At 45.7% G+C, this 57,671-nt stretch carries 50 protein-coding genes, 2 tRNA genes and 1 pseudogene (1 of these 53 only partly in view); 34 read left to right on the forward strand and 19 right to left on the reverse strand.

The genetic code is table 11. The features are described from left to right. Positions 1 to 183 precede the first annotated feature (183 nt). A complete protein-coding gene (locus tag QUB77_RS00195; protein ID WP_333169379.1) occupies positions 184 to 1,506 on the reverse strand; it encodes a 3-isopropylmalate dehydratase large subunit in 1,323 nt (440 codons plus the stop codon). 366 nt (positions 1,507 to 1,872) lie between these two features. On the opposite strand from QUB77_RS00195, the gene QUB77_RS00200 reads away from it, so the two are divergent. Beyond that, positions 1,873 to 2,178 (forward strand): hypothetical protein, encoded by a 306-nt coding sequence (locus tag QUB77_RS00200; RefSeq protein ID WP_333169381.1) that lies wholly within the window; start codon positions 1,873 to 1,875, stop codon positions 2,176 to 2,178. Between the two features lie 683 nt (positions 2,179 to 2,861). On the opposite strand, the gene QUB77_RS00205 is transcribed toward QUB77_RS00200, so the two are convergent. After that, positions 2,862 to 4,796, reverse strand: coding sequence for a leucine-rich repeat domain-containing protein (locus QUB77_RS00205; protein WP_333169384.1), 1,935 nt, complete (start codon positions 4,794 to 4,796; stop codon positions 2,862 to 2,864). A gap of 306 nt (positions 4,797 to 5,102) precedes the next feature. Here QUB77_RS00205 and QUB77_RS00210 point away from each other — a divergent pair, with 306 nt between their 5' ends. From QUB77_RS00210 to QUB77_RS00220, 3 genes are all read left to right on the forward strand, one after another. Further along, entirely contained in the window at positions 5,103 to 6,221 is a 1,119-nt protein-coding gene (locus QUB77_RS00210) for an HlyD family efflux transporter periplasmic adaptor subunit (protein WP_333169385.1), read from the forward strand. Between the two features lie 18 nt (positions 6,222 to 6,239). Then, a complete protein-coding gene (locus tag QUB77_RS00215) occupies positions 6,240 to 6,608 on the forward strand; it encodes a S8 family serine peptidase (protein WP_333169944.1) in 369 nt (122 codons plus the stop codon). A gap of 125 nt (positions 6,609 to 6,733) precedes the next feature. Continuing rightward, positions 6,734 to 6,988, forward strand: coding sequence for a hypothetical protein (locus QUB77_RS00220; RefSeq protein ID WP_333169386.1), 255 nt, complete (start codon positions 6,734 to 6,736; stop codon positions 6,986 to 6,988). A 1-nt stretch (position 6,989) separates the two neighbouring features. Here QUB77_RS00220 and sfsA read toward each other — a convergent pair whose 3' ends face one another. After that, the gene (gene sfsA / locus QUB77_RS00225; RefSeq protein WP_333169387.1) at positions 6,990 to 7,727 is read right to left on the reverse strand and encodes a DNA/RNA nuclease SfsA; all 738 of its coding nucleotides are present in this window, start codon (positions 7,725 to 7,727) and stop codon (positions 6,990 to 6,992) included. 407 nt (positions 7,728 to 8,134) lie between these two features. Between sfsA and murJ the strand changes: the two genes are divergently transcribed. Beyond that, positions 8,135 to 9,748: a murein biosynthesis integral membrane protein MurJ gene (gene murJ / locus QUB77_RS00230; protein ID WP_333169389.1), complete on the forward strand. Its 1,614-nt coding sequence runs from the start codon at positions 8,135 to 8,137 to the stop codon at positions 9,746 to 9,748. A gap of 69 nt (positions 9,749 to 9,817) precedes the next feature. Here the strand turns inward: murJ and QUB77_RS00235 are convergent, their stop codons facing one another. The 3 genes from QUB77_RS00235 to moaC all read right to left on the reverse strand — a co-directional run bounded on the left by QUB77_RS00235 (position 9,818) and on the right by moaC (position 11,052). Then, positions 9,818 to 10,120, reverse strand: coding sequence for a DUF3181 family protein (locus QUB77_RS00235; protein WP_333057367.1), 303 nt, complete (start codon positions 10,118 to 10,120; stop codon positions 9,818 to 9,820). A 64-nt stretch (positions 10,121 to 10,184) separates the two neighbouring features. After that, the gene (locus tag QUB77_RS00240) at positions 10,185 to 10,442 is read right to left on the reverse strand and encodes a 2TM domain-containing protein (protein WP_006633890.1); all 258 of its coding nucleotides are present in this window, start codon (positions 10,440 to 10,442) and stop codon (positions 10,185 to 10,187) included. Between the two features lie 88 nt (positions 10,443 to 10,530). Further along, positions 10,531 to 11,052: a cyclic pyranopterin monophosphate synthase MoaC gene (gene moaC / locus QUB77_RS00245; RefSeq protein WP_333169391.1), complete on the reverse strand. Its 522-nt coding sequence runs from the start codon at positions 11,050 to 11,052 to the stop codon at positions 10,531 to 10,533. Between the two features lie 78 nt (positions 11,053 to 11,130). On the opposite strand from moaC, the gene QUB77_RS00250 reads away from it, so the two are divergent. Beyond that, positions 11,131 to 11,204 (forward strand) — tRNA-Arg (locus QUB77_RS00250). Between the two features lie 131 nt (positions 11,205 to 11,335). Here QUB77_RS00250 and QUB77_RS00255 read toward each other — a convergent pair. Next, a pseudogene (locus tag QUB77_RS00255) lies at positions 11,336 to 12,041 on the reverse strand (IS1 family transposase). A gap of 658 nt (positions 12,042 to 12,699) precedes the next feature. Here QUB77_RS00255 and QUB77_RS00260 point away from each other — a divergent pair. After that, positions 12,700 to 13,488, forward strand: a complete 789-nt coding sequence (locus tag QUB77_RS00260; RefSeq protein WP_333169394.1) for a calcium-binding protein — start codon at positions 12,700 to 12,702, stop codon at positions 13,486 to 13,488. Between the two features lie 95 nt (positions 13,489 to 13,583). On the opposite strand, the gene plsY is transcribed toward QUB77_RS00260, so the two are convergent. The 4 genes from plsY to QUB77_RS00280 form a co-directional block, all read right to left on the reverse strand. After that, complete coding sequence (gene plsY, locus QUB77_RS00265; protein ID WP_333169397.1) at positions 13,584 to 14,264, reverse strand: glycerol-3-phosphate 1-O-acyltransferase PlsY; 681 nt, start codon at positions 14,262 to 14,264, stop codon at positions 13,584 to 13,586. Between the two features lie 216 nt (positions 14,265 to 14,480). Further along, on the reverse strand, positions 14,481 to 15,812 hold the full coding sequence (locus QUB77_RS00270) for a DUF3086 domain-containing protein (protein WP_333169400.1): 1,332 nt from the start codon (positions 15,810 to 15,812) through the stop codon (positions 14,481 to 14,483). A gap of 59 nt (positions 15,813 to 15,871) precedes the next feature. Next, positions 15,872 to 16,264 (reverse strand): DUF3119 family protein, encoded by a 393-nt coding sequence (locus tag QUB77_RS00275; protein WP_333169403.1) that lies wholly within the window; start codon positions 16,262 to 16,264, stop codon positions 15,872 to 15,874. Positions 16,265 to 16,327: 63 nt separating this feature from the next. After that, entirely contained in the window at positions 16,328 to 17,122 is a 795-nt protein-coding gene (locus tag QUB77_RS00280; protein ID WP_333169406.1) for an MlaE family lipid ABC transporter permease subunit, read from the reverse strand. A 185-nt stretch (positions 17,123 to 17,307) separates the two neighbouring features. Between QUB77_RS00280 and QUB77_RS00285 the strand changes: the two genes are divergently transcribed. The 16 genes from QUB77_RS00285 to QUB77_RS00360 all read left to right on the forward strand — a co-directional run bounded on the left by QUB77_RS00285 (position 17,308) and on the right by QUB77_RS00360 (position 35,831). Then, positions 17,308 to 17,595: a hypothetical protein gene (locus QUB77_RS00285; protein ID WP_333169409.1), complete on the forward strand. Its 288-nt coding sequence runs from the start codon at positions 17,308 to 17,310 to the stop codon at positions 17,593 to 17,595. 265 nt (positions 17,596 to 17,860) lie between these two features. Then, the gene (locus QUB77_RS00290) at positions 17,861 to 18,304 is read left to right on the forward strand and encodes an Hsp20/alpha crystallin family protein (protein WP_333169412.1); all 444 of its coding nucleotides are present in this window, start codon (positions 17,861 to 17,863) and stop codon (positions 18,302 to 18,304) included. 269 nt (positions 18,305 to 18,573) lie between these two features. Next, positions 18,574 to 18,936 carry a hypothetical protein gene (locus QUB77_RS00295; protein WP_333169415.1) on the forward strand — a complete coding sequence of 121 codons (363 nt, stop codon included), beginning with the start codon at positions 18,574 to 18,576 and terminating at the stop codon, positions 18,934 to 18,936. A gap of 1 nt (position 18,937) precedes the next feature. Next, the gene (locus tag QUB77_RS00300) at positions 18,938 to 19,327 is read left to right on the forward strand and encodes a hypothetical protein (protein ID WP_333169418.1); all 390 of its coding nucleotides are present in this window, start codon (positions 18,938 to 18,940) and stop codon (positions 19,325 to 19,327) included. A gap of 348 nt (positions 19,328 to 19,675) precedes the next feature. After that, positions 19,676 to 20,077, forward strand: coding sequence for a fasciclin domain-containing protein (locus QUB77_RS00305; RefSeq protein ID WP_006634220.1), 402 nt, complete (start codon positions 19,676 to 19,678; stop codon positions 20,075 to 20,077). A gap of 203 nt (positions 20,078 to 20,280) precedes the next feature. Then, positions 20,281 to 25,389, forward strand: a complete 5,109-nt coding sequence (locus tag QUB77_RS00310; protein ID WP_333169419.1) for a PAS domain S-box protein — start codon at positions 20,281 to 20,283, stop codon at positions 25,387 to 25,389. A 316-nt stretch (positions 25,390 to 25,705) separates the two neighbouring features. Further along, positions 25,706 to 25,933, forward strand: a complete 228-nt coding sequence (locus QUB77_RS00315; protein WP_190656515.1) for a hypothetical protein — start codon at positions 25,706 to 25,708, stop codon at positions 25,931 to 25,933. Positions 25,934 to 26,253: 320 nt separating this feature from the next. Further along, a complete protein-coding gene (locus QUB77_RS00320; RefSeq protein ID WP_333169421.1) occupies positions 26,254 to 27,339 on the forward strand; it encodes an amino acid ABC transporter substrate-binding protein in 1,086 nt (361 codons plus the stop codon). 252 nt (positions 27,340 to 27,591) lie between these two features. Further along, positions 27,592 to 28,806 carry an ABC transporter permease subunit gene (locus tag QUB77_RS00325; protein ID WP_333169425.1) on the forward strand — a complete coding sequence of 405 codons (1,215 nt, stop codon included), beginning with the start codon at positions 27,592 to 27,594 and terminating at the stop codon, positions 28,804 to 28,806. 170 nt (positions 28,807 to 28,976) lie between these two features. Then, positions 28,977 to 29,498: a DUF29 family protein gene (locus tag QUB77_RS00330; protein WP_333169427.1), complete on the forward strand. Its 522-nt coding sequence runs from the start codon at positions 28,977 to 28,979 to the stop codon at positions 29,496 to 29,498. 117 nt (positions 29,499 to 29,615) lie between these two features. Then, positions 29,616 to 30,815, forward strand: a complete 1,200-nt coding sequence (locus tag QUB77_RS00335; RefSeq protein ID WP_333169430.1) for an amino acid ABC transporter permease — start codon at positions 29,616 to 29,618, stop codon at positions 30,813 to 30,815. A 51-nt stretch (positions 30,816 to 30,866) separates the two neighbouring features. Continuing rightward, positions 30,867 to 31,619, forward strand: a complete 753-nt coding sequence (locus tag QUB77_RS00340; RefSeq protein WP_333166452.1) for an amino acid ABC transporter ATP-binding protein — start codon at positions 30,867 to 30,869, stop codon at positions 31,617 to 31,619. Between the two features lie 116 nt (positions 31,620 to 31,735). Next, positions 31,736 to 33,754 (forward strand): excinuclease ABC subunit UvrC, encoded by a 2,019-nt coding sequence (uvrC, locus tag QUB77_RS00345; protein WP_333169432.1) that lies wholly within the window; start codon positions 31,736 to 31,738, stop codon positions 33,752 to 33,754. Positions 33,755 to 33,916: 162 nt separating this feature from the next. After that, positions 33,917 to 33,987: transfer RNA gene (locus QUB77_RS00350), tRNA-Gly, on the forward strand. A gap of 387 nt (positions 33,988 to 34,374) precedes the next feature. Further along, the gene (locus QUB77_RS00355; protein WP_333295794.1) at positions 34,375 to 35,091 is read left to right on the forward strand and encodes an actin-binding WH2 domain-containing protein; all 717 of its coding nucleotides are present in this window, start codon (positions 34,375 to 34,377) and stop codon (positions 35,089 to 35,091) included. Positions 35,092 to 35,120: 29 nt separating this feature from the next. After that, positions 35,121 to 35,831 carry a hypothetical protein gene (locus QUB77_RS00360; RefSeq protein ID WP_333169434.1) on the forward strand — a complete coding sequence of 237 codons (711 nt, stop codon included), beginning with the start codon at positions 35,121 to 35,123 and terminating at the stop codon, positions 35,829 to 35,831. 193 nt (positions 35,832 to 36,024) lie between these two features. On the opposite strand, the gene mutS is transcribed toward QUB77_RS00360, so the two are convergent. Then, positions 36,025 to 38,652 (reverse strand): DNA mismatch repair protein MutS, encoded by a 2,628-nt coding sequence (gene mutS / locus QUB77_RS00365; protein WP_333169945.1) that lies wholly within the window; start codon positions 38,650 to 38,652, stop codon positions 36,025 to 36,027. A gap of 660 nt (positions 38,653 to 39,312) precedes the next feature. Between mutS and QUB77_RS00370 the strand changes: the two genes are divergently transcribed. The 4 genes from QUB77_RS00370 to QUB77_RS00385 all read left to right on the forward strand — a co-directional run bounded on the left by QUB77_RS00370 (position 39,313) and on the right by QUB77_RS00385 (position 42,859). Next, positions 39,313 to 40,479, forward strand: coding sequence for a zinc-dependent alcohol dehydrogenase (locus QUB77_RS00370; protein ID WP_333036713.1), 1,167 nt, complete (start codon positions 39,313 to 39,315; stop codon positions 40,477 to 40,479). 27 nt (positions 40,480 to 40,506) lie between these two features. Beyond that, positions 40,507 to 40,716: an acetyltransferase gene (locus tag QUB77_RS00375; RefSeq protein ID WP_333065679.1), complete on the forward strand. Its 210-nt coding sequence runs from the start codon at positions 40,507 to 40,509 to the stop codon at positions 40,714 to 40,716. A 373-nt stretch (positions 40,717 to 41,089) separates the two neighbouring features. After that, a complete protein-coding gene (locus QUB77_RS00380; protein ID WP_333059134.1) occupies positions 41,090 to 41,944 on the forward strand; it encodes a manganese catalase family protein in 855 nt (284 codons plus the stop codon). Between the two features lie 228 nt (positions 41,945 to 42,172). Then, on the forward strand, positions 42,173 to 42,859 hold the full coding sequence (locus QUB77_RS00385; RefSeq protein ID WP_333169436.1) for an HAD family hydrolase: 687 nt from the start codon (positions 42,173 to 42,175) through the stop codon (positions 42,857 to 42,859). Positions 42,860 to 42,869: 10 nt separating this feature from the next. Here the strand turns inward: QUB77_RS00385 and QUB77_RS00390 are convergent, their stop codons facing one another. Together QUB77_RS00390 and QUB77_RS00395 are read right to left on the reverse strand one after the other, a co-directional pair. Beyond that, on the reverse strand, positions 42,870 to 44,054 hold the full coding sequence (locus QUB77_RS00390; protein WP_333169439.1) for an AAA family ATPase: 1,185 nt from the start codon (positions 44,052 to 44,054) through the stop codon (positions 42,870 to 42,872). A 140-nt stretch (positions 44,055 to 44,194) separates the two neighbouring features. Beyond that, the gene (locus QUB77_RS00395) at positions 44,195 to 44,986 is read right to left on the reverse strand and encodes an RNA ligase family protein (protein ID WP_333169441.1); all 792 of its coding nucleotides are present in this window, start codon (positions 44,984 to 44,986) and stop codon (positions 44,195 to 44,197) included. A 135-nt stretch (positions 44,987 to 45,121) separates the two neighbouring features. Between QUB77_RS00395 and QUB77_RS00400 the strand changes: the two genes are divergently transcribed. From QUB77_RS00400 to hpxZ, 3 genes are all read left to right on the forward strand, one after another. Further along, on the forward strand, positions 45,122 to 45,991 hold the full coding sequence (locus tag QUB77_RS00400) for a prohibitin family protein (protein WP_333169443.1): 870 nt from the start codon (positions 45,122 to 45,124) through the stop codon (positions 45,989 to 45,991). Positions 45,992 to 46,227: 236 nt separating this feature from the next. Further along, entirely contained in the window at positions 46,228 to 46,647 is a 420-nt protein-coding gene (locus tag QUB77_RS00405) for a peptidylprolyl isomerase (protein ID WP_190732048.1), read from the forward strand. Between the two features lie 93 nt (positions 46,648 to 46,740). Continuing rightward, complete coding sequence (hpxZ, locus tag QUB77_RS00410; protein ID WP_333169446.1) at positions 46,741 to 47,133, forward strand: oxalurate catabolism protein HpxZ; 393 nt, start codon at positions 46,741 to 46,743, stop codon at positions 47,131 to 47,133. Between the two features lie 206 nt (positions 47,134 to 47,339). Here the strand turns inward: hpxZ and QUB77_RS00415 are convergent, their stop codons facing one another. From QUB77_RS00415 to QUB77_RS00435, 5 genes are all read right to left on the reverse strand, one after another. Continuing rightward, a complete protein-coding gene (locus QUB77_RS00415; protein ID WP_333169447.1) occupies positions 47,340 to 48,464 on the reverse strand; it encodes a THUMP domain-containing protein in 1,125 nt (374 codons plus the stop codon). A gap of 304 nt (positions 48,465 to 48,768) precedes the next feature. Beyond that, positions 48,769 to 50,115 carry a TldD/PmbA family protein gene (locus QUB77_RS00420; RefSeq protein ID WP_333169448.1) on the reverse strand — a complete coding sequence of 449 codons (1,347 nt, stop codon included), beginning with the start codon at positions 50,113 to 50,115 and terminating at the stop codon, positions 48,769 to 48,771. 212 nt (positions 50,116 to 50,327) lie between these two features. Further along, entirely contained in the window at positions 50,328 to 51,815 is a 1,488-nt protein-coding gene (locus tag QUB77_RS00425; protein WP_333169450.1) for a TldD/PmbA family protein, read from the reverse strand. A 266-nt stretch (positions 51,816 to 52,081) separates the two neighbouring features. Beyond that, the gene (locus tag QUB77_RS00430) at positions 52,082 to 53,389 is read right to left on the reverse strand and encodes an aspartate aminotransferase family protein (protein ID WP_333169452.1); all 1,308 of its coding nucleotides are present in this window, start codon (positions 53,387 to 53,389) and stop codon (positions 52,082 to 52,084) included. Between the two features lie 326 nt (positions 53,390 to 53,715). Continuing rightward, positions 53,716 to 54,753: an adenosine deaminase gene (locus QUB77_RS00435; RefSeq protein WP_333169454.1), complete on the reverse strand. Its 1,038-nt coding sequence runs from the start codon at positions 54,751 to 54,753 to the stop codon at positions 53,716 to 53,718. Between the two features lie 407 nt (positions 54,754 to 55,160). On the opposite strand from QUB77_RS00435, the gene QUB77_RS00440 reads away from it, so the two are divergent. The 4 genes from QUB77_RS00440 to QUB77_RS00455 form a co-directional block, all read left to right on the forward strand. Then, positions 55,161 to 56,501: an adenylosuccinate synthase gene (locus QUB77_RS00440; RefSeq protein ID WP_333169456.1), complete on the forward strand. Its 1,341-nt coding sequence runs from the start codon at positions 55,161 to 55,163 to the stop codon at positions 56,499 to 56,501. A 53-nt stretch (positions 56,502 to 56,554) separates the two neighbouring features. Beyond that, positions 56,555 to 56,914: a hypothetical protein gene (locus tag QUB77_RS00445; RefSeq protein WP_333169457.1), complete on the forward strand. Its 360-nt coding sequence runs from the start codon at positions 56,555 to 56,557 to the stop codon at positions 56,912 to 56,914. 95 nt (positions 56,915 to 57,009) lie between these two features. Continuing rightward, positions 57,010 to 57,378 (forward strand): hypothetical protein, encoded by a 369-nt coding sequence (locus QUB77_RS00450; RefSeq protein WP_333169459.1) that lies wholly within the window; start codon positions 57,010 to 57,012, stop codon positions 57,376 to 57,378. Between the two features lie 64 nt (positions 57,379 to 57,442). Continuing rightward, positions 57,443 to 57,671, forward strand: partial view of a 50S ribosomal protein L25/general stress protein Ctc gene (locus QUB77_RS00455; RefSeq protein WP_333169461.1) — the 5' end (the start) only. It continues 377 nt past the right edge of the window; the window shows 229 of its 606 coding nt (coding positions 1–229); its start codon is at positions 57,443 to 57,445; the stop codon falls past the right edge of the window.

Here is a 57,671-nt window from a genome sequence, read left to right on the forward strand (position 1 = left end):
ATCTCGTAGGGTGCGCATTGCGCACCTTCCAGGGGCCTCCTACATTCATCTCGTAGGGTGCGCATTGCGCACCTTCCAGGGGCCTCCTACATTCATCTCGTAGGGTGCGCATTGCGCACCTTCCAGGGGCCTCCTACATTCATCTCGTAGGGTGCGCATTGCGCACCTTCCAGGGGCTACTTTCTAACACAGGAATTCGCGCGGATCGGTGACATACCCAGTCAGCGCAGAAGCCGCCGCCGTATAAGGCGAAGCGAGATAAACTTGCGCTTCTTTATTCCCCATCCGGCCCGGGAAATTGCGGTTAGTTGTAGACACGCAAATTTCTGGTTCGTTCATCCGCCCAAAAGTATCTTTCGGGCCGCCCAAACAAGCGGCGCAAGAAGGCGCTGCGGGTTCGATGCAGCCTGCTGCTAAGAAGATTTCCGAAAGCGTTTGACCGTCGTATTTAGTAACAAACAAATCTTCGTAAACTTTCTGAGTTGCCGGTACTAAATATGTCGGAACTTTGACTTGATTTCCTTTCAGAATGCGGGCTGCATTCAAAAAGTCGGAGGTTTTGCCGCCGGTGCAGGAACCGATGTAAACTCGATCGATCTTTACATCGCGGCAGTTGCGGGCTAAGTCGCGGTTGTCGGGAGAGTGCGGTTTGGCGACGACTGGTTCTAATTTGCTGACATCGTAGGTGCGATCGCTATAAAATTTAGCATCCCCATCGCTGTAAAATGAATCGAAGGGTTTGTCAGTCCGAGAAGTAACGTAATCAAACGTAGTTTTGTCGGGCGCAACCGTACCGTTTTTACCGCCAGCTTCAATCACCATATTGCACAGCGTCATCCGTTCTTCCATCGTCAAACGCTCAACTGTATCGCCCGCAAATTCCATTGTCCGGTAGTTAGCACCGGCCACGCTAATATCACCAATAATCTGCAAAATCAGGTCTTTTGCTAACAAATAATCCGGCAGTTCACCGTTGAACACAAAGCGCATGGTTGCCGGAACTTTGATTAAAAGTTTGCCGGTTCCCATGATAAAAGCCGCGTCTGTATTGCCTATACCGGTGGCAAATTGTCCGAAAGCGCCGGCATTGCAGGTGTGGGAATCGGTGCCGAAGAGCACTTCGCCCGGCCGGGTGTGGCCTTCTTGTGCTAGCGCGATGTGGCAAACTCCTTTGTAGTCGGGATTTGCTTTGAAGTCCGATCGATCCGTGATGTCGTAAAAGTATTTTATCCCCTGTTCTTTGGCAAAATCGCGGAGAATATCGACGTTGCGGTTAGCGCGTTCGTCGTTGGTGAAAATGTAGTGGTCGGGAATGAGGACGATTTTGTCTGGGTTCCAGACTTTAGCATTTTCACCGAATTCGCGTTTGAAAACGCCAATGGTGCCGGGCCCGCAGACATCGTGGGTCATCAACACATCTGTTTCTACCCAGATATTTTCTCCGGGCTCGACTTTAGTGCGGCCTGATGCTTTGGCTAATATTTTTTCGGTCAGAGTCATTCCCATAGTGCGATCGCTCTTTTTTGTTAGATGCTACATAGTGTAATTGTAAGCGAAACATTCCCTGTTACCGAGGATACTGAGGCAGGAAAATGTCTCGGATGTACTTCCAACTTTAGGGAACCGTCCAGTTTGATAGCAGTTTTCCATTGCATCGAATACCAATTGTAGGGCGGAAAATCCCCACCTTACCAAAGTATGCTTAATGTTATGTCTTGTTAAATAATCCTCGTTAATTATCAGGATATAAACTATATTGGACGGAACCTAATTTAAACATTCAGTTGTGGTATGACAAATTTTTTGTAATATTTTATCTAAAAATTGAAGGGAGAAGTTATTCTTATTTGTGACCAATTTCAACACTTAGAATTGCAGCTATTACAAAGCGATCGCACTTCGGAATTCGCAGCGGTCGCCCCAAAAACCCGATCTCTTAAAATATCCGCTGCGGCAACTGCGATCGGCACTCTGCTAATTCTATTAGCACCGCCAGTTGAAGCTGCTAATCTGACATTCGTGAGCGATCGCGCCGCCTTGGGAGGTACAGATCGCGTTGATTGGTCGATTGTAGGGCTAGTCCAGCCGCCGTTCAAAGTATGGCCCAATTCCTTCTCAGTCACATCTGAACAAGGACTCGGAATTAATGTCAGCATTCCCCCCGCAGCAGCCCCATGACTGACACCTCCTTTACTGTTTCAAACCTTACCGTCACCGGGTATTCCCACCAACTTTGCCAGCGGTGATTTCATTTTGTTTACAGGTTTAAGACCAGGTTCGCAGCCCGCACTGGGAAACCCAGGCCCGCTGACGATTACTCAAAAGCTAGCCGAAATTTATTTAGGCAAAAATAAATAAAAGGAATTGTGGAGCGAACTTGACGAAACCTTTCAAGCAGCAGTAAGCGGTGGGGCTTCATTTGGGACTGAAATTTATTTTGATGGGGGCTCACTAATTCCTTTTAATGGGCATGAGCGTGAGCCGGGTCAATTTCATTTGTTTCGCCCAAGAATCTCGTTTCGTGATAGCGGATAGCTTTACGAAAGTTCTAGCCAGGAATATGTGCAAGGTCAGGATGTCATATTTCCCCATCTCGGCACTACAATCCCCACAACTCCATCAGGATACAGAATTTTCTGATTTTTGTTTGACTCTCTAGCTTTTAGAAGTGGGGTGTCATTTTCAGACAATGGTGCATCAAGCATCTTGGCAACTAAATCAGCCCCAACAATCTAGCTTGTGATACACAGGCTAGAGAGTTGGGGTAGGGCTAAAAGCACGATAACTGAGAGCATCGCAATATTAGGTATAAAATTTATACCGTGGTAACTAGATATTTTTTTGGGTTGTCTAGTCCTTGTCTAAGAATCGCTGGCCACTATATCATCCATCTTCTCTAAAGCCTTAATAGCAGCTATCACAGAAGTTTGAGCTTTTAAAGCAGCTCTTGCTACTTTAGTCGAGGTAGAACCATCAGGTTCTGCTGCTTTTGCCAGCCGTGCGTTTATTGCGTACAGAGCAGCAATGTCTTTTTTTAGCTGAGAGTTTTGGGGTGAAACATACTCAGTAGCCTTAATCGCCTTATCTCTAACCCGCGGTTTTGGAGGAGTATTTAATGCCTCTGCAGTCTCTTCAAGCCGAGCGCGGTTTTGGAAGTAGAAGTCGAGAATGGTAAGCAAATCGCCTGGTTCGTAGGAACTTTTGCCTTGGAGAATTTCGGGAGGAATTGGGAGCGGATTTTCCCGTAAATCGAGTGTGTGCAGCTTTTCCATGCCACGAATCGCATTTGGGATGGAGCTAATGTGATTGATATTGAGTCTAAGCTCTGCCAGATTCGACAGTTGCCCTACTACATCTGGAATCGAGGTAATCTGATTCTTACTGAGCAAAAGCTGTGTCAGATTCGACAGTTGCCCAATTGCCTCTGGGATCGAGGTAATCTGATTGGAATCGAGGCTAAGCGATGTCAGATTTGACAGTTGCCCGATTGCCTCTGGGATCGAGGTAATTTGATTGCCCCAGAGGAAAAGCACTGTCAGATTCGACAGTTGCCCAAGCGCCTCTGGGATTGAGGTAATTTGATTGCGCATGAGGTAAAGCTCTGTCAGATTCGACAGTTGCCCAATTGCCTCTGGGATCGAGGTAATCTGATTGGAATGGAGGCGAAGCGATGTCAGATTTGACAGTTGCCCAATTGCCTCTGGGATTTGGGTAATCTGATTGTCAGCGAGCTTAAGCTTTTTCAGTTTCGACAGTTGCCCGATTGCCTCTGGAATTTGGGTAATCTGATTGTACTCAAGGTTAAGCCCTTTCAGATTCGACAATTGCCCGATTGCCTCTGGGATCAAGGTAATCTCCGTATAACTGAGGTCAAGCATTACTAAATTCGACAGTTGTCCAATTACCTGCATCCCAGAGGTAATCTTATTGGCAACGAGGTCAAGCATTCTCAAATTCAACAGTTGCCCAAATACCTCTGGGATAGAGGTAACTTCATTGTCACCAAGGTTAAGTTGTATCAAATTCGACAATTGCCCGATTGCCTCTGGGATTAAGGTAATCTTATTGTTACTGAGTTTAAGCACCATCAAATTCGACAATTGCCCGATTGCCTCTGGCATACAAGTAATCTGATTGTCATCAAAGTTAAGCACTATCAAATTCGACAGTTGCCCGATTGCCTCTGGCATACAAGTAATCTGATTGTCATAAAAGTCAAGCACTATCAAATTCGACAGTTGCCCGATTGCCTCTGGGATACAAGTAATCTGATTCCCAGAGAATTTAAGGTGTGTCAGATTGGACAGTTGCCCAATTGCCTCTGGAATATAGGTAATCTGATTCTTAGAGAATTTAAGGTGTGTCAGATTGGACAGTTGCTCGATTGCCTCTGGAATATAGGTAATCTTATTGTTACGAAGGTCAAGCCATGTCAAATTTGACAGTTGCCCGATTGCTTCTGGGATGGAGGTAATTTTATTGTTACCGAGAGAAAGTTGTGTCAGAGTCGACAGTTGCCCGATTGCTTCTGGGATAGCTCTAATCTCATTCCCACTGAGGTTAAGTATTTTTAAGTTAGTTAATTGAAGAACAACATCAGGAAACTCAGTTAACTTATTAGGAAGCCATTCTCCTTTCTCTCTATCGTAGTGCGATTCCAATATCAATATCTCAAGTTGCGTACACTTGCCAATCTCCGGTGGCAATTTCTTCAACCCCAGCTCCGACAAATCCAATTGGGTCAATTTTTCCTCGGCTGCTTGGCCAATTAGTCGCGCTGCTTCCTCTAGTGTCATGTCCTTTATCTCTCGGCACCATTTATTTTATTGTAACAATTAAATTTAGCCTATTGGAAAAAACGGAAGGAGTCAGGATAGAGCACCAAGAGAACACAGTAATGCTGTTTCCCAAAAATTAATCTGGCAATAAATATGTTTTAGTAATGAGTATATCCTGACCTTGCCGTACCAATTTAACTGTCTCAACTTTTAACCAAACAAAGCCAACTGCAAGGAAATATCCAGCAAAACCAACTGCAACTGCGTCAAATTGCTGCCCAAATTAGCGCTTTAGACGATCGCGCTTTTGCAGAAACTCAGGCAATGGAAGGCGCAGTTGCCTCTGCCCAAGCCGATTTAAGCCGCAGCCAGCGGGACTATGGAGAACGGCACATTACCTCCCTGGCTGAAGTTGAAGCGGCCAAAGCTAATTTACAATTAGCCCAGTCGGAATGGGAAAAATCGCTGCCGGAATTGCAAAAAGAACAGGCTTCCTTGCAAACAGCCACAGCAAATTTAAAGGCTGCCGAGGCAAATTTAAAAGCAGCCGTTTCTAAGCGCGATCGCTATCAGTCAATCCAAAAAACAGGCGCTATTTCGCTGGATTTAGTGGAGGAGACGAAACTTGCCGCCCAGCAGCAAGAACAAGCCGTGGCAGGGCAAAAAGCGGCCGTAGAAGCGCAAAAAAAAGCAGTTGAAAGCCAAAGAAAAACCGTTGACAGGCAGCAACAAGCAGTTGAATTTGCTGCTGCTAAATTAAAAGTTGTTGAAGCTGCCTTGAATCCCAGTGCCGCACCGATTGCGATCGCCCAACAGCGAATTGCTCAAGAAAAAGCCAAGGGTGAAGCAGCTTTGGGAGCGTTGAAAAAAGAACGATTAGTTTCTATTCAGAGTCGCGCTGACATCGAAAATCAAATCAATCGCGATCGTCAAGAGCTCAAACAAATTGATACCGAACTTGCAAAAAATGTCGTTCGTTCTCCCGTAGACGGCACCATTCTCAAACTGAATCTGCGAAATCCCGGACAAACTGCACAACTCGGTGCGGCAATTGCTCAAATTGCTCCCGCTAATGCTGCGATTGTCGTCAAAGCTCGCGTCGCCGCTCCTGATATTGGTAAAATTGCGATCGGTCAAACATCTATCCTGCGGATTTCTGCCTATCCCTATCCCGACTACGGCGTACTAGAAGCGAAAGTTAGTGCGATCGCACCCGATGCTATTGCTGGTGAAAATAACAGTCCGCCTTACTATGAAGTCACTGTTATGCCCCAAAAAACTTATTTAGTCAAGCGCGATCGGGCTATTACCCAATCTGCCGATCCACAGTGCTGTCAGTATCATATTCTAGCAGGAATGGAAGTTACAGCCGACATTATTTCTAGACAAGAAACCGTCCTTACATTTATTCTCAGAAAAGCCAGGATGCTCGCCGATGTTTAACCGACTTTATCATCACCCATTAACAACGGGCCAACCGGAAAAGTCGGACAACCAGCGAATAGCCCGTCGATTATGGCTGTTGCAGCCGTCGATAAATGCCTCCAAGTGGCTGCGTTCTCGGCTACCTCTGGCTTATCTCTAGGGGCTAAAGTTAATATCGCCGCTCCAAGAGTGGAAGTATACTCATCAGTGCCTGTGAATAAAGGGCGTTATGCTGCTTTCAATGGCAGCAGCATGGCTACCCCTCACGTAGCTGGGCTCGCTGCCCTCTATGCCCAATGGACTGGTAAACGAGGTTCTCAACTTTGGCAGTTGCTAACTTCCCGTGCTATGGCGCTACCATTACCAAACGATCGAGTTGGAAGTGGCTTGTTACAAGCTCCGTAATCACCTGATCGCTAGCTCGATGGGCAGCAGTTCCTGTCGGTAGAAGGAGGTTTTCTGCGATCGAAAACCTCCTTCTACAAACACAATTCACTCTCATTGAACAATACAGTAGGGACAATAGCTCAATGGATTTAGCCCAAAGGAGGCTGAATATGTCTGACGAACAAGTACAGCGCCTCATAGTGGCTGTTGACGACCAAAACATATCGGTAATTCAATCGGTTGTAACTGCCTTAGAATCGGCGGGAATGAAAGTTGAGCAGGTGCTAGCTGTTACTGGCCTCATTACTGGAGAAGTTTCTCAGTCGAAGCTAGAAGGACTAAAGAGAGTACCGGGTGTCGCTAGTGTCGAGATCGATCGAGAAATGCAAGCCATTTAAACTAATCATTTAGGGTTAGTAGATCCAGTTTTGCTAACCCCAAATAGCGAATGCCTTCTGGTGTCACATCAAACCGACAAGGCAAAACTTCGACACCTTCACTGATCGCCTGTCTGAACAATTCTCCGTAAATGCGATCGGCACTATCCCCCGGAGCAAAATCTGTACAATCCCCACGATTAATAAAATACAGCATTACAGCCCTCGAACCCTGCCGCACCACTTCTATCAATTCTCTCAAATGCTTCTGTCCCCTCTCCGTCACTGTATCGGGAAATAAAGCCAACTCCTCTTTTACCCACGTTGTATTTTTCACTTCCAGAAAAATCGGTTTTTCCTCACCAGTCAGCCAAAAATCAACTCTACTTTTTTTATCAGTGCCGTAAACAACCTCCGGTTGAATTAAACTGTAATTGCCCAACTCTGGAAACAATTTCACTTCCAAAGCTAATTTAACTACTCGATTTGGCAGCCCAGTATTAACTCCCACCCAAGTTGGCACAGTGTCGCAAACTTTAATTAATTCCCAAGTATAAGCTAACTTGCGTTTAGGATTGTCGCTGGGAGATACTAGCACTGGATTGCCCGGAATGTAAACACCAGTCATCGGGCCAGTATTCGGACAGTGCGCGGTGATTATTTCTCCCGAATCTAGTTCAATTTCGGCAAAAAATCGCTTGTAACGTTTGATAAGAATTCCGGGTAAAAGAGGAGGATATTTGTAAATTAAGCCAGTCATTCGATTTTAGATTTTAGATTTTAGATTTTAGATTCTCGATTGTAGATTTTACCTATAACCGCATACCTGGCTCCGCACTTTTGAAAGAAGTCTGGGAGCTAACACAATCGCTCATAAGTTATCAACTAGATGTTATTTATCTGCTTTTATTAACTCATTTATTTCATCATTTTTAGATTGTAGATTTTAGATTGTAGATTTTAGATTGACGCATCATAGCACGAAACGGCGGTTTGTAGTTAGGACGAATAGTCCCGATCGATTATTGAATTTCCGCAAGTCAGTAATATCGATAAAATTGGTATCAGCGCAATTCCCCCTAGAAGTTTTATGAGTTCGTGATATGATTCTCCCGGTTCGCGATTAAAATAAGTGAATCCTTTTAGCATTAGCGTTTGTAACCATTTGTGTCCCAATTACAGAAGCCCTCTCGTTCCCTCGCAGGGATTGCCGGCATTGTCGCAGTCGCCACTCTAATTAGCAAAGTCTTTGGCATGGTGCGCCAAATTGCGATCGCCGCAGCCTTTGGAGTCGGTGTCGCCGTCGATGCCTACAACTACGCCTACGTCATCCCTGGTTTCTTATTTATTTTGCTGGGAGGGATTAACGGGCCATTTCACAGCGCCATCGTCAGTGTTTTATCCCGCCGCGACAAAAAAGAAGCAGCACCCTTAGTCGAGACTATCACTACTTTAGTCGGGGGCATATTGCTGTTGGTGACGATCGCTTTAATTATTTTTGCAGATCCGGCGATCGATTTGGTGGCACCGGGATTAAATAGAACACCAGAAGGTTTAGAAATCAAAGCAATTGCCGTCCAGCAATTTCGGATTATGGCGCCGATGGCATTACTTTCAGGCTTAATCGGCATTGGTTTCGGCACTCTCAATGCCGCCGATATGTACTGGTTGCCATCAATTAGCCCTTTATTTTCCAGCGTTGCACTTGTCGGCGGTTTGGGTATTCTCGCACTGCAACTCGGAGACAAAATTATTAAGCCGGAATACGCACTAATTGGCGGCTTAGTGTTAGCTTGGGGAACTTTAGCGGGTGCAGTTTTGCAGTGGTTGGTGCAACTGGTGGCGCAGTGGCGCGCCGGCTTGGGAACATTGCGCTTGCGGTTTAATTTTAAACGGCCGGGAGTGCAAGAAGTAGTTAAGGTGATGGTTCCTGCTACCTTATCATCAGGAATGCTGCAAATTAATGTTTATACTGACCTATTTTTCGCATCCTACATTCCTCAAGCTGCCTCTGCGTTGGGTTACAGCGGCTTGTTAGTTATGACGCCTTTAGGTATCATTTCTAATGTAATTTTAGTGCCATTTCTACCCATATTTTCTCGCCTCACCGATCCCAGAGACTGGCCGGAATTAAAAGATCGAATTCGTCAATCTTTAATTTTGACTGCCCTTACGATGCTGCCTCTGAGCGGTTTAATGGTAACACTTGCCGGGCCGATCGTCCGCGTTGTTTACGAACGCTATGCTTTCGATCGGTCAGCTTCGCAGTTTGTTACGCCGATATTGATGGCTTATAGTATTGGAATGTTTGTGTACTTGGGACGCGACGTTGTGGTACGGGTATTTTACGCTTTGGGAGACGGGGAAACGCCTTTTCGCATCAGTATTATCAATATCTTTTTAAACGCTCTTTTGGATTATTTGTTGGTAGGAGCTTTTGGCGCGCCCGGATTAGTTTTGGCGACTGTGGGAGTGAATCTTACTTCGATGATTATGCTTTTGTACTTATTAGATAAAAAGCTGGGTGGCCTGCCTTGGGGGCAGTGGAGTTTACCTTTTCTGGGGTTAACTTCTGGCAGTTGCCTAACTGCTTTCGTTACCTTGGCTACTCTGCAAGCCTGTCAAAGGGTTTTGGGTACTGAAGGTTTGGTAATTCAATTAGTGCAGTTGAGTGTGGCAAGTTTTGTAGGGTTAGGAGTTTTTGCCCTGTTTGTCAGTCAGATGAAGTTGCCGGAAGTTGATATGTTTGTCGATCGCATTCGCGGCCGTTTTCGCAAATAAAATTGTGGGGGCGGGTCAAGGGCCAAATACCAGACACAACGCCCACAATCTGCTTGCAAAACCCGCCCTTTACATTTTCCGCTGAAATTCCTCAAGAACATCCATCAATTGAACTTGACACTGCATCGGAATTAAATCTGCCAGTGGCACTTCCCGCTTGCCGCCGCCCAACTTGACTGGAATTCCTTGCAAAACTTGTCCAACTTTGTCAGCATCTAAATCGCCATCCTCCAGCATTGAATAAAGTTGTTGGGCAACAACGGTATGCAGGTGGGCATCATTGAGATACAAATGCCACTTGGCAATGTCAATGTAGACATTTTCGCCGATTTCGGCTGCTAAGGATTCGATCGCCTGTGTAGTATTAGCCATATCAAAAAAGCCGAAAGTTATTTGTTATCAATCAAAAGACTTAACAAATCGCCGCCAACTGCCTTCAGCCAGAATCTTTGGTGAGGGGTGAATAATCGGCGATCGCAAAATGGTAAATCGCGTGGGCCAAAACTACTAGAGCCCAGCCACCCGTTACCGAAATTGCCCAAGGCCAATCAGCCTTTTGCAAATTGTGAACAAACCACAAACCTGAATTGGTAGCAGAAAAAAGACCGACGTGGATAGCAAAATTCATCCGGTCATCTAACCGACGGTACTCTGGATCGTTGCGATCGGGTTTGCGAGGCCAACGAGGAGGCATAGTTTTTTACTTGATATTAGTAGTTCTGTGCCTATTTTAATCATAAGTGCAGCTTTGTGAATGCTGCATCCCTCTTTCGGCAGGAAACTTATGCCTCTACATTTTCATAGTCTCCCGACTTGCCCCCACTTTTACTCACGAGTCGAATTGATTCAATGGCGATCGACTTTTCCAATCCTTTCGCCATATCGTACAAAGTCAGCGCCGCCACCGAAACCGCCGTCAGCGCCTCCATTTCCACCCCTGTTTCCGCCTTAATTTTCACCGTTGCCCGAATTTGATACCCCGGCAACTCAGCATCCGGCATCACCTGCACCTCCACGCTACTCAGCGGCAGAGGGTGACACAGAGGAATCAAATGTGCAGTCTGTTTCGCCGCCATAATTCCAGCCAGCCTTGCAGTACCCAACACATCACCTTTCGGCGCATTCCCCGCTTCAATCGCCGCAAACGTCTCCGGCAACATCCGCACCCGGCCAGCAGCCACAGCTTGCCGCACAGTCGGCACCTTCGCTGAAACGTCCACCATTTGGGCTTCCCCGCTGTTGTCGAGGTGAGTTAGCTGTGCGCGATCGGGCAATTTAGAAAAACTTTGCGAAAGGTCTTGCATTATTTTGGTAATGGTGTTACTGTTAGATTCTGTGAGAAAAGAACTTAATCAATTTTAGATTAAATCTGAACTCAACAGGGGCTTGTAGCTTAGTTGGATAGAGTGCATGGCTACGAACCATGAGGTCGGGGGTTCGAATCCCTCCAAGCCCACTACTAAAAGTTATGAATTTTGAGTTTTGAGTTTTGAATTAAGAAATTAATCCAACTCAGCATTCAAAGCTCATAACTTTTTTAATTTGGTACGTTTACTGATTCAAAGCATAAATATCGGCGTTGCTGAATCAAGCCATGAATGCCCCAGGAATTGGAATATCGTGAAATTTCAAGTAATGTATTAATAACTTAATAGAATGCTTGAGCATTTTCTCACATTTAGAATAACAAAGAGTCTTGCGATGTAGTGTGGCTTACCTAATGTCTTAGTCTTGTATTTTCCCCTTCTAAGGAGTGTCATATAAGTCTTGCTGATAATCTGAGCCCCATCAGGAATAAACATGGGACATACAGATTATCCATCAGTTACATAAAAGTAGCATTTCCCTGCGCTTACTTTGTCCCATAATGGTTCAAATGTCTTAGCACGCACGATACCCTAATACCCCTCCTAAAATTCCTGGTTGCAAGTGGTCATCCGCTGTCCACAACCAGATATTGTCTGTGTTTTTTTTTACATAACTTTGTAATTCATCGAGTTCACCAACTTCTGGAATGAGTTCAGGGTCATAAACATCGGGTAACAGTTTTCCGACTTGTTTTACCCCATTTATTACGGTGGTATGATGAACTCCATTAACTCGTTATATCGCCCGTAAACCCATACCATTGACGTACATTTTTAGGCAATCACGTTTGATGCTCTCGCTATAACCTCGATGGGGTTCATAATGATTGATGAATTGACGACCACATTGGACACTAATGGGATTCTCTTGTCCTTTCTTCTTGGCGTTTTTACGGATATGGGTTGATACATTCTGGGCATTGCATAAATTATTCCTCCTATCCATACTCTAACTCAGCAATGCCGTTTTTTCCAATAACAATAAAAAAAATAGTTTCACCTAAAATCTTGCTAATTTCCTGGTAGCTCTCACCTGAGAGCCATCCTGACAGCTATTGCTCGTTTTAGTTCTCTGGCATCGATATCGCTTTTAATGAAAGATTCTCTCATAAGCTATTTGTTTTTTGCTATCTTTTTGTGGCACTTGTAAGTTATTCATTTTTTTATTTTCACAATCAAGTAAGGCATATAATTGCATCATAGTTTTGATAATGATTTAGGATTGCTATACTACCCAAACATCTAAACGACGATTGAGGCAGCCCAATTTCCTTGACGACGCACAGGGGATTTTGGGGGCTGCCCAAAGCGTGGTTAGCCGTATAGGTTGTTGCAAATCCTCCGTCACCTAATTGACCGATAATTTGCTAGCGATCGCGCAGAATATCCCCTGGATTCAGACACATAAATTGTTCTATCCCCTCGACTCGCTGCACTCGTTGGTGTCGATAGTACCACAAATATGACTTTTATGAACTCAAAGTTATGACTTTTATGAACTCAAAGTTATGACTATATGAATTGACTTTGAGAGCTGCTTATTTAATAATCTTGGCATCTGAGATTTTACGAGTAGATTTTTTTATGGCTTTAAAACCCGCTCCGTCAGAACAGCGGCAATTAATTGGCGACAATACATCCGAATTTGTTACTTTGTCGATCGCAGATGCAACTAATTTTCCTTTGGGAGTTTGGATGCTCGGAGGTGACGATCTAGTCACCGGCTCAACAGCTAATGATTTGATATTTGGCAATGAAGGGGAAGATCTTATCAGCGGGGAGTTGGGCAACGATTCTTTATTCGGAGGAAAAAGTAAAGACTTCCTGTCTGGAGATCAGGGAAATGACTCTCTCAGCGGCGGTCAAGATGCAGATTTTCTGATGGGTGGTGCGGGAAACGATATTCTCTTGGGCGGTAGAGGCAATGATTTTTTACTCAGCGGTAACGGAAATGACACTCTGGTAGGAGGTTTGGGTCGCGACATTTTACTAAGTGCGGATGATAATAATACTTCAATCAAAATCGGGGGCAGCAACTTGTACGTCCTCCAAGCAGAACCCGGAGTTACAGATGTCAATAATGCCGATTATATTGCAGGTTTCAGACCCGCTTTCGATCGAATTGGATTGGCAGGCGGTTTGACTGCTAGCGATGTAGACTTGCAATACGTGACAAATGTGACAGTCTTATATGGATTTGATGCACCAGAAACTATCAAACAATTTGTCCCGCCCGGTGCATTCGATACTCAACCGATACAGAGTCAAGGTACTCTAATTAAAGTTAGGAATTCCGGCGAGATAGTAGGCTTTGTGACAAATGTAAGTGTGGCTGACATTCAAGGGAGTATTATCTCTGCTCAGGGATTCTAAGCTGTAGAATGTGGCCAAGCCTCCTGCAAAAGCTTAAATCGAAGATGAGACAGAGAAATGGTAATCTGCAACCAGCGGTACAACAATACTAACGCTCAATCGCTAGCTGCTGTTTCCAATTTCTCCCCTATCCTCGGTTCCGTACCGTTCAGCAGACGCTGAATATTGCTCCGGTGCCGCACAATTACAAATACGCCGCCCGCAATTCCAAACAATACATAAGCTAGTGGCTGATGTAAAGCAAACATCAATCCAGCAACGCTAATTGCCCCGATAATCGAGCTTAAAGAAACAATTCGCGATACCGCAAATACTATCCCGAAAATTCCGAGAGTCCCCAAACCAACTGGCCAATACAAACCCAGCAAAACTCCCAAACTCGTCGCCACAGATTTACCGCCGGTAAACCCCAGCCAAATAGATTTGCTGTGGCCCAAAACAGCAGATAAGCCCGCCAAAGTTGCCATCCAAGGGATGACAGTTGCAGTATTTTCTAAACCTGCCGCGGTTGCTAGCTGGTTGGTAAAACTGAGAGAGTAAATGTAGCGGATGAGGACGATCGCACTTACTCCCTTCAACACATCAACCAGCAACACCCCCAACCCCGGCCACTTGCCCAAAGTCCTCAGTACGTTAGTCGCACCAGTCGAACCCGAACCAACCTCTCGAATATCAATTCCTAGCATCCATTTCCCCAAGGCGTACCCAGTAGGAATCGAACCCAGCAGATAAGCTGCTATTAGCAATGCGCCATTTAAAATTATCCAGCTAGTCATTTTTTGATTTGAATTTTTGTGTACTTTTCAAATTTGTCACTGTTTCAAACTTGGACGCTGAAACACTATTTGTAGGGTGCGCAGTGCGCACCTTACTACTGCAAATTACCAATCATCAATTAATATCAATTCCGGTTAATTTCCCTCTGAGTTTCTTCAGTCCGCGCAGGCGGACGAAAGTTTGTATAGCAGCGAATTATATTCGCCCGGACTTGCTCAAAAATCCTTAGCAGTCGTCAAAGTTTGCGGATCGGCAGCAAATGCCAGCCATAGCGGAAATTGCAGGATTGACAAACTAATTAAATCCTCAGTTTCATCAATGACAATTAGCGGCAATTTGCCATCTTTCACCAGTCGATCGGCTTTTTGAGCCAAAGCTTCCGCAGACTCAAACATAATAATCCCCCGTTCCGGGCCAAAATCGCTGCGAGTAATGCCCAAACAGTCCTGCAAACCCCGGCGCCACTCTCCCAAACGTTCGGGACTGTTGGCGAGCACCAGAGTCCGCACCCGTCCACCGTAGACGCTTCTGAGTACAGAAATAATAGTCGAAGTAATCAAGATATTTTGCAAGCGCGAACCCATAGTCCGCAAAGCACCCCTTCCTCCTTGGGTGAAAAACCAGTTAGAAACTCGTTCGGCGTGGATGGGTTCAAAAGTGCGGCGAAGTTGCCAAGGCGGGCCGTAGTAGTCGGGGACAGTGCGATATTGATCGAGGGTGCGGCGAATTTGTTTGGCTTGTTCTTGAAATCCCTGTTCGGCAAATTTGGGATTTACCGGTGCTGAGGATTGAGACTCCTCAGCAGCAGTTCGCTGTGATGCCTCTTGCACCGGCGGTGTCAAATCTAAGAGTTCGGCGGTAGCGGCCAAATCCTGCAAACTGCCTACTAGATAGTCTTTGAAACCTTGGACTCGAATTGCTAAATCTTGGGAAACGCCGGCAAAAGTGGTTCGCATTTCCTTTTGAATTCGATCGCGCCGGCGTTCGAGTTTTTCTACTTCGATTTGTAGCGCTTGTTTGCGCTGATCTAATTGAATCAAGCCGTCTTGTACCAAACGCCCGATCGAGGCTTGAGCGGAGCCCAACGCTTCTATAGCATTGGCTTTGTCGGCTTCCAAAGCGGCAATTTTTTCAGTCAAATTTTGTTCTTGCTGCTGCAATTCTTTGACTCTCTGGGCCAACTGTTCGGTAACATTTTCTGGGATGGGCGTTACCGTTTCTGGGGTTGCTGTTGGCTGGGAGTCTGTTGGAGGCTCGATTTGAGCGATCGGACTTTCTGATTCGGCATCGTCGGTGTTGGGCCCACTTTGGGCGATTGCGCCTGCTTCGTCTACGAATTGGGCGATTTCGGCATCTTCCTCGCCCAACGGCGGGTCTGTTTCTGGGGGGAGTTGGGCTGGCAGTTCATTTTCGTCGAGCCACAAATCTCGTGTTGGAGATAGAAGTTGGTACTCCGTCTCATTCACGGGTAAATCGACTTCGCCGTCACCGCTTGGGGCGGCTGGTTGTGATTGCGGTTCTTGGGTTGGAGATTCGTCTGAATTCATGGGAAATTTGGTTCGGCGTAGGGCACGGAAAAGTTAAAAATTAAAAATTAACAACTTTTTTAGTCTTGACGGGGACAGCGCTGTTCTAAGCAGGTCTGTAGCATTTTACGATCGAACAGAACCGGCAGAAAGTGAATGCTGTTAATTTCTTTGAAATAGAACAAAATCGGCACAGCGGGCCAAAATATCCGCCAATTTTGCCATTCTCGGTAAGGAAAGCGGCGGATTAAGTTGGACGATCGATAAATGTCCAAATCGCTTGGGGTAAATTGTAGCCGGATGGTGGCGGCTTGGTACATCAGAAACAAGCCGAACACAGAAAGCGGCAAACTCACCCACTTCTGCACGAACAGCAGCGGTACGGCCGCCAGTACCAGCACTAGGGGAATCGCATAACTCGGAGCGAGCTCGATCGTATTTGTCGGCGCAGTCGAAGAGGCAGTGGTATTCACGGGTTTAAATCAAGGGTAGTAAACGAATGTTGCCGATTATTCATATTTTATCCGTTTCCTAGCTTACAAGCCTTTGAGTACGCTAGAGCCCGTCCCCTGAAACATCAGCCAAGTCAGGAAAAAGTTCACAATAAAAATAGCCAGTAAAGCCGTCACCACCGCCGTAGTAGTCGATTGACCGACGCCTTTTGCCCCGCCGGTGGTGGTCAAACCCCAGCTAGTGCCGATTACAGCAATCAAGCCACCGAATACAAAAGCCTTAATTGCCGCGCTGCAAATATCCCACAGACTCAGGAAATTGCGGACTGATTCTAAAAACACGCTTTGAGAGATGCCGTACATCGTGGTAGCAATCAGCAGTCCGCCCATGATGCCGGTGACGAGACACATGATCGTTAAAATTGGCAGCATCAAGCAGCAAGCCAGGACGCGGGGAATTACTAAATAGTCGATCGGGTCTGTTCTGAGCATCAGCAGGGCATCTATCTGTTCTGTTACCTGCATCGTGCCGATTTCCGCTGCAAAAGCCGAACCTACCCGTCCCGTCACGATTACGGCTGTTAAGACGGGGCCGAGTTCGCGAGTCAAAGACAAAGCTAAAACGCCACCGACGACATTGCCGGCACCGAGGTTAATAAACTCCCTCGCTACCTGAATAGTAAATACCATGCCGACAAAACCCGCAGTCAGCAAAGCAATCAGCAGAGATTCCGGGCCGACTGCTGCCATTTGGTCGATGGTGTTGCGACGGTGAATTTTGCCCTTCAGCAAGTGCAGCATGACTTGGCCGCCCAATAAAATTGCTGCCAGCAACCGCTGACTCCACAAACTGAGGCTCGAAGATGTAGTTGTGCTCAAGGGATTTCGAGTGTAGAACAACTGCCAAAAATGAAATCTATCTACAAATCTTAAACAAGTTTTTTCTATAACATTTAAGATTTCTCACAGAACCGGCCACGGAGGGCGATCGCTGCCTATCGTAGAAAAGGACAAGTTTTGTTTGCTTGTACCTTTCGGCAGTTTAGCTGAATTTACTGACTCTTATGAGCATTTTTCCCAATTTTCTTCGCTCTGTACTGCTGACCAGCCTGTTGAGCTTTGTCGCCCCCTTATTGTTAATCGGCGCGGGATTGACTAGCTTTTTGCTGATTGGCTTCGTGCCTGCTCTCCAAGGAGTTGGTCGTTCTGGAGAAGACCTGATTTTGCAGTTCTTAGCTACTTTCGGCAGCGGCTGTCCCCTCCAGGGTTTTTTGGTGATCGGCCTAACTTTTAGTTTGGTGGGTGCTTTGTTTGATACCTACGCTTCTTATCAGCATTCGCGGTGGGGTTAACCGATCTGAAATTGGATATCTTAAATTTTAGATTTTAGGTTGGAACTTCTAGATGCAATCTCAAATCTAAGTGTGTTTGGCTGCGGTGCGATCGGATACCCGCACTTGCAATGATTTATAAGTACCGATCGCGAATGTTCGGAAATGCGATCGGCCTTTTTGCGGAAAACCGAATCCCCCCGTTTCTGGAGCTGAAATATATTAAATACAGGTTGAGTGAAGTGTTTCTCAACCATCAAAACTTCAGATAGTCGAGGTATTAGTTATGGCACTTATTCGTTGGGAACCTTTGCGGGAAATGGACTCCTTGCAACGAGAAATGAATCGGTTGTTTGATAGCTTGTCACCGGCAACTGATCGCGCATCTAACGGTGTAGCTTTTCTACCCCCCGCCGAACTCGATGAAACTCCCGACGCCATCCACCTTAAGTTAGAAGTTCCGGGCATGGAAGCTAAGGATTTGGACGTACAAGTAACCGCAGAAGCTGTTGCTATCAGCGGCGAACGCCGTCAGGAAACTAAGACTGAAGATAAAGGCATGACTCGCTCTGAGTTCCGCTACGGTTCGTTCCGACGGGTGATTCCCCTACCCGCACGGGTTCAAAATGACAGCGTAGAAGCTGAGTACAAAAATGGAGTTTTGCACCTGAATTTGCCCAAAGCGGAAGCAGAAAAGAACCGCGTGGTGAAAGTGCAAATCGGTGGCTAATAATTGTTTCCTACTTTAGTTAGTTTTAGTTAATGAGTAGGGGGGCGCAAAGCACCCCCTATTTGTTTTGGGAATTGATAATTGGTCATTGGGAATTGAAAATTGGGCCGAAAAGCATTGGCCATTGCGAATTTTAGGAATGATTCTTCCTTTATCCTTTATCCTTCTTCCATCCATTTATCCGTTACATCCGTTACCTCTTCAGAAAGCGAATCCGTTGCCGAACTTCCTTTTTCCGATTCTGCAACTGTGCTAAACTCGAAGAGGCAATGGTTGGTGAGGAGACTTGCGTGCCGAGTCAGGGAGTTGGAGGAAATGGAATTGCATCTGAGTTTGGAGACTTAACCGGAATGACTCGCCAAGAAGTCGATGATTTTTTGCGCGGATTGGGTGCTAAGGTAAAAAAATCTTCAGGAAATTATGTTGAATACAAATTTTCTGACAGGTCAAAAGTCATAATCCGCACTAATAGTGAAGTTGTTCGGCTGCCAGCACCGCGATATGGCTCCGATGGTAGAAGAATAAACTGGGGTTTGCGTCTTGGCAAAGATGGTAGGGTACTCCAAACACGCGATGAATTGGGCAATCAGATTCCTGATACGCACATTACTGGAGAAAAAGTGAGTAATTAATATGCCTGATGACTACAACTTGCTTAATTTAGGTGGACTTACATCCCTCGTGAAAAATGTCCATGTGTCTTTGTGGGGGAATGAAGTATTACTGGAATGTATCTACGATCCTACACGCGATCGATTGCCTTACTCTTTAGTTTTTCAAGACTGCCGAGAAATTATGTGGGAGGTGCATGATGAAGAAGAAGTAAAAGAACCATTAGCTGATTTGATTGGTTTTCATTTGGGTGAAGACGCCCACCGGAAACCAGCTTTAATTCATACGGATATTTTTGAAATTTCAATTTTGTACGGCAGTTTTAGCATTCACAAGGGAGAAAAGCTAAATGCTGAAGTAGCAGATTTAGAAACAGAGGATTTGGTATCACAATCGCCAGCAGTATTGTAGCAATTTAAAAGCACGGCGCGGTTAAATTGCCAAGCGGTTAGTAATATTATATCTGGTAAAATAACTATTATAGTCCTGGACACACTCCGGCTCCTCGAAACTGGGTTTTTTACCTAATCTACGGGTTTTAACGAAGTATTTTCGTAATAAACCCGGTTTCTGGGCCCCCATGCGTAAGTCCTATATTATTAGGTTTGTAGTGAGGAGTGAAGTCCTCATCAAAAATGTGAGGATTGAAGTCCTGACTACAAAATAATTACCAATTTTTCAAAAAAGACAGTAGGTATTGTTGCCCGCCTCAGTTTACGATACTTAATAGAACTTTTTTCCCAGATGAGGTAAAACACAATGCCTGATATTGTTGATATTGCCGTAGGTGCGGGTTCGTTCCAAACCCTCGTAACAGCCGTGCAAGTAGCTAATTTAGTAGACGCGCTCAAAAGTCCGGGCCCTTTTACTGTCTTTGCACCCACGGACGATGCTTTTGCGAAATTGCCGCCGGGAACTATCACAACCCTAGTGCAGAACGTTCCCCAACTGACTAGGATTTTGATGTTTCATGTCGTCTCCGGCAAGTTTATGAAAGCTGATTTGGCAAAACTCGGTTTTGTTACTTCCTTGGAAGGTTCGCCGATTAAAATTGATTGTTCTGACGGTTTTGAGGTGAAAAATGCTACAGTTGTCGCTGCGGATATCGAAGCAGACAATGGCGTCATCCACGTCATAGATAACGTGATTTTAATGGGATAATTTCGCGGTTTAATCTCGCTGCGGGAGCCAAGCAGGTGCTTTGCGGTGCCGCTTTGCTCCCGATCGCGCCCTTGTTTTTTATCGGTTTAAGGTAATTTCAATATAAAAAAGTTGTCTTTTCGGCGGATGTATTTTAAGATGATTGTTTGAAAAAGTTTAAAAATCAATAATTATAATATAAGCAAACCAGTTTGGTGAGCACTATGCAAATCCTAGCCGCCAGCCTCAAAGCACAAGTCCGCCAGCGTACCTTGGAACTGCAAGTTCTCAACGAACTTACTGCAAAAGTTCAAGCCGCTCTCAGTGTTGAGGAAATTTGGTCTGCGTGTCTGGCACATCTCGATCGCCTGATTCCCACAGAGGCGATCGCCATTTTGACGCTACCAGACGATCAAATATACCTGGAACACTTACAGCCGTTAAGTGGTAGCACCAAAGCCGAAATAGAAGGGCGCTTGCAAACTGCTCGCGCTGAATGGCTAGCTGGCCATCGGGACTGGGCGCACAACATCACTCCGCCACCAATTGCTCAGTTTCAGTCAATCTTGATGGCACCAGCCAACCTGGATGAAAGTGAAGAATTGTTGGCAGTATTTTTCATAGGTGCAGAGCAGGCAACTGCTTTTAATTTGGAACACCTTTGTTTGCTCCACACTGTCGCTCAAATTGGCGCCAAACAGTTAAATATATTAGCATCTAAAACAACCAGTGTCAAGGATAAATTCCCAAATATTTTTGCTCTGGATTCGGAAAGTCAAGAACTATTGTTGCGGGCTGTAATGGACGAGGCCCCGGACAGAGTTTTTGTGAAAGATAGAAACTTTAGATACATTTTTGTAAATCAAAGTTTTGCTGAATATTTGGGGAAAAATGTTGAGGAAATTATCGGCAAAGATGACATTGAACTAGGGTTTTCAGCCGAATTAGTATTTGGCGATCGCAACAACTCAATTAGGGGCATCCGCGAGGCAGATCGAGCTGTGCTGGCTGGGGAGAGGGTTCGCAATCCCTACCAGGCGATCGTCTTTGAAAGTGGCAAACAGCACGTCTTTGATACGCAAAAAGTGCCACTGTACGATGCAGAGGGTAATATATTTGGGGTTTTGGGTTTTTCTAGAGAGATTGGTCAATTGCAGGCCACAGATGAAGCCAGAAATCAAAGCCAAGCCAAACTGCAAAAAATTACTGCTAGCGTACCCGGTACGGTATATCAAATTGACTTGCATCCAGACGGCTCGATGGCCTTCTCGTTTGTGAGCGCGGGCTGCCGAGAATTGTATGAAATAGAACCAGAGGCTGCTCAGCAGGATTTTAATGTAATTGTTGACATGATTCATCCCGAAGATCGAGATGATTTCCTCAACTCAGTGATGCTTTCTGCAGAAAATTTGCAGCCTTGGCGGTGGGAAGGAAGAATTGTCACTCCGTCAGGAAAACTTAAATGGGTGCAAGGAGCTTCTCAGCCAGAATTCCAAGCATCGGGGGAGATAGTTTACTACGGCTTGTTCACGGATATTAGCGCGCGGAAACAAGCTGAACGGAAGCTGCAACTTTATCAACAAATCTTTTTGAAATCCAACGATGCGATCGCGATCTTAGACCCCGAAGGCTATTACTTAGAAACAAATCAAGCTCACACGGCTTTGTTGGGTCACAGCGCGTCAAAATTGTGGGGAAAAACGCCTGCCACTCACATGGGTGAACAGGCATTTATGTCTGTGCTGCAAAGCTTGGCAGAAACAGGGAGTTACCGAGGCGAAATGACCTGTATTAAGGCTATGCAAGCAGGAACAGTTGAGGTGGAGGTTTCGGCTTTTGCGGTTTTAAATGATGCTGGGGATGTAGTTTGCTACGTAAATGTCAAAAGAGACATCACCGAACGCAAGCGAGCGGAGGAAAAACTAAAGCTTTACCGAGAAATATTTTTAAACTCCAATGATGCGATCGTCATTATCGATGCTGACGGGTTTTTCCTCGAACAAAATCTTGCTCATCAAACGCTTCTAGGATACACAGACGCGGAATTAGAAGCAGAAGCTTCGCCGCTGGTTGCGGGGGAGCGCTTTTCGGCAATTGCCCAAAGTTTAGCGAAAACAGGAAGTTTTCGGGGCGAAATTACTAACTGCACTAAAAAAGGCCAGACGCTGGCGATCGACGTTGCAGCATACTCTGTGATTAACAACGCCGACGATGTAATTTGTCATGTCTGCGTCAAGCGCGACATTACCGAACGCAAAAAAGGAGAAGAAGAACGGCAAAAATTTGTGTCGCTGATTGAAAACAGCAGCGATTTTATCGGTATGGCTACCCTGAAAGGCAAAACACTGTTTGTCAACGAAGCCGGACGAAAACTGGTGGGTGTAGAGAATCTTTCGGCAGTGCTTTATACGGAGATATGGGATTATATTGGACCTTATTTTCAACAGAAATTCAGTCAAGAGATTTTACCAACAATTATCAGTCATGGCCAGTGGCAAGGCGAAGGTCAAATGCAGCACTTGGGCAGCGGACAACCCATTGATGTTGTGATGAATGCTTTTCTGGTCAAGCACCCTCAAACCACCGAACCGCTGTGCTTTGCTGCGGTAATTCGCGATGTCACCGAACGCAAGCAAGCTGAGAGAATGCTGCGGGAACAAGCAGAACGGGAACGGCTGGTTTCGGCGATCGCCCAGCGAGTCCGGCAGTCTCTCAACCTGACTCAAACTCTGAGCACTGCTGTACAAGAAGTGCGACAGTTGCTGGCAACTGACCGCACGGTAATTTATCGTTTTGATGCCGAGGAAACAGCGCTGGTTGTTGTGGAATCTGTAGGGGATGATTGGATGCCCCTGCTGGGCAGAAAAGTTCAAAGAACATCCTTTGGGGAAAGTTATGTATGGCTGTACAGTGCAGAAACAATTCAAGCAATGGCAGATATTTATACGGCAAATTTGAGCGAGGAACACCGAGATTTACTTGCTAGTTTGCAGGTAAGGGCTAATTTAGTTGTACCAATTTTTATAGGCGATGAAAGTCAGGGGTTGGCAGCAGAATATTCGCCGGAAACTCGAATTGAACAGCAGGGAAGGAGTTTGGAAACGAGTCAAAATCGGTTGTGGGGATTGCTGATTGCCCATCAGTGTAGCGCTCCGCGTGTTTGGACTGATTCTGAGATGGATTTGCTGGGAAGGTTGAGCGTACAATTGGCGATCGCCATTCAGCAATCTACTCTTTTTGAACAAGCACAGCAGGCCCGAGAAGCAGCCCTGGAAGCGTCTCGAATGAAGTCGCTATTTTTAGCAAATATGAGTCACGAAATCCGTACTCCGATGAATGGAGTCATGGGGATGACTGAGTTGCTGCTGAAAACGAATCTTACTTCCGAACAGCTTGACTTTGTACAGACGCTGAAACTCAGCGGTCAAAATTTACTCTCCATCATTAATGATATTTTGGATCTCTCCAAACTGGAAGCCGGAGAAATGCGCTTAGAAATACTAGAATTTAACCTGAGTATCTGTATGAATGAAGTGCTGGATTTGTTGGCAACTCCCGCCCAAGAAAAAGGTATAGAAGTGGTGGCGCTGATTGACAGCGACGTGCCGGTGCAAATTAAAGGTGATGCAGCGCGGTTGCGGCAAATACTCACTAATTTGATCAACAATGCTATTAAGTTTACAGAAGCAGGAGAAGTTGTAATTGAGGTAGCTAATGCTAGTAATTATGGGTTATTGGCAGCCAGCGACAATCAGAAAAATTTAGAAAATACCGGAGCGTTAAAAACAGAAGAAAACAATGACTCTATGCTCCTGCTGTTTAAAGTCACAGATACAGGGATTGGGATTGCTCCCGAAGACAAAAAAAAGCTGTTTCAATCTTTTACTCAAGTTGATGCCTCTACGACAAGAAAATACGGTGGCACAGGTTTGGGGCTGGCTATTTCTAAGGAGTTGGTGGAGTTAATGGGTGGGCAAATTGGTGTGGAAAGTACGCCTGGCCAAGGCTCGACTTTTTGGTTTACTGTGCCGACAGTTAATGAAAATTTAACTGCTGTCGGCACAGCGTGCGAAGTGAATTTTGAAACGGTGCTGGCGGGGCGAAAAATGTTAATTGCTAGCGACAAGCCGACAGTGCGAAAAGTGCTAGTGAGAATGGCTGTTTTGTGGGGAATGGAGGTGGAAGAGGTTGAGAACGGTTGGATGACGATCGCATCTCTGTACAAAGCTGTCAGTCTTAATTCCCCTTACGATATCGTTTTGGTTGATATTCAGTTGCCGGAAATGGTGGCGGGAAGTCTCGAACGCTTGAGGATTTCTGAGCCGGCAATGCAGCAGACGCATTGGGTGGTTCTGACTTCAATGACTCAGCTTGCAGAGGCGAAACGCTTGGTAGATAGCGGTTTTAGCGGGTATTTAACTAAACCTGTGAAAGCTCACCGACTCTTTGATTGCTTGGCGAATGCGATCGCCCCGATGACGCTGATTGATGAGTCGCAGGCAAATTCAACGTCCAATCGAGCCTCAGCTATTGACAACCGGGACTTAGCAAGTTTAAAGATTTTGTTAGTTGAAGATACTCCAATCAATCAAAAAGTTGGTCTCAATCAACTCAGAGTTTTGGGATGCACTGCGGATGTGGCCAATAACGGTGCAGAGGCGCTATCTATGGTTGCTCTGAAAAAGTATGACATTGTGTTGATGGACTGTCAGATGCCGGTTTTGGACGGTTACGAAGCAACGCGGGAATTGCGCCGCCGGGAAGCTGCAGATGTTGCTGGAAAGATGCAGCCACCTCAAAAGACGGTGGTGATTGCGATGACTGCGAATGCTTTGAAGGGCGATCGGGAAAAGTGTCTGGCGGCGGGCATGGACGATTATATTAGCAAACCTATTTCGATTGAAAAGTTAAAATCCCTACTAGAAAATTGGTCGGCCAAGCTAAAAATTAAAACTCCCAATTTTAATGGTGAGGAACTTCAAAACTCTGAGCCACCAGATATCGAATCGGTAGTCGATATGGCACGTTTGCACGAAATTTCTGGCGCTGATTTGGAGTTTGAGCGGGAAATACTGCAAGCTTTTGTGGTGGATACTCGCAGTTATTTAGAAGCTGCTAAGGGGGCGATCGCCTCGGGAGATATGGAGACAGTGGCGCGCCACGCTCATCAAATTAAAGGTGTCAGCGCTACGGCGGCGGTGCGGTTAATGCCCGATATGGCAGATCGGCTTCAAAGTCGGGCCGAATCAAATGATTTGGATGGGGCTACAAAAATCATCGCTGAATTAGAAATAATTCTGGCGGGGGTTGAGAAGTTGGTGGCTACTGAGTAATCAATCAATTTTCTTTTGAACCGGGCTATCGGGCCAGATCCCGGACAGCTCTTGGCAGCCCCCGCGAGCGAGCGCGTGTAAAGATTTTTAATCTTTTATCAAGATGTTTATCTCAATGTGAAGGAATTGGGAACTCTTATAACATCTTGTGTGTTGTAGCTTGTGACACTACTTTATTAAGTTATTCTGGTCAAATATAAAATAATCATTAAGCCGATGGACATAAGGGTGCTTTTCGTCTATCGGCTTGAGACACCAAGACCCGCTTTTCGCTATCCCCGCCCATTAAGTGCGTATTTACGCTCAACGAGGTTTTATGACTCCAGTCATGTTACGCCAACTCTGGTCATTAATTGAGACCACCCAAGCTACTCTGTTAGTCAATTTAGACGATGCCACCCTGGTACAGTGGTTGCTAAAGCAGTTAAAGACGAACTCTGCGCTTAATGGCAAAGAAGCAGATGTGTTGGACGAATACATCCAGTCTCGGCTTTCCCTAATCCGCGATTTAGCTGAGCAACGGCTAGCACCAGAGCTACTGTGAGCGGATTCAATCAAAATCGGATAAATATTCCAGGGAACGGCGATGATCGCTCGCGCTGGGCAGAAATAGCAGAAAAGAAACCGGGTTTCGAGGATAAATCTTAGGTTTGACAACCAGGCCTCCAGCCAGAAACCGGGTTTCTAACTCTGGGCTCCCAGCTTGATCAAAACAAAACAGGCGGGTAGTCGGTGCAGTTGCCGCAGTGCAGCACCGGATGCAGAACGGCTAATTTGAAGCCGGAGGCTTTTGTAGATCGCCGATCGCCACAGTTCTCGACAGCTACAAGGTAGGATTGTCAGGAAAGCGTTCTACTAAAATCTATGCGTAAATGGGGATTTCTGCTACTAGCAAGTGTGTTATTTGTGACACCGTTGGCATCTTGTAGGGATCGATCGGCACAAATCGGACAAACAACAGCAACAAATACTGCAGGTGGCAACTCGCAACAAGGTTCCAGCCGGATAGATACAATTGTCAGCCGCGGCAAACTGATTTGTGGCGTCAGTGGCGAACTGCCGGGTTTTAGCTTTGTAGACGAAAAAGGCAAATATTCGGGACTGGATGTGGATGTATGCAGGGCTGTCGCGGCAGCAATATTTGACGATCCCGAAAAAGTCGAGTACCGAAAGCTCAACGCTAAAGATAGATTTACAGTTTTGCAGGCCGGAGAAATCGACATTCTCAGCCGAAATACTACCTACACCGCGAGTCGCGACAGCACTACCGGACTGGAATTTGCCCCGGTGATCTTTTATGACTCTCAAAGCATCATGGTCAAAAAAGATAGTGGCATCAAAAGTTTAAAAGATTTTGCGGGCAAATCTATCTGCGTGCAGACAGGTACGAGCACCGAACAAAATTTGTCCGACCAAATGCGAAAATTAGGAATTAAATACACTCCTGTGGTGTTTGAAGATGTGAATGCTACCTTTGCTACCTATCAAGAAGGTCGCTGTCAAGGTGTTACTGCCGATCGATCGCAACTTGTTTCTAAGCGGACAACTCTGCCGAATTCCGAAAATAATGTTGTTTTGCCGATCGTGATGTCAAAAGAACCCTTAGCCCCAGCGGTGAAAAGCGGCGATCCTAAATGGTCGGACGCGGTGAGATGGGTTATTTTCGCGGCGATTGAAGCTGAAGATTTAGGAATTAATTCGGGAAATGTAGACAAAATTGTGGCAAGCACTACAGACCCCAACGTGAAACGTTTGCTAGGAACAGAAGGAGATTTAGGTAAAGGTTTGGGACTCCCAAACGACTACGCTGTCCGTGTTGTGAAGAAAGTGGGGAATTACGGGGAAATGTACGATCGCAACCTCGGCCCCAAAAGTATACTCAAGTTAGAACGAGGTCAAAACAAACTCTGGAAAGATGGCGGTTTGCTTTACTCGCCGCCGTTCCGTTAATTTTAGTTAACTGTTGACCGTTGACTGTTGACCCTTGACTTTTAATTGTAAGGTGCGCATTGCACACCCTACAAGATATTTGAGACTCCGCGCTTACCCGACAGTTAGTAGGTGCGCAATGCGCACCCTACATAATTGTAAGGTGCGCAATGCGCACCCTACAAGATATTTGAGACTCCGCGCTTACCCGACAGTTAGTAGGGTGCGCATTGCACGCCCTAGATAATTAGTTCGATCGCCTATTAAACAGTTATGAACCCAGAACCTCAACCGGGAAAATCGCAGAAATTGCCCAAATTTAAAGATATATCAAAACTGCTGCGGGACGATCGCTTCTGGAAAATTGCCGGACAGGCGATCGCCCTAATTTTAGTAATAGTTGTTATCGCCATTCTCTGGGACAATCTCAGTGCTAATTACTCGCAACTGGGGATTGCATTTGGATTTGATTTTCTCAATTCCCAAGCATCTTTTGACATCGGCGAAAGCGTGATTCCCTACAGTCCAGAAAACAGTTACAGACAAGCTTATTTTGTCGGTTTAATCAACTCGCTGCGGGTAATGGGTCTGGGGATTATTTTCGCAACTATTGCGGGTTTGACGGTGGGAATTGCGCGCCTGTCGGACAATTGGTTGCTGCGGAATTTGGCTGGTTTGTACGTAGAAATTTTGCGGAATACGCCGTTATTGCTGCAATTATTTTTCTGGTATTTTGCAGTTTTCATTTCCCTGCCAAAACTGGAAGACAATCAGCAGATGAGGGGGCCGATTTACTTGACAAATCGCGGCATTGCTGTACCTTGGGCTGTGGCTTTGCCGGGTTTCGAGATTTGGGTGATTTTCCTAACAGTCGGAGTTTTGGCGGCGGCGGGGCTGTGGATGTGGCGGGCGCGGGTGATGTTGGAAGAAGCTAAGCCGGGAAGACAGTTGTTTTGGGCTTTAGGTGCGATCGGGCTGAGTGCAATCTTAGCTTTTATTATCACCAAAAATCTGCCTTTTCGGCTAGATTTCCCCCGCCTGACACCAGAATTGCAACTCGAAGGAGGATTAAAATTAACTCCAGAATTTGCCGCCTTGGTGACAGGACTCAGCTTGTATACTGGCAGTTACATTGCAGAAATTGTCCGGGCCGGAATTCAGTCAGTATCGAAAGGCCAGTGGGAAGCGGGAAAGTCTTTGGGGCTGAAGTCTGGAACAATGATGCGGATGGTAATTTTGCCGCAAGCTTTGCGGGTGATGGTGCCGCCTTTAACCAGTCAGTATCTGAATTTAGCTAAGAATTCGAGTTTAGCGGTTGCGGTTGCTTATCCCGACGTTTATTTTGTTGTGGGCTCTCCGACGTTGAATCAAACCGGTCGGGCGATCGAAGCAATGTTAATTATCATGGTAACATACCTAACAATTAGTTTGATAGTTTCTCTGTTCATGAATTGGTACAATAAAACTGTACAAATCAAGGAGAGGTAAATAGTTTATATTTAATCTATTTTAATTGGAATAAAAGGAGAGCGCGTCAAATGGCATACAGTGACTTTAGCTTAGACCGAGTAACTAAAAATTGTGAGTTAAGGATTAAGCAATAATAAATAACTCACCACTATCTTTGGCTTGCTAGTATCAAAGTTGAGGGGAATCAAATGACACAAGAATTAATTGCTCTTAGAAAGAGCATAGTGGAAGGAAGGTATACGGATGCTTTGGCAATAGTCGATGAGTTAGATGGAATGAGCAAACAGGCTATTTTGCGACAAATCCAATCTTTTTTAAATGTTTTGCTGATTCACTTGATTAAAAATCAAGTTGAACAGCGATTAACGGGTTCTTGGGCAAGTTCGATTCGCAATGCAATCAGAGAAATTAAGAAGGCAAATATTAAAGATAATAAAACATCTTATTACATCAATTCTGATGAATGGGAGAGTTTTATAGAGGAGGAGGTGATTGAGGATGCGATCGCAGAGGCTGCGGAGGAAGTATTGAATGGTGTTTATACTCAATTTCAACTTGCCGAGATGATGGATAGAAACCTGATTATTCAAACCGCTGTGAGGTTATTGAACTTGACTTATATCCATTCCGCCAAAGATTTACCCGCAGTGTTAGCCCAGCATTTAAGTCAGTTACCAGGTGGAGAAGATTGGATAAATCGGCGAAAATAAGTAGGATTTTTTTTAGCCCTGGCGATTGGAAATCGCGTCTAGACAAACAAAACCCGCCTACGCGGGTTAATAAAATAACTGGTTGTTACTCTACGTCATAGGATTGAAAACCGCTATATGGAAACTGTCCCCATATTACCGCCCCCAGCCACCGAATCACCTACCCCCTGGAATTGGGCGCGCAAAAATTTATTTAGTACCTGGTACAACAGCATTCTGACGGTAGTTTGCCTAATTATCGCCTTCCAAACTATTAAAGGAATTATTGTTTGGGCGACAACAAAAGCTCAGTGGCACGTGTTAGAAGCTAACTTGCCACTATTTTTCGCCGGCAGATTTCCCCGCGAATCCTACTGGCGGCTGTGGATAGTAACGGCCATAATTGCCTGGTTGGGAGGATTAACTTGGGGAAACATTCAGCGGCAAGAACGTCTTTGGAATCCGCCTTTACTAATTATACTCGGTGCTGCGGTTGTAGGTGCGGTCATTTCGCCGATCGACCTCACCCCTCGCCTTTACCTCTTAGGAATTATTATCGCAGCCGCCGCCAGCTATGTCATAGGCAGGCAAATAAACCCAAAAATCATGGGCTGGATGCCTGCAATTTGGGTTCTTTCCTTCCCAATAGTTTTGTGGTTAATTAAAGGCGGGTTAGGTTTGACAGAAGTGTCAACAAATGATTGGGGCGGTTTAGTGCTGACCCTGTTTTTAGCAGTGATTAGTATTGTGCTTTCCTTTCCTTTGGGAGTATTGCTAGCACTCGGCAGACAAAGTTCTTTGCCAGTTGTGAGACTGTTATCAACATTATACATTGAAATTATTCGCGGTTTACCATTAATTGGCATTTTGTTTTTAGGCCAAGTGATGCTGCAACTCTTTTTGCCACCAGAATATCCGAAATTGGATAGAGTGATTAGAGCCATTGCTGGATTAACGTTATTTAGTGCGGCATACTTGGCAGAAAACGTGCGCGGTGGCTTGCAGGCCGTGCCCAGGGGACAAATAGAAGCAGCTAGGTCGATCGGACTCAATACACCCCTGCTTACAATTCTCATTGTACTGCCTCAAGCACTGCGAATAGTCATTCCGGCGATCGGCGGTCAATTCATCGGATTATTCATGGATACATCCCTGCTGTCTCTATTCGGAATGTTAGAATTAATCGGAATATCCCGCGCAGTTTTAGCAAATCCATCCTATATTGGCAGGTACGCCGAAGTTTACATATTCGTAGGCATCATTTATTGGATATTTTGCTACTCAATGTCCCTAGCCAGCCGCAAAATAGAGCTAACATTAGGAGTAGGCGAAAGGTAAAAAAATATCTGCGTTCATCTGCGTTCATCTGCGGTTAAAAAATAAAAAATTATGGAAACTCAGCAAACAAGCCCAGAAACAGTAATTGTCGCAGAAAACGTCCACAAATGGTACGGACAATTTCACGTACTGCGAGGTGTCAGCATGACCGTAAACCGAGGTGAAGTCGTGGTCGTGATGGGGCCATCGGGTTCGGGAAAATCGACTTTTATTCGCACATTCAACGCATTAGAAGAATACCAACAAGGTAAAATTACGATCGACGGAATCGAACTTTCCCACGACTTACGCAACATCGAGACAATTCGCCGCGAAGTAGGAATGGTGTTTCAGCAATTCAACCTGTTTCCCCACTTATCAGTTTTGCAAAACGTCATGCTAGCGCCTGTATGGGTGCGCCGCTGGCCCAAGAAAAAAGCCGAAGAAGTGGCGATGCAACTGTTAGAAAGAGTTGGAATTTTGGAACAAGCAAAAAAATATCCCGGACAGTTGTCTGGAGGACAGCAACAGCGGGTCGCTATTGCACGTTCTCTAGCCATGCAGCCTAAAATCATGCTGTTTGATGAACCGACATCAGCATTAGACCCGGAAATGGTGCGGGAAGTGTTAGATGTAATGCGAAATTTGGCTCAAACAGGAATTACAATGGTAGTGGTAACTCACGAAGTCGGGTTTGCGCGCGAAGTTGCCGATCGCATTGTGTTGATGGATGGCGGTGTTTTAGTGGAAGAAGCCCAACCCGAAGAGTTTTTTCAGAACCCGAAGGAAGAACGCACCCGCAAGTTTTTATCTCAGATACTGTAACTGATTTTCTAGTTTAATTGGTGGGTTGGGCGACGGTCGCAGCAGTCAAAGTCGGCACAATTAAGGTAAAATAAAAGAGTGTACAATCAGTCTCTATTTTGCTGAGATAGCTTGCAATGCCATCCACAAAAACTCTGCCGTTAGTTAAAGACTCGGAACGCCTAGAAAGTCGCCTCAAAGAAATTCCGGCGGTTCCTGGTGTATATTTAATGCGCGATGAGAGCGATCGCATCCTTTACATCGGCAAATCCAAAAAACTCCGAAACCGCGTCCGTTCCTACTTCCGCGAAAGCCAAAATCTCAGTCCCCGCATCGCGATGATGGTGCAGCAAGTGCGCGAAATAGAATTCATCGCCACCGACACCGAAGCAGAAGCTTTAGCGTTAGAAGCAAACCTCGTAAAACAGCACCAACCTTACTTTAATGTCCTCCTCAAAGATGATAAAAAATATCCTTATTTGTGCATAACTTGGTCGGAGGAATACCCGCGCATTTTTATCACCCGCAAACGCCGCGCAGGTAGTGCAAAAGACCGCTATTACGGCCCCTACGTCGATACAGGGGCGCTGCGGAGTACGCTACATTTAATTAAGCGAATTTTCCCGCTGCGGCAGCGCCCTCAACCGCTGTTTAAAGACCGTCCCTGTTTGAACTACGACATCGGGCGCTGCGTTGGAGTTTGTCAAGGGTTAACTTCGCCGGAAGAATATCGAAAAATCATCCAAAAAGTAGCGATGATTTTCCAGGGAAGGACTGATGAATTGCTCGATATTTTAGAGCCCCAAATGGAAGAGGCAGCCGAAGATTTAAACTTTGAAACGGCGGCGCGTATTCGCGACCAAATTAAGGGTTTGCAGTCTTTGAGTGCGGGTCAAAAAGTGTCTTTGCCCGACGATACGGTTTCGAGAGATGCGATCGCACTTGCGGCCGATAGTCAGCACGCTTGCGTCCAATTGTTCCAAATTCGCGCCGGTCAACTGGTCGGAAGATTGGGATTTATGGCGGATATACCCCCCCAACCCCCCCTTGCCAAGGGGGAGCAAGAGTTATCTCAACATTCTCTTTCCTCCCCCCCAAGCCTTGGGGAGGAAGCAAAAGGGATAGAGGCCGGAGCGATTTTACAGCGGGTGTTGGAAGAACACTATCAAAATGTCGAATCCGTAGAAATTCCCAGCGAAATTTCAGTGCAGTACGAATTGCCAGAAGCGGAAATATTAGCAGATTGGTTGAGCAACCGTAAGGGGCGCAAAGTTACGATTTTGACGCCGCAGCGGCAAACTAAGGCAGAATTGATTGAGATGGTGGAACGCAATGCTGAGTATGAATTGGCAAGAATGCAAAGATTGAGCGATCGCAATTCTCAAGCAATGGAAGATTTAGCAGAAATTCTCGATTTGCCCGAAGTTCCTCGCCGCATTGAAGGTTACGATATTTCTCACATTCAAGGTTCTGACGCTGTAGCTTCCCGCGTCGTATTTATTGACGGTTTGCCGGCCAATCAACACTACCGCCATTACAAAATTAAAAATCCTGAAATTAAATCGGGTCATTCTGATGATTTTGCTAGTTTAGCAGAAGTTATCGGTCGCCGATTCCGAGGATTGAAGGAAGAAGAAACAGCCAAGATGGAAGATGGATTTAGCGATTTAGAAGAACCGAAAGAACTCAGCAATTTATCATCCGTTTCTCATACTATTTCCGACAAACCCGACTTAATTATGATAGATGGCGGCAAAGGTCAACTGTCAGCAGTTGTGGCTGTTTTGCGGGAGATGAATTTGCTAGAAGAGTTGCGCGTTGTCAGTTTGGCAAAGCAGCGAGAGGAGATATTTTTGCCGGGGGAATCTTTGCCGCTGCAAACTAATTCTGAGCAGCCTGGGGTACAATTATTGCGCCGGGTGCGGGATGAGGCGCACAGGTTTGCTGTGAGTTTTCACCGGGATCGAAGAAGCGAGAGAATGAAGCGATCGCGCCTCGATGAAATTCCCGGATTGGGACACCACCGACAAAAACAATTGTTGGCACATTTTCGGTCGATCGACTACCTCCGTTTAGCGACTCCCGAACAGTTGGCAGAAGTTTCTGGGATTGGCCCGCGTCTGGCGCAGCAAATTTACGATTATTTCCACCCGTAAAGTCTTACGCAGCATGGGAGACGGGGGTTTTTGGGGCGAGGGGGCGATCGGCGCGCAAGTCCCGATTCAGCCCCGATTCAGCCACTGTGAGGCAGGTCTTCAAAATTTTTGAACAGATCTCTTGCAATTCCCAGAGGCTTGTGGTATGTTTAGTTTCTGTGCGCGGGCATAGTTTAGTGGTAAAACTTTAGCCTTCCAAGCTAACTATGCGGGTTCGATTCCCGCTGCCCGCTTGCGCCTACAAAAACCTCAAACCAACGAGAAATCAACGGTTTGAGGTTTTTTATTGCTGATTTTTTCGGTTATCCAGCGGTCGGATTGACTAGAAATTGAATACAAATTGGATACAAAATGACTACGATTTGACTGCGGAACGACCAAACTGAGTATCAACTGAGTATCAAATGACTACCCGATCGCCCTTTTTGGAGACAATTTGGAGACAAATGAATACAAATTGAATACAAAGCATAACTGTATTCAGTTTGAGCCGTTTAGCTTGGCAAGTATCTCTCAAAACGCCTCCACCTCTCAGCTTGCGGTGAGCTGGGTACAAGAATCATTAGTTAACATAGAGTGCCCTGGTTTGGCAAGATTGCCGATCGAACTCAGCTTGAGTTATGACTGATTCGGAGTCGCATCAGTCACAAGGAGAGCCCGTGAAATATTTTTCAGTAGTAATGTATTTGCTGCGGGAACGGCAACAGTTTCTCGAAGAAATTCGCCAAGGTGTCAAGCTCAAATCTAAAATTTTCGGTTTGTTGATTTCTAGTACCGTATTTTTTGGCATTTACGGAGCGATATTAGGTGCATCTAGTACGTGGATGCAATGTCTGGTTTCAGCAATTAAGTTGCCAGCACTTTACTTGCTGACGCTGATTATCTGCTTTCCCACACTGTACTTTTTTAATGTCATGTTTGGTTCAAAACGAACTTTTGAACAGTATTTGACATTGTTGATGACAGCGATGGCCATGATTAGCGTTTTGCTGTTTGGATTTGCACCTGTTAGTTTGTTTTTCCTCATAAGCAGTACCAATTACAATTTTTATCTGTTGCTGAATGTTGCTATCATGGCAATCACAGGATTTTTGGGAGTAAGTTTCATTTATCAAGGAATGCACTTTCTTTCAGAACAAGATGCGGAAGGCAAAGACATCAGGCTAAATATTTTGCGCTTTTGGTTGGGACTTTATGCGTTTGTTGGGACTCAGTTGGGATGGACGCTGAGACCGTTTTTGGGGTCGCCGGGAATGGCTTTTCAACTGTTCCGAGACCGAGAAAGCAATTTTTATATGAGTCTGTGGCAATCAATTATGTCTCTGGGAGGATCGTAATTAATCCCAATTAAAGGAGATTTTGAAGAGTGATACAAGCGGATTTGGAACAGTTAAAAATTCCTGAGAAGGAGTTGGAGGATTTGAGCGGAATAGCTTTGAGCGATGGTTTTGCAGCGGATTTTTACCGACCTGCTGCACTCCGGGACGGCAAAAAGCTGCTTTCTCTTTTGGTGAATGAGTTGCTGATATTTTGCGTGACATTAGTTGTTTCGCTGCCAGTTGCTTTACTGGCTAATAAACATAATGTTGGTTTATTTAGCGATTCAGAGATATTTGTCCGTGTTTTACAACTAACTTTGGGTTTGTCGCTGGCGATTACTGTTGCTTGGAATATCTATAAATGGGTTAAGGCCAAGCCTCTGGCAACGCTGGCGGGTCTGCTGGATGAAGTTGAGAAGTATCATGAGGTAATTCAGGCTTTAGATATTATCGATCGCCTAACGGATGCTGGCAATTTACAAGCCAATTTAATTAACCGAGGAGATGCAATTGAAGCCTTAAAAATTACTAGAGAAAGTTTAGTCTGTGCTTTGAAAACAGAAAGAATTCTCAGGGAGAATCAGCAATTTATCGGTCGCCGTTACGAGCTATTTGCTAATATTGAAAGTAATTTAGCTGCTTTGATGGCGCTGGATGTGAGCGATCGGGCGACTGAATACGGCCGATTGCTAAATGAGGCTTTGGAAATTGGGATGAGCGTGCACAAAGAGGTAAGAAAGTTGCAAAATAGACGTTAGAGTTGTTGCATAGTTCCTGGTTTGTTGTAAAAGTAGTAACTTCTATATTACGCCCTGGTCAATAACAGGCAGGATGCCTGTTCCACAAAAATTAAATTTTCTTGTGGGGTGGGCATCCTGCCCGCCCCTCAAAGGCTTATTGAAAATGGTGCAATATAGAAGTTACTACAAACTTTTTTTACCACCGGGAATTTCAATCATCAAAAATATCCAACTGTTCGCCCTCAGACTCTTTTTTACCATTTTTTTTAACACCTTTCCGCAGCCCGATCGCAATTTTGCTATGTTTCTCAATCTGCTTCATCACCTGTCTCGCCCTGTCAATCACCGACGGCGGCAAACCCGCCAATCTCCCCGCTTCAATTCCGTAAGATTTGTCAGCACCTCCCGGCTGAACTTGGTGCAAAAATACGATTTGATCTGGCAATTCTTTCACTGTTACTTGATAATTTGCGACATTATCTAAAATAGAAGCTAACTCATTCAATTCGTGATAGTGAGTCGCAAAAATTGTCCGCGCCCGAATCTCAGTTGCTAAATATTCTGCCACAGACCAAGCAATAGAAAGTCCGTCAAACGTCGCCGTTCCCCTGCCAATTTCATCTAACAAAACTAATGATTGCGGCGTGGCGTGATTGAGAATATTTGCAGTTTCATTCATTTCCACCATAAACGTAGATTGACCCGTTGCCAAATCGTCTACTGCACCGACGCGGGTAAAAATCCGATCGCAAATTCCCAAACTCGCAGCTTTCGCCGGCACAAAACTGCCCATCTGCGCCATTAACTGGATCAAACCCACCTGCCGCAAGTAGCAGCTTTTCCCGCTAGCATTCGGCCCGGTTAAAATAATTAAATCTGGGCGGTTTAGCAATTCTTCCCGACCCAAAAAAGCAGAATTAGGTACAAAAAATCCCGGTGGCAAAGACTTTTCCACCACAGGATGACAACCTTCAATAATTTTAATTTCCCGACTTTCTGTCATAGTCGGGCGGCAGTAATTCTGGTAAACTGCTACTTCTGACAAACCGCACAAAACATCGACCGCCGCCACGGCGCGGGAAACGTTGCGAATAATTTCGGCGTGTTCTCCTACCTCCGATCGCACTTGAGCAAAAATATCGTATTCCAATTGATTTAAATCTTCCCGCGCTGTCAGAATTCGCACTTCCCTTTCTTTTAATTCTTCAGTGCTATAACGTTCTTCATTGGTGAGAGTTTGTTTGCGGGTGTAGTCTTTCGGCACTTGGTCTACTTTCGATTTTGTAATGCTGATGTAATAGCCAAAAGCTTTATTGTAGCCTACTTTTAAATTAGAAATTCCGGTGCGTTTTCTCTCAGTTGCTTCTAAATTTGCAATCCATTCTTGGTCGGCTGATGCAGTGTGTCGCATTTCATCTAGCATGGGATTGATTCCCGGTCGAATCAAACCTCCTTCTTTTAAATGAATCGGCGGTTCATCAACTAAATGAGCGTGAATTTTACTTGCTAATTCTTCTAGAATTGGCGGTACATTTTGCAGCGCTTTCAAATAGGGCGATCGCCCTTGGACTGCGATCGAGGCTAATGCCGGCAGTTTCGAGAGAGAATCAGCTAAAGCGACCAAATCCCGCGCGCTAGCTGTTCCAGAACCAGCGCGGCCTGTGAGTCTTTCTATGTCGTAAATTTGGCGCAGCAACTGCTGCAAATCTTGGCGCAGGGCGTTATTTTCTACTAATTCTTGAATCGTGTCGTGTCGGGCGCAAATGCCTTTAATGCTGAGCAAAGGTTGCAGCACCCAGCGACGCAAAGCACGGCCTCCCATTGCTGTGCTGGTTTTGTCTATAGCCCACAGCAGCGAACCGTGAAAAACCCCATCTCTCACTGTTTGAGTAATTTCGAGATTGCGGCGGGTTTGGTAGTCGAGGATGAGAAAATCGGTGAGAGTGTAAGTGTGCAATCTTTGCAAAGAAACTGCTTTTTCCTTTTGAGTTTCTTCGAGATATTGCAACAAACCGCCGGCGGCGCGCACTGCGAGGGAAAGGTGTCCGCATCCCATACCTTCGAGCGATCGCACTTTGAACTTTTGCAGGATTCTCTGTTTTGCTTCGGACAAACTAAACGGAATTTGCGATCGCAAAGAATAGCAAAACGAATTCGGCAAACACTCCGGTAAATGCTCTGATTTCTCTCCGGGCCTCAACATAGTCACCAAATCCGGCGCATTAGTCGGTACCAAGACTTCCGAAGGCTGCAAGCGCAGCAATTCTAGGGTTAATTGTTCTAAACTGTCTGCTTGGGTAGTGACGAATTCTCCCGTAGAAATATCTGTATAAGCCAATCCCCAATGTTCCCCCGCTATCACAATTGCTGCTAAAAAATTATTTTGTCTGGGTTTGAGCATTCCGTCATCAGTCAAAGTTCCGGGAGTGAGAATGCGGGTAATTTCTCGCTTGACTTGGCGGCCTTCTTTAGCAGCAATTGAGGCATCTTCTACTTGGTCGCAAACTACCACGGCATAGCCTTTTTCTACTAACATTGAAGTGTAGCGATCTAGGGCATGGTGCGGCACTCCTGTCATCGGCACTCTGCCGATTTCCTTGCCGCTTTCTTTGCTAGTACAAACAAGTTCTAATTCCTGCGAAATAGTAACTGCATCTTGGAAAAAACACTCAAAGAAATCTCCGACTCGAAACAATAAAAGTGCGTGGGGATACTGTTCTTTCACTTCCACATACCGCTGCATCATCGGTGTCAGCTTGGTGAATTCTAGTAGGCGGTGGTCGGCATTGCGGATGTTGGGTTGATTGGGGTCTGTTGGGGTAGATGCAGTGTAAGGCATAAAAGGCGATCGATAAATTTTAATCTTTAACAACTTTAGCGCAAGCTCGGCTTTTAGCTCTAACTAATATACAATATTTGACGATTAATCCTCCTTAAGCAGGGTGCAGGATTCTCCTGATTGGGGTGAAGTGTTGAGCTATACAAAAGTCACGCACCCTGCTTAATAATTGATCAACCCGCTTTTACTTGAGAAGTTTTCGGTCGCTATTTATCTAAAGTGAGCCAAAATAGCGACTGTAGTGAGGCTAAGTGCGGAAGTTTTATTGATTGTGAGAATGGGGCGATCGCCGATCGACAAAAACAACCTCATCCATCTCGTTATTAGCTGTTCTAACAGATGTGGAACGAAGACCGAAGTTGCAATCTTCCCCAAGGATTTAGCAATTAAGAATGTCCTAACCGTCGGGCGCGGTTGCTATAACTGTTGGCGGTTAATAGAAGAATGTAAAATTTCCCGTACTTTAGGGGCATAAAATTTACATTTTTGGTATTGAAAACAGCCGGAAGATAGATTTATAAATTATACCGTGGATAGAGAGAATAGATATTTTATATGCTTAAAATTAAAAACATCCAAGCGAGTAATTGCTCGGCTTAGTAAAGGTAAGATTTAGAATCAAAAATTTGCTAGCTAGTAGTTAACTAGAGGAAAAAAATAATGAAAGCTCTTTGCTGGCACGGAGCAAATGATGTGCGAGTTGATAATGTACCAGACCCAACAATTATCAACCCGCGCGATGCAATAGTTAAAATCACGTCTACAGCAATCTGCGGCTCAGATTTGCACCTCTACGATGGCTTCATCCCGACAATGCAATCGGGCGACATCATGGGGCACGAATTCATGGGGGAAGTAGTCGAACTCGGCAGCGAAGTCAAGAACTTAAAAAAGGGCGATCGCGTCGTCATTCCTTTTACTATTTCTTGCGGTAGTTGCTTTTTTTGCAACCGCGATCTGTGGTCGCTGTGCGACAACTCCAACCCCAATGCTGGGCTGGCTGAAAAAATGTTCGGTCATTCGCCGGCGGGACTGTTTGGCTACTCGCATTTAACGGGTGGCTATGCAGGCGGACAAGCAGAATACGCGCGAGTTCCGTTTGCAGATGTCGGCCCTTTAAAAATTCCCGACGGACTTTCTGACGAACAAGTATTGTTCCTCACCGATATCTTTCCTACCGGTTACATGGCGGCTGAAAACTGCGACATTCAGCCGGGGGATACTGTAGCAGTTTGGGGATGCGGGCCAGTCGGACAATTTGCGATCAGAAGCGCGTTTATGCTGGGGGCCGATCGAGTAATTGCGATCGACCGCATACCGGAACGCTTGCAAATGGCTGCCGCGGCGAAAGCAGAAATCATCAACTACGAAGAAATAGACGCCGGGGAAGCCGTCACCGAAATGACGGGGGGACGCGGACCCGACTCCTGCATCGACGCGGTGGGAATGGAAGCCCACGGCACCGGTCTCGACGCTTTGTACGACAAAGCCAAGCAAGCCGTGCGTTTGGAGAGCGATCGACCTACCGCCCTGCGACAAGTGATCCTCGCGTGTCGCAAGGGCGGCACAGTGTCAATTCCCGGCGTTTACGGCGGCTTCGTTGACAAAGTGCCATTAGGTGCAGCTTTCAACAAAGGCTTGACCATGAAAATGGGACAGACGCACGTTCACCGCTATTTGCGGCCTTTGCTCGATCGCGTTCAAAAAGGCGAAATTGACCCGTCATTTGTAATTACGCACCGAATGAAATTGGATGAAGCGCCCCACGCTTACGAGATTTTCAAACAGAAAAAAGACAACTGCATCAAAGTTGTCCTCAAACCCTAACTCGCATTTACCCTTTAAGGAAAAACTATGCTTTTACAAGAAAAAGAATCAGGCGACTTGATTGAAATCCTCGATGTAGATGCTTTAATCAGCCCTACAAAACAAGAAGTGCCGGGAAAAAATCAAGCTGGTCAAGAAGAGCAAGAGAAAGCAACTTTTGCAAAAAGCAATTTAGTGTTTCCTTCCGGTGAAACTCTGCCGCGCTGTTGGACTGAGGAAAATTATCAAACTCATTGATTCCCCTGATTCTCCCCATCCCGCTTAACAAGGGCGGGACTCGAAGCTAGGGGGATGGACACAGCACATAGGTGTCCGCTAAACCCAAGAAACCGCTCTCCGATAGGGGTTAAAACCCCTGCCGGAGGGCGGTTTAGACGTTTTTTTTGACACCCGGATCACACAGCGCTGTGTTTGTTTAAATAGAATGTACGATCGACCAAATTTAATGCAGAGTCTTTAGTTCGCGGGCGCGAGAAACCGCATTAAACTAAAGTGATAAAGATAACCGGGCTTGATTTAATTTCTTTATGACTAAAAGCTGATTCGCCTCCCTCACTGGCAGCGTTACAAATAATGAAACTTACTCAAAACTCCCTGGGAGGAATTCCCCATGTTTTACCATAAGAAGCCACTACAGTATTACAAAAGACCAGAAAAGCCAGATGCCGTTTACGCCAAGAAAATACAAGAACTAATTGGCGGTACATTTGGCGAAATGACCGTGATGATGCAGTATCTATTTCAAGGTTGGAACTGCCGAGGCCCAGCCAAATATCGCGATATGTTGCTTGATGTCGGTACAGAAGAAATCGGGCATATCGAGATGCTAGCAACTATGATTGCTCACTTGTTAGATAAAGCTCCTGTATCTATGCAAGAAGAAGGTTTCAAGGATGCTGTGGTGGGTGCTGTGATGGGTGGAAACAGCCCGCGAGATGCGATCGCCGCCAGCATGAATCCGCAGCACGCAATTGTATCGGGTTTGGGCGCACTTCCTAGCGACAGCGTAGGGTATCCCTGGAACGGCCGTTATATCGTTGCTAGCGGCAATCTTTTAGCAGATTTTCGCTCGAATTTGCACGCCGAATCGCAAGGAAGATTGCAGGCTGTGCGGATGTATGAAATGTCAGACGATCCGGGCGTGAAAGACACCCTGAGTTTTATGATCGCCCGCGACACGATGCACCAAAATTTGTGGCTGGCGGCGATCGAAGATTTAGAAAGTTCGGGAATGGAAACAACACCCGTTCCGAGTTCCTTCCCGCAAGAGTTGGAAAAATCAGAATTTGCTTATCAGTTTTGGAATCATTCTGAAGGTTCCGAAAGTAGCGAGGGACGCTGGGCGAAAGGCAAATCAATGGACGGCAAAGGCGAGTTTGAATATGTAGCCGATCCCCAACCGTTAGGGCCAGAACCAGTACCGCCGCCGCCCGAACCCAAATTGCACGGCACGGGCATGAAATAGCCCATCAAAAAGTTAATAGTAAGCTGACCAGTCCACCATTGACTAATTAAATAATTAAGGACTAAAGTGCTTACTCCTAACCTAAGAAAAACTAAAGTTCTTACTACTAACGTTGGGTTAGTGGTAAGAACTTTACTCGCTAATTGGCTAATTAATTAGTTAAGGACTTCAGTCCTTGCTACAAACCAGGTTTTGACAATAAGTCTAATAATTAACCACAAATAAGTTATGCAATTGCAAGCAGTAATTCTCGATATTGACGGTACTCTGACGCTCAGCAATGACGCCCACGCCCAAGCTTGGGTAGAGGGATTTGCGGCTTACGGCTACGAGGTGCCGTTCGAGAAAATTCGCCCGCTAATTGGCATGGGAGGCGACAAAGTGATACCCAAAATGGTATCAGGACTTTCCGACGAAGAAGGCGACGGGAAAAAGATTGCACAGCGGCGCAAAGAACTGATTATTAACCGCTTTGCCCCCGACCTTTCTCCAACCCCTGGTTCGCGGGATTTGCTGTTAAAAATGCAGCAAGAAGGATTGCGGCTAATTATTGCTACTTCAGCTACCAATGAAGAACTTTCCGGTTTGCTGAAAGCTGCACAAGTTGACGATTTATTGGATCGAGATCAAGCGGCGACATCTAGCGATGCGGAAGCTTCTAAACCGGAACCGGATATTGTAGAAGCTGCTTTGAGCAAATTGCAGATGGAAGCGAGTCAGACTGTGATGTTAGCTGATACTCCTTACGATATCGAAGCTGCGGGGAAGTGCGGGGTGCCAGTAATTGCTTTTCGGTGCGGAGGTTTCGATGATGCTTCGCTGGCAAATGCTGCGGCAATTTACGATCACCCTGCTGATTTGTTGGCGCATTATGACGATTCTATTTTAGGGAAAAAGGAATTGGTAGCGCGTTGAACTAAGATGGCTAACTGCGGGGCATCGCCCCTAAAGTAGCCTGATCGGCTACAATCCACTCTACCTGATGGGCTTCTGTGATATCTGGAATATCCAGGCGCGCAGCTAATTTGCGAATGACTGCTTCCGGTACAGTTGCTGTGCGCGATCGATTCCGCTGCAATATTTCTTCTAGAGGTACTTCCAGATAAACAATGTGAATTCGCGCTTGATAAGCAGCAAAAAAATTAATTAATTGCTGCCGCATTTGTTTAGTTGTATTCGTGGCGTTCCACACAAAAGAACGCCCCTCATTCATGTATTCGCGCGCTCTTTGTTTGGCGGCTGTCACCACATTTCCAGGTGTTTCGTCTGGAGGGACATTCATCTCTTTTCGCAGTGCATCCAGCGAGATTACTGGCAAATCAGGGAGATTTTTCCGAATCCAATAATCTTTACCGCTTCCTGGCAAGCCAGACATCAAAATTACTTCGCATTTAGTGTCGTCAAATGCTTCGTAATCCGGGTTGCCGTTCTCTTTGCGGAAGTAGATAAATCGGCTGTGTGCTGATGGGAATTGTCGGGGAGAATCCAAACAATCATTTTCTTGACAAAACTCCCGAAATAGTTCTATTTTATCGAGAAGTTCTTGTCTGTCGCTACACTGTCGGCCGCGCACGTCTGCTTCTGCTAAAAGCGCGAGAAAATCGCAGCGGACAACTTGACTGACTTTAATTACAGACTGCTGCGGGTTGGGTTTGTCGATCAGCCAGATGGGTAAACTGCCGAATTTGACGATCGCCACCACTGTTTCGCGAATCTCAAACTGCACGGGCGGCTCGAATTGAGATAAAATTTGTCTGACCATTCTCGCACCTTGGCGGGCGTGACCTTTTGAGCTAATTCTGCCGTCGGCTTCTATTTTTGTAAAGGCTGGTTTGGCGACATCGTGCAGCAAAGCGGCCGCAAAAAGTATCGATCGTTCTTTTTCGGGTAATTGACGCCAATTCGGGGATGAGATTAATGCTTCGCAGACCATTTTAGTATGAATTAAAACGTCTCCTTCGGCGTGATAAATCGGGTCTTGCTGACATCCTTTTAAGTTTTGAATCCAATCGAAATGATTTTGAATGCTGTCCCAATCCAGAAACCAATCGGGGGGTTCGGGACAAAAGGGAAAAGTCCAAGTTGCGGATGGTGATAATACAGCGGTCATGGTTTCACCTGTTTGTTAATATAGTAAGGTGCGCATTGCGCACCCTACTGTCTGTCAGTTAATATGGCAAGGTGCGCATTGCGCACCCTACTGTCTGTCAGTTAATATGGTAAGGTGCGCATTGCGCACCCTACTGTCTGTCAACTAAAATTAAATAAATCTGCGCCTGGACGTAGAATATTCGGTATGATTGGGCGATTGAGCCAATGTCCTTCGGCATTTTTAATAGCTGTCAAAAAGCTGGCACGCACGTATTTGTAACGTGCTTTTACAATTCCCTTTTCTTCTATTTTAATATACAAACCTTCCATAATCTCACTCTTGTCAGTCTCTTTCAAACATCGTTCTTCATCTAATCCCAATTCCCGACTGTACAAACGCAACCGCTCCAAATGTCCAGGTTGAATAAAATTCGACTTGTCCATAAACTGCATCATTTGCTTGGGAGATTTCACCACTCCCGAAAACAACACGGGAACGGACACTAACGGCAGTCCGTTTAACAACTTGCGGCGGGATTCTGTACTCAGAAATTGACTGGTTTCTAAGTCCAGCACGTCGTATTCCATAAAATAGTGCGGCAAAAAATCATAAAAAACAGTGTGTTTGGCATAAAGCCATTCGCCGTAAAGAATGTAGCGATTTCCCAGGACTTCTGCCAGGGCTGGGCTGAGACTGAAAGCCCACTGTTTGAATAAGTTAAAATGTTTTTCCCTCGGTCCACCAGTGAGATAGTGGCCGCGACTTTGCAGCAGCATTTGCCCATCTGGTGCGAAGCTGATGCCTGTATTAGCGCCGTCTACCTTTTCTTCTATAATTAGAGGGCGATCGATCAAAACGCTAAATGGCACGCTGTCGAGATCCTCATCGCCCGGTTGGAAACGCGAACCTTCGATGTGATAAGTTCTAGGATATTTAACAATTTTGAGCATCAGCCCATCCATTTTAGATTTGAGATTTCCGATGCAACCCCATCCATTTTAGATGGTAATTTTAGATTTTAGCTTTTAGAGGCGACCGAATCTATTTAACCATTATAATGGAATGAGCACAAAGGAGCGTGTAAGTTGAAAAATCAAAGTTTTCAGAGCATATCATCAGCACTCGCTGGGATTCTATTAGTAGGCGCGCTACTCATCGGTTTAAACTCTTTTGTCGTCATCAATCCAGGCGAAGCAGGGGTGGTTAGCGTTTTAGGAAAAGCCACAGATGGAGCATTGTTAGAGGGGTTTCACCTCAGACCCCCGCTAATATCCAAGGTAGATGTGTACGATGTAACAGTGCAAAAATTTGAAGTTCCCGCCCAGAGTGCTACTAAAGACCTTCAGGATTTAAATGCTAGTTTTGCGATCAACTTTCGCCTCGATCCTGAGAAAATAGTGGAGATCAGAAGGACTCAAGGAACTTTGGAGAATATAGTCTCAAAAATTATTGCTCCTCAGACGCAAGAAGCATTTAAAACAGCCGCTGCACTGAGAACCGCCGAACAATCTATTACTCAAAGAAGTGAACTGAAGCGAGACTTTGATACTGCGCTGAAGGAAAGGCTATCAAAGTATGATGTAATCGTACTCGATACGAGCGTTGTTAACATTCGATTCTCCACAGATTTTGCAAAAGCGGTTGAGGAGAAACAGGTTGCTGAACAGCGGGCGCAAAGGGCTGTTTATGTGGCTCAGGAAGCAGAACAACAGGCTCAAGCTGACATTAACCGCGCTCAAGGTAGGGCGGAAGCTCAAAGACTTTTGGCGGAAACTTTGAAGGCTCAGGGCGGGAATTTAGTTCTGCAAAAAGAGGCGATCGAAGCTTGGAGAAGCGGCGGGGCTCAGATGCCAAAAGTGCTGGTTATGGGCGCAGGTTCGAGTCGGGTTCCTTTCATTTTTAATATGAGCGATATTCAGGAAGAACCCGATCACCCGGAAGTGACCAACAATTAAAATATGACTGAGGGTAACAAGCCCGGTGTCTCCGAAAATATTGGCTTTGCTAACCAGAAATCTCGCAATAAACCGGGTTTACTCAGAAAGCACACATAAGTCCTATGAGAGTTGCGGGAATATGCTACACTTCTGAAAGCCACAATATAACGACAGTTTGAAACCTGTCGTTATAAAAGCGAAGTCCGCAATTAAAACGCAGGCAACACACTCATTTTAGGAAGCCAGGAGAAATCATGACCCGCGCTATTATGGAAACCGACAAAGGCACAATCAATTTGGAATTGTTCGATGCGGATGCGCCTAACACAGTGAAGAATTTTGTTGACTTGGCGGAAAAAGGTTTTTACGATGGATTGTCCTTTCACCGAGTCATTCCTAACTTTATGATTCAAGGTGGCTGTCCCAAAGGCAATGGAACGGGCGGTCCCGGCTACAAAATCAAGTGCGAAATTAACTCCAACAAACATTTGGCAGGAACTTTATCGATGGCTCACGCAGGCCGCGATACGGGTGGCAGCCAATTCTTTATTTGCCATTCTCCCCAGTCTCATCTAGATGGAGTTCACACAACTTTTGGCAAAACTGAGGATATGTCTGTCGTCAATGCTATCCGCCAAGGTGACAAGATTATTTCCCTCAAAATTGAGCATTAATTTCCAGTAATTTAGTGGCGTTTGTAGTAAGGACGAAGAGTCCTTATTGCAAACAAAACTTGTGAAAATTAATATTTTTAAAATATACAACTTATGACTGTAATAAATGATTCTGGGGTGGTGACAGAGTTAACTGAACTATATTTAAAATACGAAAAAGCTCTTTGTACGAACGATATTGAAACTCTTGATAATTTGTTCTGGGATGCGCCGGAAGTCGTGCGGTTTGGGGTGACGGAGAACCTGTACGGGAGCGATGAGGTGAGGGCTTTTCGTAAAGGACGATCGCCTGCAAATGTCGATCGAGAAATGTTCAACCTCAAAGTCGTGACTTTTGATGCAGACATGGCGGCTGTGACGCTGGAATTTCGCCGTGTAATGGATGGAGTGGTGCGGCTGGGGCGGCAGAGTCAGATGTGGCGGAAGTTTCCTCAAGGGTGGAAGATTGTTTCCGCTCACGTTTCTTTTTTGCCGATGGAGAGATGAGCGGTGATACACCTCCGATCAAGGTGAAATAATTTCCCCTGTCGGTATTTGAATTTGATTATTGTTGAGCCATTTAATTCCGCAGATATTCTTTTTTTCCTTTACTATTAGTGCCTGTCTCTGCCTTGTCACCTATCTTCTGCTTTCTTGGTTCTCCACTTTTGCAGTAGCTTCCTCATTACCGCTATTTTCCCTGCTACGATCCTCTAATACAGTTCATATTTGAGCAAAGTACACGGAATCGATCCATTAAAAACCGGAATCCGCCGCGATGTCCTGAGTCCCACCTTTTTACCCAACTCCTTATTTCCTGTCAAAATAAACGCATTCCAACCTTTAAAACGATGCTTAAAAATATCCCCCAACATCTTGTACAAATCTCCCAATTCGCTAGCATCTCCCAGCCTTTCTCCGTAGGGAGGATTGCAAATCAGAACGCCTCTGTCTGCGGGTGCTTCCAACTGAGATAACTCGGTTTGAGCAAACTGAATCTTACCGGAAATACCAGCTTGCTGCGCGTTCGTGCGAGCTTGAGTTAACATATCGGAATCGCGATCGCACCCTGCAATCACCTCTTTAAGTTCCGGTAACTCACTATTTTCCGCTTCCGCCCACAATTTATCCCACAAAGGTTCGTCAAAATCCCGCCACGTCATAAATCCAAACTTTTCTCGAAACAATCCCGGTGCAATATTCAAAGCCTTTAAAGTCGCTTCCAAAGGCAAAGTTCCAGAACCACACATCGGGTCTAAAAACGGCAAATCTGGCGTCCATTCTGCCATCTCCAACAAAGCCGCAGCTAGGGTTTCTTTGAGGGGAGCAAGCCCCATCGCCGGTCGATATCCCCGGCGGTGCAAACTGCCGCCAGAACTGTCTAAACTTAAAATACAGTTGTCTCGATGAATGTGAATGTTAATTAGTAAATCGGGATGCTCTACATCAACATTAGAACGCTTGTTAAATTGAAGGCGCTGTTGGTCGGCGATCGCATTTTTGACCTGCAAAGCTGTAAAGTGAGTGTGGTTCAACTTTTCGTTGCCGCCGGTGCAGTTTACTGCTAAAGTATTTTCGGGATATAAGTATTCGTCCCAAGGGATTTTCTGCACTTCGCGGTAGAGCATATCCGAGTTGTAACACCGGAATTCGGCGATCGGCATTAGCACTCGAAAAATTGTTCTCGACCAAAGATTGACGCGGTACAATAAAGCGCGATCGCCCGCAAAGTAAACTCCAGTAAAATCTGGCTTGACATCCTCGGCCCCTAAACGTTCTAATTCTTGGGCGGCAATAGTTTCTAAACCGCGCGCAACTGTAGCAAAATATTGATTCATTGATAATTGGTAAGTGGTAATTGGTAATTGCTTTTTCTCGATCGCCCTAAATTATATCAAATCCCGTACCATCGGAATTGTAAAATCGAGTCAACAGTCAACAATCTCCGACGGTGCAACCGCAATTGATATAATTCATCTGCGTTAATCTGTGTTTATCTGCTTGTATCTGCGGTTAAAAAAAGAGAATTTCTAGAACCGCAGATGACAATAGATTGATGCGGATTTACGCAGATTAAGAGAAGAGAGAGATGAATAATTCCGACTCCCGGGAGTGAGTTTCCGCGCACCTCACCCTTGCAAATCACAAACTGTCAGTAATACTCGTGAAATTAAAAGCTTTCACGCGCACTCCGGGCACGACACTACCGCCGTAACGCTTCACCGCACTAACTGCATCCACATCGCGCAACATATCAGGTAAAACTTGATTGAAACGCAGGTTTTTAATCGGATAAGCAATTTTGCCATCCTCAATCCAAAAAGTACCGTCGCGAGTCATCCCCGTTACTTCCAATGTTTTCGGATTAACGTAGCGCACGTACCAAGCTCGACTAACAAAAATTCCTCGCTCGGTTTGAGCAATTAAATCTGCTAAACTTTGGTCGGAACCTGTCATTACGATCGGGTAATAAGCACCTTTTGCCTCTTTACCTTTTTGTGCGGCCCAGTAGCGGGAATAAGACAAACTTTGAGGGACGCCATCTTTGATGATTTCCAAATAGTTATTGCTCAATCCGTCGTCGAAAAAAGTATTCGATCGCAGCAAAGGATGAGCCGGATCGCGCTGCACTTGCACTAACGGGCTAAAAAGTTGTTCCCCCGCGCGGTTTCCCGCTGGTTTTCCCTCTGCATCGGCGATCGACATAAACGATCGCCCCTCATCCGCCGCCCTCGCATCCAAACTCCAAATCACCCACGGTAGCAAGCCCGCAAAAGCAGCGCCGTCAAGGATTACCGGATAAACGCCGGGAGTGATGGGGCGCGGGTTGCGGGATGCGATCGCCCGATCGAGCACTTGTTCTGCTAATTGGGCGATGGGCAATTCGTTGATACTCCAAGCAGTGCTCCTCGCCCAACTAGAACCGTCTTCAACGCGAGCAGTAAAGCTGAAATCCGCATCTGTAGAATGGTTGCAGGCGCGGAGTCCGGTTGACGAGGCGATCGCGTACAGCGACGCCTCAGTGCTCAAAGTGCCCGAACCATGAGCGCCCCCCTGGGAGGATCTGGCGCAAGCTTGCTGCACCATTTGGGCCCGCGCTAGAGGCGATACAGTTGCCGTTGCTGCGTCGAAGGCGGGCGATCGCAAATCGTAGGTTTGAGGCGGCAGCAGCGGCATCCATTCGGGGTCTGCCGGCGCAATTCTGGCCAATTCTTCCGATCGCTTGACGGCAGAGGCGATCGCATCTTCATCAAATTCTGTAACAGCAGCAGAGGCGCTTTTGTTGCCAAAATAGCTAGTAATGCTCAGGCTAAATACAGTTTTGCTAATATTTTGGCTGATTTGATTTTCCGAGAATCTCGAAAGAGATTCCTCGCCAGTAGAGAGACTGACAAATACTGCTTCCGCCGATGACATTTTAACCGTTGAATCCAGCAGAGAGAGTGCTCTGTCTTCGCTTAAAAGTGCAGGTGCTGTTGTTGCAGTCATAATTTATAATCGGATGGCAATTTGTTTTTACTTGAGAATTCCTTGAGCAGTCCTGGACGCAAAACCTCTATACGTAGGGTGCGCATTGCGCACCTTACCGCTTATTCTTGAGTTTCTCTGGGTTATAATGAAAGTTTGTGTAGGAGCGGTTTCAACCGCCGAGTTTTATCAAGAGGGTTTTTAACTATTCGCCTCTTTTTTATTCTAAAAAACTAAGCCCCTCCCCCAATTTGAATATCCCTCACTCGCACCGGCACACAAGCGTGAGTCATCTGAGCGACCTGCATCGGCTCGCCCTTTCCGCATATATTCGTACCGCACTGAACCAGCTCCGAAGCCGGCCCTATCGCATCTATTTGATTCCAGAAATCAGTGCTCATCGCCTGATAAGTGACATCCTTCAACATACCGACAACTTTACCTTTTTCCACCTTCCAAAAAGCATCGCCGCCGAATTGAAAATTGCGCCGCTGCTGGTCGATAGAAAAACTACCAACACCGTCAATTAAAATCCCATCTTCAGTATCAGCAATCATCTCTGCCAAAGTAGCAGTATGGCTGCCGCCCTCCGGGCCCGGCTCCAATCCCAAATTGGGAATTCTCACCATCGGCACGCTCGACCAACTGTCAGCGCAAGCAGAACCGTTGCTGCTACCGCGTCCGAGGCGATAAGCCGTCTCTCTGTCAGTGAGATAATCAACTAAAATTCCATCCTTGACAACGTACCAATCTTGTGATTTTACGCCCTCATCATCGTAACCCATTGTACCGCGGCCGCCCGGTTGAGTGCGATCGCACTTAAAATTCACCCAAGGTGCAGCGTATTGAAGTTTATTTAACTTATCAGTAGTAGCAAAGCTCGTGCCAGCAAAATTAGATTCGTAGCCGTAAACCCGGTCTAATTCAGTTGGATGTCCTACTGATTCGTGGATTGTCAAATACAAATTTGTCGGCTTAAGAATCAGGGATTTGCAAATACCAGCAGGGATTTTAGGAGCGCGGACTTTCTCAATAGCTTCGGCAGCAACTCTTTCGACTTGACTCAACAAATCATCGGGATTAATATGTTCGTAACCGATATTAAGTGGCGGGCGTTCGTAACTGCGACTTTGGGCATCGCCACCCGCAATTGCCGTACAGCCAAAACCCGGATAGCTGCGGTAGATTGTTTGTTCGATTAGCGATCCTTCTGTGGAAGCAAAAACCTTGTCTTCGCGGCTTGACTGCAAAAAAGAAGAAGCTTTTTTGATGCCTTGTGCGCCGTGTGCTAGCAGTTTCTCGTTGATAGTTAGCAGCAGTTCAGCTTTCTCAGCAACGGGTACAGAAAAAGGGTCAATGGTGATGGGAGTAATGTAGGTATCGACATATTTTTCGACAGGCACTAACCGCACCGGTTCCTTTTGAGTTAAGCGGCTGCCTTTAGCGATTTCTACAGCCAAAGCGACTATTCTTGCAACCTCTGCCGGTGTTTTGCTGTGACTGGCGGCAAACCCCCAAGCGCCGTCTAGAAGCACTCGCACGCCAAAACCGGAACTTACATTATCTGACAGTTGACTTAAAGATCGATCGCGCGCGTAAAGATTCTGCCTTCGGTAACTGCAAAAACGCACATCACCGTACTCACAACCTGTTTTCCGAATCAAATCTACAGCCAAATTTGCTAACTCGTTAGCAGAGATTTTTGCAGTTAATTGCACCATAGTTATTCGTCATTAGTCGTTACTTGTTAATTATTATAGCGCTTTTTAATTATTTGAACCATTTTCAACAAGCCTTCTATGGGCGGGCATCCTGCCCGCCCCACAATAAATTCACTCTTTGTGGAACAGGCATCTTGCCTGTGCTTAAAAATAGTACAAAGAGTGAGTTTAATTGCGGGCAGGATACCCACCCCACCATAAATTCACTCTTTGTAGAACAGGCATCTTGCTTGTTGTTTATCATTGGGCCATATCTCAGTTAAATCCTACTCCATCTCCTGCAAAACCCCTGTCAAAATCTCCACAATGCGATCGATATGTTCCTTCTCAATAATCAGCGGTGGCGACAAAGCAATAATATCACCAGTCGTGCGAATTAGCAGCCCTTTTTCATAGCACTGCAAGAAACAATCAAAAGCCCGTTTCCCAGGCTTACCAGCAATAGATTCCAACTCAATACCCGCTACCAGTCCCAAATTGCGAACATCAATTACGTGCCGCACCCCATTCAAAGAATGCACCGCATTTTCCCAATAACCAGCTATCTTATCAGCTCGTTCAAACAGCCTTTCTTCCTCATAAATATCCAGCGTCGCCAGAGCAGCCGCACAAGCCAGAGGATGACCAGAATAAGTATAACCGTGAAAAAGCTCGATCGCATTTTCAGGAGCATTCATAAAAGCGTCGTAAATGCCTTCTTTCACAAACACCGCCCCCATCGGCACCGTACCGTTAGTTATCCCTTTTGCCGCCGTCACAATATCGGGAACCACCCCAAAATATTCCGTTGCAAAACTAGAGCCGAGTCGCCCGAATCCGGTAATTACCTCATCAAAAATCAGCAGAATTCCGTATTTGTCGCAAATCGCCCGCAGTCGCTCCAAATAACCTTTCGGCGGAATCAAAACCCCCGTAGAACCAGCCACCGGTTCCACAATTACCGCTGCAATATTCGACGCATCGTGCAAAGCGACAATCCGCTCCAATTCATCAGCCAAATGCGCTCCCCATTCCGGTTGTTTGCGGCTGAAAGCATTGTGTTCTAAATTGTGAGTGTGAGGCAAATGATCGACTCCCGTCAGCAAACTGCCAAAAAACTTGCGGTTTGTACCGATACCGCCGACAGAAATTCCCCCAAAACCAACGCCGTGATAGCCGCGTTCCCTGCCTATCAATCGTTGGCGAGTTCCTTCACCTTTCACCCGGTGATAAGCAATTGCAATCTTTAACGCAGTTTCTACAGATTCCGAACCAGAATTAGTAAAGAAAACGCGATCGAAATTGCCCGGAATCATCTTTACCAAACGTTCCGCTAATTCAAAAGCACCCGGATGTCCCATCTGAAAAGCCGGAGAGTAATCCAAACGCAAAACCTGCTGTTTAACTGCTTCGGCAATTGTCTCGCGGGCGTGTCCTGCATTCACGCACCACAGCCCCGCAGTACCATCTAAAATTGAGCGGTTATCATCGCTTGTAAAGTGCATATCTTTGGCAGAAACCAACATTCGCGGATTCGCTTTAAACTGTCGGTTGGCAGTGAAGGGCATCCAGTAAGCGTCCATATCTGTCATCATTTTTTTATCCTTTTATATTGATGCTTCTGCATCCAAACTATAACTGGCTCCCGATCGCCGATCGCCCGACGCTTATTATAATTTTACAAAACACCTCTCTCCCTCTTTCTATCTTTTCTATCTCCTCTGCGCCCTCTGCGCCCTCTGCGGTTAGTAAAAAAAATATCATTCACAAATGAAATAAAATCACTGCCGCAATCCTAAATCTTGGCTATGGCTTTCCTAGCGACCGAGATATCAGATAAAAAACCCGGTTCATTAATTAACATAAAAAAAACCGGGTTTTTAAGGAACCTAAAAACTTGATGTTTAATGACACAAACTAGCTAATTCACGATCGCCTCCACAGACTCATGCTGCAACAAACCAGTTAGCATTTTCACAGGCCGCTCCCCGTAGGGCCACGCGAAAGCATGGCGGAAAGCAGCTTCTTGACACGCTTGCAATTGCCGAAAATCAATGATATCTAAAGTTAACAAATTCTCGTACTCGAAAGGCAATCGCACGTTGTGCAATCCCGCGTTGTCGGTACAAATGGCAATATCGACACCAGCTTCAAAACATCGATCGAACACAACCTTCAATTCGCGCATATCCTGCAACGTCCCCGTTTTGAGATAGGTAGTCGGGCAAACTTCCAAGCATTGACCCCTGCGCGCAACTTCTGGCAGCAGTTCAGGATATTTTAACGGAATTTGAATGCCGTGGCCGATACGCATCAGATAGGGCAAAAGTTCGGGATAACAGCCAGAGGTAGTTTCGTAGAGGTGGCCGGTAGTTTTGATGCCGATCGACCTCGCGTACTGGTACAATCCCACAAACTCCTCTAAACGCTCGCCAATAGCAGCATCGCCCCCAGCTAGATCGATCGCACAAACATATTCTCCCATCCCGGCCGCCAAATCTACGATCGCCCGATTCACCTCATAGGGTAAACGCGAGTGCATACACAAAATTTGGCTAGTAACAATCGGACAATCGCTAATTTGACTTGCCTTGCCCACAACCTGTACAATTTCTGCCATCAAATCAATGCGTTCTGACTGTTCCAAATGTTCTGGAGTCCGCAAATAAGGCGTATAGCGCAACTCCAAATAAGCCATATTTTCAAACACGTAAGCGCCCCGCATTAACCGATAGATGAAATAAGGCAAAGTCTCAACAGTTTGAACGCTTTCTACCAGCGTGTGCAGTTCCAAATACTCATTGAGAGTATTGCGCGGACGAGTGTAAAACTCCTCAAACTCCGAGTATTCTTGAAATCGATTAACCATCTCAGCATTGTGGCGATCGAAATACCGCCACAGCACCCTAGGAACGACAGAACCACCCAGATGGCGGTGCAACTCAGCGTGTAAAGTCATGCGATTTTAGATTTTAGATTTTAGATTTTAGATTGAAAGAATTGAAGGATTGAAGGATTGAAGAATTGAAGGATTGAAGAATTTGTAATTTAGTCCTATACGCATCAGTGGCCAGAAACCGGGTTTTCCCCCATACCAGCCAACAACCTCCAGCAGGTAAACTGTTCCACATTTAAGCTGCACATTGGATTCCCATAAAAACTCATCAAATCCTCTCTCATTCTCCCCTCTCCCATTCTCCCCCTCTCGGGCTCTCCCTTCCCAAGTCCCCCGATAGTGCTGGAAGTGGGTTGTTGAGAGCAATACAGCCTCAAGTCTCTCAATTGTAACAAAAATTTATTTGACATCCGGGACACGTTCGTACATAATCGGAGATTGTGTCAACCTGAACTGAACGCGAGAAACCCTTGGCTAACGTAGTTGTGATCGGCGCCCAGTGGGGCGATGAAGGAAAAGGCAAAATTACCGATTTGCTCAGCAAATCCGCAGATATCGTTGTCCGGTACCAAGGGGGCGTCAACGCCGGTCACACCGTGGTAGTTAACGGTCAGACTTTCAAGCTGCATTTAATTCCGTCCGGGATTCTCTACCCTGATAAAGAGTGTATCATCGGCTGCGGCACGGTCATCGACCCTAAAGTTTTAATTGCAGAGTTAGATCAGTTAGAGGCACTGAATATTTCGACAGCCTCGCTGATGATTTCGGAAACTGCTCACGTAACGATGCCCTATCATCGATTAATTGATGTAGCATCGGAAACCCAGCGGGGAAATTATAAAATCGGGACGACGGGACGGGGAATTGGCCCTACTTACGCCGACAAGTCGGAACGCACTGGCATTCGGATGCTAGATTTAATGGACTTGGAAGGGTTGCAAGAACAACTGGAATGGACGATTAATTGTAAAAATGTCCTTCTCGAAAAACTCTACAATTTGCCGCCTTTAAATCCCCAAGATGTAATTGATGAATATCGAGTTTATGCGGAACGTTTGCGGCCGCACGTAGTAGATAGTTCCCTGAAAATTTATGAGGGAATTCACAAGCGGAAAAATATTCTGTTTGAAGGCGCGCAAGGCACTTTATTAGACTTAGACCACGGCACTTATCCTTACGTTACTTCGAGCAATCCCATCGCTGGTGGGGCCTGTGTGGGAACCGGAGTCGGCCCGACAGCGATCGATCGCGTAATTGGCGTAGCAAAAGCTTATACAACCCGCGTCGGAGAAGGCCCCTTCCCTACCGAAATGGTAGATGGAATAGGCGCAATTTTGGGCGATAGAGGTGCAGAATTCGGCACAACAACGGGCAGAAAACGCCGCTGCGGTTGGTTCGACGCAGTAATCGGCCGGTACGCAGTCCGCATCAACGGCCTTGACTGTCTGGCAATTACCAAACTAGATGTTTTGGATGAATTAGAAGAAATAAAAGTTTGCGTTGCTTACGAAATTGACGGCCAAAAATGTGTTGATTTCCCCAAAAGTTCCCGGATATTTGCTCGGTGCAAACCTATTTACGAAACCCTTCCCGGTTGGAAACAGTCTACGGAAGAGTGCCGGAATTTGGAAGATTTACCGCCGCAAGCATTGGATTATCTGAAGTTTTTAGCAGATTTGATGGAAGTGCCGATCGCGATCGTTTCTCTCGGTGCCAGCCGCGACCAAACTATTATTGTAGAAGACCCGATTCACGGGCCGAAACGCGCTTTGCTCTCTGCTGACGGTACGCCTGTAGCAGCACAATCATAACACGTTTAGTTATAATAGATAAAAAAGTCTATCTCATGTGTGACGAGGCTCCAATGACCGATGAAGATCGTCTGATCTACCAACTAACCCTTCATCGAGATTTGGTTGGCTGGGTAATCGGAAAGTTAGCTGAAGCTGGCATTGCCTCCCAGAGAACTACTGGCAACGATCCCAAAGGAGACATTTTGATTGTCGCTCCACATGAGGCCTCGCAAGTAAAAGAAATAATCCGGGATCTTCATAATCAATACACGATAGAAAATATCCAAGATTCACAGTCAACCTTAGAGGAAAGAAAAACCAACTTACCGCATATAGAAATCAAAACCACATACCTTTCAGGAAAAGCAGTTAATGAAATTATTGAGACTGCTACTTTCAGTGCAGTTGTAAGTGCCGATAGAATTTCTTGACCTGGCAAGGCAAAATTTATAAAAGCAGGTATAGCTTATGCAGAAAATATTCCTTTGAACGAGTTTCTCGATGTTTAGTAGCAGGAGTAATCCCAATGTTTGACATCAGTTTTTATTCAGCCAATGGTGAACCGTCCGATAGTGTAAGAATAACAGCAGCTACTTACGAGTGGTTAGCAAAATCAGCATTTTCCAAAATAGGTGGCGAATCAATCGAAACCCAAATTTACCTAGATGACGAAAATGTAATTCTGCCTTTAGTTGAATTAAATCAAGATATTCGCCAGCAGTTCAAGAAAATTTTCAGCGAAGCAATCATCAGTGAAAGCGATGCAGTTCTTACTAAGCTTGGTGATTACCCTTCAAAAGAAGAGTATCAATCAGGAACATACCGTCTGAGAAAAATGCTGGAATTGCTGAAGTGTGTGGAAAACGAAAATTATCAATACCTTCAGCGAATTTAATTGAGCGCGATCGCAATATCACAATTCTGGTAAAATGTGAAAACAATCAACAGAAAGTCACAAAATGGAACTCGCAGTAGAATGTCAAAAGCGGGCAGAAGGCAGCAAACCTAACGCCCTCCGCCGCTCTGGATTGATTCCCGCCGTCCTCTACGGCCACAAAGGATCTGAATCGATTTCCCTTACGATCAAAGCCAAAACAGTTGAAACCCTGCTCAAAAAGCACGTAGTCAACAATGCCCTAATTGACCTCAGCATTCCCGAACTCTCTTGGAGCGGAAAAACCTTGCTGC

Origin of the sequence: Microcoleus sp. AT9b-C3 (assembly GCF_036705485.1) — a bacterium.
GTDB lineage: Bacteria > Cyanobacteriota > Cyanobacteriia > Cyanobacteriales > Microcoleaceae > Microcoleus.

What these genes read in the sequence shown, in the direction of transcription:
- QUB77_RS00355 (WP_333295794.1), top strand. Translation starts at nt 34,375, where the DNA reads ATGACTGATTCGGAGTCGCATCAGTCACAAGGAGAGCCCGTGAAATAT.
- QUB77_RS00420 (WP_333169448.1), bottom strand. Translation starts at nt 50,115, where the DNA reads ATGACTGCAACAACAGCACCTGCACTTTTAAGCGAAGACAGAGCACTC.
- QUB77_RS00435 (WP_333169454.1), bottom strand. Translation starts at nt 54,753, where the DNA reads ATGACTTTACACGCTGAGTTGCACCGCCATCTGGGTGGTTCTGTCGTT.
- QUB77_RS00335 (WP_333169430.1), top strand. Translation starts at nt 29,616, where the DNA reads ATGGAAACTGTCCCCATATTACCGCCCCCAGCCACCGAATCACCTACC.
- QUB77_RS00285 (WP_333169409.1), top strand. Translation starts at nt 17,308, where the DNA reads ATGAGCATTTTTCCCAATTTTCTTCGCTCTGTACTGCTGACCAGCCTG.
- QUB77_RS00425 (WP_333169450.1), bottom strand. Translation starts at nt 51,815, where the DNA reads ATGGTGCAATTAACTGCAAAAATCTCTGCTAACGAGTTAGCAAATTTG.
- QUB77_RS00430 (WP_333169452.1), bottom strand. Translation starts at nt 53,389, where the DNA reads ATGATGACAGATATGGACGCTTACTGGATGCCCTTCACTGCCAACCGA.
- QUB77_RS00270 (WP_333169400.1), bottom strand. Translation starts at nt 15,812, where the DNA reads ATGAATTCAGACGAATCTCCAACCCAAGAACCGCAATCACAACCAGCC.
- QUB77_RS00405 (WP_190732048.1), top strand. Translation starts at nt 46,228, where the DNA reads ATGACCCGCGCTATTATGGAAACCGACAAAGGCACAATCAATTTGGAA.
- QUB77_RS00450 (WP_333169459.1), top strand. Translation starts at nt 57,010, where the DNA reads ATGTTTGACATCAGTTTTTATTCAGCCAATGGTGAACCGTCCGATAGT.
- QUB77_RS00380 (WP_333059134.1), top strand. Translation starts at nt 41,090, where the DNA reads ATGTTTTACCATAAGAAGCCACTACAGTATTACAAAAGACCAGAAAAG.
- QUB77_RS00240 (WP_006633890.1), bottom strand. Translation starts at nt 10,442, where the DNA reads ATGCCTCCTCGTTGGCCTCGCAAACCCGATCGCAACGATCCAGAGTAC.
- QUB77_RS00305 (WP_006634220.1), top strand. Translation starts at nt 19,676, where the DNA reads ATGCCTGATATTGTTGATATTGCCGTAGGTGCGGGTTCGTTCCAAACC.
- QUB77_RS00220 (WP_333169386.1), top strand. Translation starts at nt 6,734, where the DNA reads ATGGATTTAGCCCAAAGGAGGCTGAATATGTCTGACGAACAAGTACAG.
- QUB77_RS00315 (WP_190656515.1), top strand. Translation starts at nt 25,706, where the DNA reads ATGACTCCAGTCATGTTACGCCAACTCTGGTCATTAATTGAGACCACC.
- mutS (WP_333169945.1), bottom strand. Translation starts at nt 38,652, where the DNA reads ATGCCTTACACTGCATCTACCCCAACAGACCCCAATCAACCCAACATC.
- QUB77_RS00385 (WP_333169436.1), top strand. Translation starts at nt 42,173, where the DNA reads ATGCAATTGCAAGCAGTAATTCTCGATATTGACGGTACTCTGACGCTC.
- QUB77_RS00375 (WP_333065679.1), top strand. Translation starts at nt 40,507, where the DNA reads ATGCTTTTACAAGAAAAAGAATCAGGCGACTTGATTGAAATCCTCGAT.
- sfsA (WP_333169387.1), bottom strand. Translation starts at nt 7,727, where the DNA reads ATGACTGGCTTAATTTACAAATATCCTCCTCTTTTACCCGGAATTCTT.
- QUB77_RS00235 (WP_333057367.1), bottom strand. Translation starts at nt 10,120, where the DNA reads ATGGCTAATACTACACAGGCGATCGAATCCTTAGCAGCCGAAATCGGC.
- QUB77_RS00310 (WP_333169419.1), top strand. Translation starts at nt 20,281, where the DNA reads ATGCAAATCCTAGCCGCCAGCCTCAAAGCACAAGTCCGCCAGCGTACC.
- QUB77_RS00260 (WP_333169394.1), top strand. Translation starts at nt 12,700, where the DNA reads ATGGCTTTAAAACCCGCTCCGTCAGAACAGCGGCAATTAATTGGCGAC.
- QUB77_RS00320 (WP_333169421.1), top strand. Translation starts at nt 26,254, where the DNA reads ATGCGTAAATGGGGATTTCTGCTACTAGCAAGTGTGTTATTTGTGACA.
- QUB77_RS00330 (WP_333169427.1), top strand. Translation starts at nt 28,977, where the DNA reads ATGACACAAGAATTAATTGCTCTTAGAAAGAGCATAGTGGAAGGAAGG.
- QUB77_RS00340 (WP_333166452.1), top strand. Translation starts at nt 30,867, where the DNA reads ATGGAAACTCAGCAAACAAGCCCAGAAACAGTAATTGTCGCAGAAAAC.
- QUB77_RS00210 (WP_333169385.1), top strand. Translation starts at nt 5,103, where the DNA reads ATGGAAGGCGCAGTTGCCTCTGCCCAAGCCGATTTAAGCCGCAGCCAG.
- QUB77_RS00290 (WP_333169412.1), top strand. Translation starts at nt 17,861, where the DNA reads ATGGCACTTATTCGTTGGGAACCTTTGCGGGAAATGGACTCCTTGCAA.
- hpxZ (WP_333169446.1), top strand. Translation starts at nt 46,741, where the DNA reads ATGACTGTAATAAATGATTCTGGGGTGGTGACAGAGTTAACTGAACTA.
- QUB77_RS00300 (WP_333169418.1), top strand. Translation starts at nt 18,938, where the DNA reads ATGCCTGATGACTACAACTTGCTTAATTTAGGTGGACTTACATCCCTC.
- QUB77_RS00390 (WP_333169439.1), bottom strand. Translation starts at nt 44,054, where the DNA reads ATGACCGCTGTATTATCACCATCCGCAACTTGGACTTTTCCCTTTTGT.
- uvrC (WP_333169432.1), top strand. Translation starts at nt 31,736, where the DNA reads ATGCCATCCACAAAAACTCTGCCGTTAGTTAAAGACTCGGAACGCCTA.
- QUB77_RS00445 (WP_333169457.1), top strand. Translation starts at nt 56,555, where the DNA reads ATGACCGATGAAGATCGTCTGATCTACCAACTAACCCTTCATCGAGAT.
- QUB77_RS00370 (WP_333036713.1), top strand. Translation starts at nt 39,313, where the DNA reads ATGAAAGCTCTTTGCTGGCACGGAGCAAATGATGTGCGAGTTGATAAT.
- moaC (WP_333169391.1), bottom strand. Translation starts at nt 11,052, where the DNA reads ATGCAAGACCTTTCGCAAAGTTTTTCTAAATTGCCCGATCGCGCACAG.
- QUB77_RS00325 (WP_333169425.1), top strand. Translation starts at nt 27,592, where the DNA reads ATGAACCCAGAACCTCAACCGGGAAAATCGCAGAAATTGCCCAAATTT.
- QUB77_RS00395 (WP_333169441.1), bottom strand. Translation starts at nt 44,986, where the DNA reads ATGCTCAAAATTGTTAAATATCCTAGAACTTATCACATCGAAGGTTCG.
- QUB77_RS00415 (WP_333169447.1), bottom strand. Translation starts at nt 48,464, where the DNA reads ATGAATCAATATTTTGCTACAGTTGCGCGCGGTTTAGAAACTATTGCC.
- QUB77_RS00195 (WP_333169379.1), bottom strand. Translation starts at nt 1,506, where the DNA reads ATGGGAATGACTCTGACCGAAAAAATATTAGCCAAAGCATCAGGCCGC.
- QUB77_RS00205 (WP_333169384.1), bottom strand. Translation starts at nt 4,796, where the DNA reads ATGACACTAGAGGAAGCAGCGCGACTAATTGGCCAAGCAGCCGAGGAA.
- plsY (WP_333169397.1), bottom strand. Translation starts at nt 14,264, where the DNA reads ATGACTAGCTGGATAATTTTAAATGGCGCATTGCTAATAGCAGCTTAT.
- QUB77_RS00295 (WP_333169415.1), top strand. Translation starts at nt 18,574, where the DNA reads ATGGTTGGTGAGGAGACTTGCGTGCCGAGTCAGGGAGTTGGAGGAAAT.